Genomic DNA, 57671 nt, shown 5'->3' with positions numbered 1-57671 from the left:
CTGCCGTGAAACTATTGGTCAGGGGAGGGATTAGAGGGATGAAACATGAATCAGGAATAAACCTTGGAAAGCTAAAGATTGGGTTGCAAAGCGTCTAATGCCAGATTCAGTTTCAAGACGTTGACTCCAGGTTCGCCAAAAATACTTAGGAATCTGCCATCAGTGTTTTTGTCTATGAGCTTTTGAATTTGGTTTGGATCAATACGGCGGGCAGTTGAGACGTGCTGCACTTGTGCTTGGGCTGCTTCAGGGCTGATATGTGGATCTAGACCGGAGCCAGAGGTATAAACTAAATCGGCGGTAGGTTGAATATTAGCTTGTTTGAGCTGGGTTACTTCTTTTTGAATGCGTTTGAGGAGTTCAGGATTGCTAGGTGCCAGGTTGCTGGCTCCTGAAGTTCCTGTGGTGGCAACTTCGGGTTTGGTACTATAGTCAATGCTGCTGGGACGACTCCAAAAGTAGCGATCGCTTCTAAATGGTTGACCAATCAATGCTGAACCAACGACTCTTCCTTGAGAATTGGTGAGTAAGCTGCCGTTAGCCTGGAAGGAAAACGCTATCTGTCCAGACAGCAGCATCAACAGAGGATACAGCAATGCCGTTAGTACCCACAGAGCAAAAGTAGAACGAATAGCTTTATTGATTTGGCGCAGCTGACTCATTTAAAATTTCTCCGGTTGAAAAATCACAACGAATAAATAAACGCACAGGCTGAGGGTAACAAGTCCTAAGAGGGCAATGGCATAAGATGCAAAGCGTGAGCCTCCTGGCGTTGCAGCCTGTACTGCTGGTGCTAGTAGCACGTTAAAGCACAAAAGCAAAAATAGATTTAGCGGAATGCGATTTCGTTTGGAAGTTACCAAGGCAAACACTTCAGAAAAATCTTGTGGTAAATATCCCATAATTCCAAATTCCAAATTTTAATTACGCCAAACCAACCGCAGTAATCAGTACATCAATCACTTTGACGGCAATGAAGGGAGCAATAACGCCACCGAGTCCATAAATGAAAATATTTCGTTGTAAAAGTTGGTCTGCCGTTAACGGTCGAAACTTGATACCAGTTAGCGCTAAGGGAATAAGCGCCGGAATAATCAAGGCATTGTAAATCAGTGCTGATAATACCGCAGATTCGGGGCTTGCCAAACCCATAATATTGAGACTGCCAACACCAATACCCGCGAAGATAGCGGGAATGATGGCGAAATACTTGGCAACATCGTTAGCAATGGAAAAGGTAGTGAGTGCGCCACGGGTAATCAGCAATTGCTTACCAATAGTGACGATATCAATCAATTTCGTGGGGTCAGAATCCAGGTCTACCATATTAGCAGCCTCTTTCGCTGCTTGCGTGCCCGAATTCATTGCCACCCCGACATTTGCCTGAGCCAAAGCTGGAGCATCGTTAGTACCATCTCCAGTCATAGCAACTAACTTGCCTTGTCCTTGTTCAGAACGAATCACCTCAATTTTGTCTTCTGGAGTAGCTTCAGCAATAAAGTCATCGACTCCAGCTTCTTGAGCAATCACAGATGCAGTGATACGGTTATCTCCGGTAAGCATAACGGTTTTGATCCCCATACGCCGCATTTGATCAAACCGTTCTCGGATGCCCGATTTAATGATGTCTTTAAGATAAATCACACCGTAGATTTTGTCGTTTTGACATATAGCTAACGGAGTTCCGCCCAATCGGGAAATTCGCTCGTAGGCTGCATCCAATTCGGGAGTTAATTGTCCATTTCGGGAGCGGACAAATCCTTTAATCGCATCCACAGCACCCTTGCGAATTTGTATGCCATTAGGTAAGTCAGTGCCACTCATGCGAGTTTTGGCAGAAAATTCGATACCTTCTGCCTGTTTTGGGTCGAAATCTAATCTTGCTCCTAATTTATCTGCAAGTTTAACGATAGATTTTCCTTCTGGAGTTTCATCAAAAACACTAGATGCTAATGCAACTTCCGCTACTTCATTTAGCGAATGACCGTTGACAGGAATAAATTCTTCTGCCAAACGGTTCCCTAAAGTAATCGTGCCTGTTTTATCTAATACCAACGTATTAATATCCCCACAGACTTCTACTGCACGTCCAGAAGTAGCAATCACGTTAAACTGGGCGACTCTATCCATCCCGGCAATCCCGATCGCACTTAATAATCCCCCAATTGTGGTGGGAATCAGCGCCACCAACAAGGCTATCAACATGGCAATACTTACTGGTGATTTAACGTAGACTGAAACCGTAGGCAGAGTTGCAATCACCACTAAAAATACTTGCGTCAGGACTGCGAGCAAGACCGTCAAAGCGATTTCATTAGGAGTTTTACTCCGGGAAGCCCCTTCTACTAGGGATATCATCCGGTCAATAAAGCCTTTGCCAGGGTCAGCCGTAACGCGAATCACCAATTCATCAGAGGTGATGCGCGTTCCCCCAGTAACAGAACTGGCAATGTCTGACCCTGGTTCTTTCAATACTGGTGCAGACTCTCCGGTAATAGCAGATTCATCAACGGAAGCCACCCCCGCAACTACCTCCCCATCGGCGGGGATGATGTCGCCTGCAATTACTTTGATTTGGTCGCCGCGACGTAAGGCTGTAGAGCTAATTTCTTGGATAGAGCCATCGGGGAGAAGTTTACGTGCTGTCACATCAGATTTTGTTGCTCTTAAAGCATCAGCTTGAGCTTTGCCCCGTCCTTCAGCGATCGCTTCCGCAAAGTTAGCAAACACAACAGTAAAGAACAGAATAAAGGTAATCAGTCCATTAAACAGTCGTGGGTTGTCTCCGGGAATGTTGCCAAACAAATTGGGTGTAATTGTTAGCAGCGCTGTAATAATTGTGCCTACCCATACCAAAAACATCACCGGGTTCTTGAGCATCGTCCGTGGGTGCAGCTTGACGAATGCTTGCTGAAAAGCCCTAGAGTAGAGTCCTGTATTTTTAGCTTTGGGCGTATGTTTGCGTTCTTGTCGAGGTTTAGTTGATAATTCCATTTTGAATGAACGAATATTTTGAATTGTTTAGCCGCCTCTGGCAATTTGAAACGCTTCTGCCAGAGGGCCTAAAACTAATACGGGGAAGAAGGTGAGGGCACCAAGAATCAAAATCACGCCCCCTGTAACTCCAGTGAAGAGTCTAGTATCGGTTCTCAAAGTACCAGAGGTCATAGGAACAGCTTGCTTGCGGGACATACTATCTGCTAGGAGTAGCAGGGCGATGATGGGGATATAACGTCCTGCCAAAATGCTGACACTGGTGCTGAGATTCCACCAGAGGGTGTTATCTCCTAATCCTTCAAAGCCAGAACCGTTGTTGGCTGCTGCGGAAGCATATTCGTAGACCACCTGCGAAACGCCGTGGAAACCTGGGTTGCTAATGCCTGACAGAGTATCGGGAAAGCCAAAGACGATCGCCCAAGGGATGAGAATGGCAAAGGGATGAACTAACAAGATGACGCTGGCAAGAACGATTTCTTTTTTCTCGATTTTGCGCCCTAAAAATTCCGGGGTTCGTCCCACCATTAAACCAGTGAGGAACACCGCCAAAATCAAGTAGATAAACAGGTACGCCGTGCCAGTTCCCTGACCTCCCCAGATGATTTGCAAGAACATATTAAACAGAGTGGCAAACCCACCTGGCGGCATTAAAGAATCGTGCATTCCATTTACAGCACCGCACATTGTTGCTGTAGTCATTACCGCCCATAGTGCTGTTTGCGCCCAACCAAATCGAACTTCTTTTCCTTCTAAGTTGGGTTGTTGTCCTCCTAAGAAGGAATTAACCAGGGGATTTCCTTGAAACTCACCTACTGCTGCGATGCTTACTAAAAAGACAAAGATGACAAACACCATCCAAAATACTAACCAAGCCTGTTTGCGGTTGTTAGCAAACACACCGTAGGTATAAATCAGCGCCGAGGGGATGGAAATCATTGCCCAAGTCTCTAACAGGTTAGAGAAACCATTGGGATTTTCCAAGGGATGGGCAGAGTTAGCGCCAAAAAAACCGCCACCATTCTCTCCAATTTGTTTAATAATCTCGAAGTGGGCAATTGGGCCACGGGCAATTACCTGAGTTGTGCCTTCTAGGGTGGTTGCTGTTGCTGGGCCTGCTAAGGTTTCTGGCACACCCGCTAAGATTAACAACAATCCCCCAATAATAGACATGGGGAGCAATATTCGAGTGATTGACCTGATGAGGTCAGTGTAAAAGTTGCCCAAAGGTCTGCCAGTTAAACCGCGAATGAAGGCGATGCCTACAGATAAACCTGTTGCCGCCGATGTGAACATTAGAAAACCAAGCGCAAAAGTTTGGCTGGCATAGCTAAGGGTCGTCTCGCCAGAATAGTGCTGCTGGTCTGTGTTAGTGAGGAAGGAAAAAGTGGTGTGCAGCGCTGTATCCCAACTGGGCCCACCTAACCCTGTAGGATTAAGTGCTAACCATCCTTGAGTCATCAAGATAAGGTAAACCCAAATCCCCATAATGAGATTGCTATACAGCACAGCTTTGGCATATTGCCACCCAGTCATTTCATCTTGCGATGGGCTACCCCCCGCCGTAGGCGATCGCACCGCACTAAAGCCATAAATGGCTCGTTCTAGCGGATTTATTATCGGGTCGAGTAACGTTCTCTCTTCCATAAAGACGTTAGCCATATATCTCCCGAAAAAGGGAGTAGTTGCTATGACAACAAGTAACGTTATGGCAATTTGAATCCATCCTTGTAACATGAATTAGAAAAGCTCCCAATTATTTCTTAGTTTTTTATTCAATATTAAAACCGGATTCTTATATCGGACTTCTCGCACTTGTGAAGTTGATTCACTAGCCGCATTTTCGCACTCAGCATAACTAAATAATCCTGTTTTTTTTTATTAGTATTAAATTGAATTATGAGTTACTTCTGGGTAGAAAACAAGTAATAGTAGATATAAAAACAGTTTAGTTATTTGCTCAAAAAAATTTATTTTCATACAGAATACGTTTATGGCGTTTACTTACCTTATATATCTGCATATATTTTTGTATAAACGGTATTTTTTAAAGCAAAAAATGTAGTATATAAAAGAAAATCAAATAAATATAATTAAAATTTCCAGTAAAAACTGATAGCAATAATTATTTATAATATGGGAACTTTAAAAGCTGAATTAGTGGATAGAAAATTGTTTTGGGGCAAATCTTTGCTCATTATCAGTTTATTTATAATTGTTTTAGTTCTAGAGTTTTCAACTCCCAACGAATATGTATTCGGGTATCTCTACACGGGGCCGATTTTGTTGGCAAATTCTTGGTTAGGGAGGCTTGCCACCTTTCAAGCCACTCTGATTTCTGTGTGCTTAATCATGTTGAATCTTGTAGTGCCAGGAGGTGAAGTGATCAAGGCTTCTCTACTTGCAAGTAGAGCGATCGCAGCAATGGCATTGATTGTCACAGGTATTTTAAGCGATCGCCTACGTCGTTCCGAAGAAGCGATCGCTCTGACTAGGGCAAAGCTAGAAGCACAAGAGGAATTAGTCAGATTACGAGAAGACTTTGCTTCCACGCTCACCCACGATTTGAAAACGCCGCTGCTGGGAGCGATTGAAGCTCTCAACGCCTTTCAACAAGAAAAGTTTGGTGCAGTCTTGCCAGCACAGCAGAAAGTTTTAGCAACGATGGCACGCAGCCATAAGACTTCCCTACAACTCCTAGAAACCTTGCTGGATGTCTATCGTAATGATACTGAAGGCTTAAAGCTTGACTTAGCACCTGTGAATTTAGTTATCCTAGCTGAGGAAACAGCTAGTACCCTCACTGAGTTAGCTGCAAATCGTCGCGTTTATTTCTCGTTTAGCTATGGTGACTCTGATTGGCGGCAATCACTATGGGTTAAGGGTGATGCCCTACAACTACAACGAGTTTTTACTAATCTCCTAGTGAATGCCATCAACCATTCCCGGCGTGGTGACGGTGTTAAAATCGTGTTAGTAGCCCAAACGTCCTATCAAGTTGTCAAAATTTTAGATACGGGTGCGGGTATCCAACCTGAAGAGTTCCCCCACTTATTTGAGCGATTTTATCAGGGAAATAGCGACCGCCAAGGCAAAGGCTCTGGGTTGGGGCTTTACCTAGCTCGCCAAATTATTGAAGCGCATGGCGGTATAATCTGGGCAAAGAACAGAGTACCTACTGGTGCTATCTTTGCCTTTAAACTTCCCGTTTATCCACTTCAATCCTCTCTAGCTTCGTGAGATGCCTCTTACCCCAATCAAAATTCTCCTAGTTGAGGATGATGAACTATTCCGTCTAGGTTTGCGTGTGCGGTTGCAACAAGAAACTGGGTTAGAGATTATGGCTGAGGCTGAAGATGGTGAAACAGCTATTGAATTAGCCAATCAGATTCCTCTTGATGTAGTACTGTTAGACGTGGGATTGCCAGGAATCGGAGGAATTGAAGCGTGTAGACAAATCAAGCAGCAAAATCCTCATCTGCCAATCTTAGTTTTAACTTCTCATTCTCAAAAATCCATGATTACACGTTTGATCGAGGTAGGCGCTCAAGGCTATTGCCTCAAAGGAGTTGCTGCGGAAAAATTAGTTTTGGCACTCCGTTCTGTCGCTGCTGGTGCATCGTGGTGGGATGAAACCGCAACCAAAGAAATTCGCTCCACCTTTGCATCTGCTCCGTCTCAGTCTGAGATCACAAACCTTTTAACACCTGCAAATCCTCTAACCCACCGCGAACAGGAAATCCTATCGTTGCTAGCAGCAGGAAAAACTAATCAAGAAATTGCTCTTGCACTCTACATTACACCTGGAACAGTCCGGGTGCATGTTCATGCTATTTTACATAAGCTAAAAGTGGGCGATCGCCAGGCCGCTGTTGTTGTTGCTTTACAAAAACGGTTCATTAAAAGCGACTTAATTCTAGAATAGTAGTAATCTCAAAACTTGTTCTGAACTTCTCACCTAACTACAATCAACAAACATCAGCTGTTACGCAAATAAACTTGCATATTATGAGCGTTTAGGCTGTCAAAAGTCCAAGCTAGCCTTTGACTGTGGACTTTTGACTCTTGACAACCTCAGCGCGAAATATACAATTTTATTTGCGTAACAGCTTATAAACAGTTGTTTTAAAAATCGGGTATGAGGCTATGGCTATAGCAAGGTAGATTTTTATCTTTCGTTATGAGTGCAACTTATGAAGCAGACTACAGCAAATAGTTCTTTGCTTGTAGGGTGAGTATTGCAATGCTCACCCTACTTATCCGTAAGAGTACAGGAATACTTTTAGCGTAGGCGTAGCCCAACCTAGGCATTGCTCAACATGACAATTTAAGCGCTTTGGCAAGAAGTTTAAACAGGGGTGAGCTTTTGCTTAAACCACCGATGTTGTCGGCTTTAAATCAAAAATTTTCTTAATTACATCTTCTACCACTTTATCAGGTGTAGATGCACCAGAAGTAATTCCTACAACAATTTCTCCAACAGGCAACCAATTTTTTGTGATTACTAACTGCCCATTTAAGTGTCGATGTTCAATGGAATATTCTGATTGAATTCGCTCAACGGTATCAATATGATAGGAAGGAATTCCCCGGTCAAAAGCAATCTGCTGTAATTGAGTAGTATTCGATGAATTCAAACCACCAATTACTACTATCAAATCGAGATTATGTTGCACCAACTCCAACATTGCATCTTGTCGTTCTTGGGTGGCGTCACAGATAGTGTTGAAACTTTGGAAATGCTGATTTAATTCGGTGGGGCCATACTTCTGTAACATAGTATGCTCAAACAACTTCCCAATCTGCTCAGTTTCGCCTTTGAGCATTGTGGTTTGGTTAGCAATACCAACCCGTTGTAAATCTTGATCAGGGTCAAATCCTGCTGAACAAGCTTTAGCGAATTTAGTTAGAAATTCATCACGGTTTCCACCATTGAGAATATATTTAGCAACATATTCTGCTTCCTGCAAATTTAGCACAATTAAATATTTGCCAGCAAAGGAGCTAGTAGCGACAGTTTCTTCATGCTTATATTTGCCGTGAATTATTGAAGTGTAATCGACTTTTTTGTGCTTCTCTACTGTATTCCAAACTTTAGATACCCAAGGACAAGTTGTATCGACAATTTTGCAGCCTTGATTGTGAAGTATCTGCATTTCTTGGACGCTAGCCCCGAAAGCAGGCAATATAACTACATCACCAGTGGCGACAACAGAAAAATCTTTTTGGTTTGCTTCAACGGGGATGAATTCTACTTCCATCTCCTGTATCCGTTTATTCACAGAAGGATTGTGAATAATCTCATTAGTAATCCAAATGCGTTCAGTAGGGAAGTGCTGACGGGTTTCATAGGCGATCGCCACAGCGCGTTCTACACCCCAGCAAAAGCCAAAAGCCTGCGCTAGGCGGATCGTGACATCACCGCGTTGTAGGATGTAGTTGCGATCGCGAATTTCCTGAATCAAGTTACTTTGATACTCGGATTGCAACTGGGTGGTAACTTCTGCTTGATGACCGAACCCCTTACGATTGTAATTTTCTGAATGTTGCAGCGTACGCTTAAAAGCTTTTGTATCCATTAGATTTGTCAACTTAATTAAATCACTATTGTTTATTTTCTCGTGCCAAGACGCGATTTATACAGAGTTTTGTTCAAACATCTTATTTGTTCTTAATCAAGAGTGGGGAGTGACAAGTGTAGGTTTTTGACAACAACGCAGGAAATTGGAACAAAAATTTGCTTATTCTGGCGTTTTTATGAAAGTTCTAACTCACCTTTTTTGGTGATCAACATACCCGACCATTTTTGTCGGGTATGTTTGACTAGTATTTTGGCTCGTGTTACTATCAGGCGACAGTCGAAGGACAAACAGGGAAAGCTAGTTTATGACTCAAGCAGTAACGACCCAAAACCAAACCACCACTGCTACCTTTCAAGCCTTAAAGTGTAAGGAATGTGGTGCTGAATATGAACTCAAAGCCAAAAACGTTTGTGAGTTATGCTTTGGGCCGTTAGAAGTCAAATATGACTACAGCGCTCTACGTCTTACTGTCACCCGTGAAACAATCCAAGCCGGGCCAAATTCCATTTGGCGCTATCGTCCCTTTTTGCCTGTGGCCACTGACAACGTAATAGACGTGGGAACTGGTATGACTCCCTTGGTTCGTTCCCACCGTCTTGCCCGTCGCCTAGGTTTAAACAAGCTTTATATAAAAAATGATGCCGTTAATATGCCCACCCTCAGCTTTAAAGACCGGGTGGTGTCAGTCGCCCTCTCCCGGGCGCGAGAGTTGGGCTTTTCCACAGTTTCCTGTGCCAGTACAGGTAACTTGGCAAATTCCACAGCTGCGATCGCCGCTTACGCCGGTTTAGACTGCTGTGTATTCATCCCCGCAGATTTGGAAGCTGGTAAAGTTCTAGGTAGCTTGATATATAGTCCTACCCTCATGTCTGTCAAGGGCAACTACGATCAGGTAAATCGCCTCTGTTCGGAAATTGCAAATACATACGGCTGGGGTTTTGTCAATATCAATCTGCGTCCTTACTACTCCGAAGGTTCCAAGACTCTGGGCTTTGAAGTTGCAGAACAACTAGGTTGGCAGCTACCTGACCATATCGTTGCTCCCCTGGCTTCTGGTTCACTCTTTACCAAAATTTACAAAGGTTTCCAAGAATTCGTGGAAGTTGGTTTGGTAGAAGGTAAGAATGTCCGTTTCAGCGGTGCTCAGGCTGAAGGCTGTTCCCCCATCGCCCAAGCATTCAAAGAGAATAGCGACTTTATCAAGCCAGTGAAACCGAATACAATTGCCAAGTCGATCGCGATCGGTAATCCAGCAGATGGTATTTATGCTGTGGATATAGCTAAGAAAACTGGCGGTAATATTGAATCAGTCAATGATTCAGAAATTATTGAAGGCATCAAGCTACTGGCAGAAACCGAAGGCATCTTTACAGAAACAGCTGGTGGTACAACTGTTGCTGTGCTGAAAAAGTTGGTAGAAGCTGGCAAGATTGATCCAGATGAAACTACCGTGGTTTACATCACTGGCAATGGTTTAAAAACCCAAGAAGCAGTCCAAGGCTATATTGGCGAACCTTTGACAATTGACGCCAAACTCGATAGTTTTGAACGTGCCCTAGAGCGATCGCGCACACTAGATCGCTTGGAATGGCAACAAGTCCTTGTTTAGTAATTTGTCACTTGTCATTTGTCAGAACCAAGGACAAAGGATAAGTTTCTACTCTTCACTCTTAAATTTTCACTTTTATGGCCATAACAGTTTTAGTTCCTACTGCACTTCAGAACTTTACTAATAATCAAGCTACCCTCGAATGTAGTGGTAGTAACATTTCTGAATTGTTGGACTCATTAGAACAAAGCTTTCCTGGTATTAAATCGCGGTTGTGCGATGAAGCCGGAAAGCCCCGCCGATTTCTGAATTTGTACCTGAATAGCGAAGATATTCGCTTTTTGGAAGGGACAGATACACCTTTAAAAGATGGCGATGAAGTAAGTATTGTCCCAGCTGTTGCAGGTGGTTAACACAGGGAAAATCTAATTTAGTAAATAAATTCTATAGGCTTGCAGTTAGGGGCACGGCAAGGCATTGTCGTCTCCCTATTTTAGTATTATGAGGACAATAGTACAGATTATGAGTAGCCTCTCACATTGGCTGAGTAAAACAATTTTTAGATTAGCCCTGCAATGATATTGATGGTAATAGCTAGAATGGTCGTATTAAAAAAAAAGGATAATATGCCATGTAGCAGAGTCAAACGTCTCATCTGACGTGATGTTGTCTGCACATCAGAAACTTGGCTAGTCATACCAATTACAAAAGAATAATATAAAAATTCCCAATAATCTGGACAATCATTATTAGGAAAATCTAAACCTCTAACTATTTCTTCATGATTACTACGACTAATATGTTTATAATAACCGTGTGCATATTGCAGCGCAAACATAGTATGTACTAGTAGCCAAGAACCTAAAATCGTCATAATTGAAAGTATGACGTGTAGGGTCAGCAAAATTGTTGACAGATCTTTTTTATCAGTGAGTAAAAACCCAATGGCTAAAACACTAGCACAAGCCGCAGCAATCACCAGTATGAATATAGCCAAACGGCCTTCGTATTCATTTTCTGCATAACGGCGGATTTTTTCTGGGGTAGCCCCGATCATCTTCCACCAAGTTATGGCTAAGAAAAAGTCAGCACCGGAGTTCCAAGCGCAGAGAATACGAGTTGGTAAGTGTAGCCAAGACGGAAGTAATGCTAATACTAATACAGCCAAACCAGTAGCAATGATCAATCGGGGTCGGTGGTCAAAGTTTCTAAATAAGTTCAATTTAATTGATACCTTGACAAATCATTCAAACTATAGAGCACCCTTAGCAGTATAGCTTTTAAGTTAGTGGCTATAGTTGAAAAAATGCTAATTTATTAAAAGTTAAAATTGTTAATAAGTTATGCGATCGCGCCATTTATCCAGCATCCTATTACTAATACCTGGAACCTTTTCCAAGTCTTGTAAAGAGGTAAATTTTTGCTGTTGACGAGTAGCAAGTATTCGTTGTGCTAACTTTTTACCCACACCAGGTAGAGTTGTTAAATCTTCTAAACTTGCAGTGTTAATATTTACTTGTTGACTAGCTGTAATTTCACTTGATAAAGGAGTTTGAATTTGGGGACAATGTTTTTGTTCTAGTTTAATTTTTTCTTGAATTACTGTTGGTATTCCTGGTTTTGCTTTGGCATAAAGACGATCAAACTCACGCACATAATGGGCAGCAACTGTGGGATTTTCAACCACTATAAGCGTCTCGTCATTGCCACTATTTGCAGCGTCTGACCAATTATGAGAACCTGTAATTACTGTTTGACTATCAATAATACCAAATTTATGATGTAATAGATCACCTTTGGCTAATAAAGGCACACCTACAGTAGTAATTGGATTTTTCCAGGGATGGTTATCGATTTTATATTTACATTTGTTACTGAGCGCAACCCCCATCATATCTAAGGCTTCACTGTAAGGACGATAGGCAAATTGTGGCTCAATTAAGGCGCGAATTTGCACACTTTGTTGATGACGATTTTCTAGGATATTAGCAAGGCGCTGTTCAGAAAATACAAATAACGCCATATCAATAGATTTAGTTGCTGAAGCTAAAGTTTTGCCAATTAAACCATTGCTGCTGTTACTCCAAGGTTGAGTAGGAGAAGTAGGCGAGAATTGTACAGTAATTTGGGTTTTTCCGAAAGTGATTATTTTAGGCAAACGCATCACCTTTTGCAAACCAAATCGACTATCTAGCTTGCCTCCTGGGCCGTCCCCCCACATAATGTTAAACTCTTCTGTAAATAAAGATGCTAATTCTGGGCTATCAATCTGCAATAAATTATTGGCATTGCCTAAACTGCTAAAATTGGTAAAATCGCCAAAAGTATCACTTAAAGTAAAATTTGCCGAAGTGATAATTACAATGCGATTATCCACAATCACAAATTTGTGATGCATTAAACTGCTTCCCGCTGAACCATCAGCTTGATCATCAAGCCAAGGAATTTTAGCGTTTTGTAAAATCACTAAAGCATCTCGTTGATTTATTTCATCTGGAGTGAGTTGATTATCTTGATTAACGTCTATAAATTGGCGAAATTCCTTATAGCGCTCCCGTTCCCTTTTATCTAATTTACTTATTTCATTAGATGTTAAACTACTCCCAGGTCGGCTATAGATATTTTCTAAAATTATTCTGACCTTTACCCCAGATTTTTGTCTATCAACTAATGCTTTGGCAACTCCGGGTAAACGTAATTCTTGAACCGCCACATCTACTGTTGATTTAGCTTGAGAAATAGCATCGACAATCTGTTTTTCTAAATTATCTCCAAGGCGGGTTTGCTGACGATAAGGTTCTTTGTATTCTGAAGACTCAGAATGATTAAAGTAAACTTGAACTAATGGATCTTGCGGTAAAGGTGCTGGACGCTGATTGTAGGAATGAACTCGTTGACAAGCAGCAAGAGGAAATATCAGTAAAAAGATATAAAAAAAATACCTTTGTTTAGAGAAAAATTGCACTGTAATCTGCTAAAAGTGGGTTAGGGGTGAACACATTTATCATTCCCAAAATTTTGTGTTCTGAATTAGAGAAATAATCGTTCATACACGCTGAAGTATCTAAATTTTGTCAGATTTGCCCATTTAAATGTACATGTTGACAAGCTCAGCATCCAATTGCCAGCGTGTGTTCCCACTACTATAGGATTCCTATTTTATTTTTGAAAAAACTGCGTACACCTTTAACTCCCTTCTTTCCCATTCCCTATCCCCTATCCCCCATTCGGTGTCTCTACAAGTCAGTTCACGAATCAAATCGGATTACTATATTAGTTGATATGCAAATTTATCTAGATTACAGCGCCACTACTCCCACTCGCCCAGAAGCGATCGCAGCTATGCAAGTAATCCTCACTCAACAGTGGGGTAATCCTTCCAGCTTACATGAGTGGGGACAAAGGGCTGCAACAGTTGTGGAACAAGCAAGAGTCCAAGTAGCTGGATTAATTAACGCCGCCAGTTCTGAATCTATCATCTTTACCTCTGGCGGGACTGAAGCAAATAATCTGGTGATTATAGGTGTTGCTCGGTTATACGCTGTTCCTCAACATATAATTATTTCCAGCGTTGAACATTCAGCAATTTCCGAACCCGTGCGGTTGTTAGAAATGTGGGGTTGGGAAATAACGCGCTTATGTGTGGATGCTAAAGGTAGAGTCAACCCTTTAGATTTAAAGGCGGCGTTGCGACATAACACAGTTTTAGTTTCGGTAATTTACGCTCAAAGTGAAGTAGGAACAGTACAACCAATTGAGGAACTGGGACAAATTGCCCGATCGCATGGTGTTTTGTTCCACACAGACGCAGTACAAGCTGCGGGACGCTTACCCATAGATGTACAACAACTCCCAGTAGACTTACTTAGCCTTTCCAGTCATAAAATATATGGCCCCCAAGGTGCTGGGGCGTTATATGTGCGTCCTGGTATAGAATTGATACCCCTGGTGGGTGGCGGTGGGCAAGAAATGGGGCTACGTTCTGGTACTCAAGCAGTACCTGCGATCGCTGGTTTTGGAGTAGCAGCTCAACTAGCAGCACAAGAACTACCAATTGAAACACCACGCTTAATTAAGTTACGCGATCGGGCCTTTGCCCTGTTAGCCGAAATTCCTGGTTTAATACCTACAGGCGATCGCGCTCACCGCTTACCCCACCATGTCAGCCTCTATATAGAAAACGCCGATGGCGAAATCAGTGGTAAAACCTTGGTACGACAGCTCAATCTTGCTGGCATTGGTATCAGTGCTGGTGCTGCTTGTCACAGTGGCAAACTTAGCCCTAGCCCGATATTGTTGGCAATGGGCTATTCACAAAAAGCAGCTTTGGGCGGAATTCGCCTGACATTAGGGCGTGACACCACTGAAGCTGATGTTGATTGGACAGCAATGGTGTTAAAGCAAGTTTTGCAGAGGCTGACACCAGGTTTGTCTTTAGCTCAACGCTAAATTTTATCCTGATGAGTAAAGGACTTATTTAAGTTGTACATTTTCATGCTATAATTCTACGTTTTTTTCATAATTTTGCGTAAATCCTGTAAACTCAGCTGATGTAATAATATAGATTATTACTTGTAGTATAAAAGGAGGAAGAACTATGACTGAGTTTCTAGCAGTCCGGGTTACTTTGACCATTCCAACCCAACGGACACAAGGCGCAGAGATTCTTGTTCAGTCCTCCTTCTTACAGGAATGAAAACCAGAATTTACAGACACTTTCATACCAGTTCTAGACTTCGAGAAGCCACTTAGCGTCCTACATACGTCTAACAAATTTGTAGGGACACAAGAAGCAAGTCGCCTGAGTTGGAAAAACCTCCTGTAGCGCTGGTTCCTCAACGCTGGAAGAGTATGGAAGTGTTCTCCTCTGTGGAACCTTGTGCAAAACAAGTAGCACACATCGAGGAAAAATCAATGAATTTGGATTACTTCGGCTGGAGTGACGTTTTTGCTCACAGCTTTGAACCCTATCACCAACAAGGATTTCGCGTTGGTAGGGTCGCCATTAAATACAGAAATACCTACATCCTCTATACTGAACAAGGAGAACTTTCCGCAGAAGTTACAGGGAAACTGCGGCATCAGGCTTCTCAAACTCAAGACTTTCCAGCAGTGGGGGATTGGGTTGTCATTAGTGTGAGAGAGTCTGAAAAACGAGCAACTATCCACGAAATTTTGCCCAGAAAAAGCAAATTTTCCCGCAAGACAGTGGGTAGTAAAACAGAAGAACAAATTGTTGCAACTAACATAGATACTGTCTTCTTAGTCTCAGGGCTAGATGGCGACTTTAACCCTAGAAGAATTGAGCGCTATCTAATTCTGGCTTGGGAAAGTGGTGCAAATCCGGTCATTGTCTTAAACAAGGCAGACTTGTGTAACTCGCTAGAAGAGTGCTTGGCTGAAGTGGAAGCAGTCGCCTTGGGTGTACCCATCGTTTTCTTAAGTGCCACTAATTATCAAGGATTAGATGCCTTGAAACCTTACCTAAAAACAGGACAGACAGTTGCTTTGTTGGGGTCTTCTGGCGTTGGTAAATCTACCATTACTAACCAACTTCACGGAGCATCTCTGCAAGCTGTGCAACCAGTACGACAAAGTGATTACCGAGGCAGACACACGACAACTCATCGAGAGTTGATTTTGCTGCCAACTGGCGGCTTAATTATAGATACCCCAGGAATGCGGGAAATCCAAATTTGGGCAGGTAACGAGGGCTTGCAAGAAACCTTTGCAGACATCGAAACCTTAGCGCAGGATTGCCACTTTCGCAATTGTCAGCATGATAACGAACCTGATTGTGTAGTTCAGCAGGCTTTAGCAGAGGGGAAACTCGACTACTCTAGGTTTCTCAGCTACCAAAAACTGCAAAAAGAACTCAACTATCTTACCCGCAAACAAGACCAGCGGGCGCAGCTAGTTGAGAAAGAACGATGGAAAAAAATTCATAAAGCGATGCGGAATCACAATAAGCGTTAAACAGTAATCAGTTATCAGGGAACACTAAACAGGCTGATAACTGATTACGGCAACCAAAAATCAGGCAGTATAGATTTACTCAAGTCACGCACTGTTTGGTTTAATTTTCTTGCCACTTGTATATGCACTTCATCTTCTTCAACAGGCAAAATTTCGGATAGCTGACCTTCTCCTAAATAAGACACTACTAAATTTGCTGCCTCTAAACCAGTAACATAAGCTTTTTCCTGTGACCAGGAACCGTGACGGTTCGCAATCCAATCCCCACTCATAAATACATTCTCAAAGCTGGTCTTAGCTGGCAACATATAGCGATAGCTACCAGGTGCAAAGTGAGTCACGGCATTTGGTAGCCGAATCACACTACTATCAATTACCTTTGCTTCCCGAAATGCTGGCACACAAGTTGCTAAATAACGCTGAACTATCGTTACAATTTCCTCATCACTTAAACTCAGAAACTGATTTGCGTGATAGAAATCAGCTTCCATAACTGTTCCTGGCTCATTTTTATATTCATCATGTAGGGTATTCAAGTCAAAAAACGTCCATCCTGTAGTTGTGTCGAAGCCAAAGCAAGCATTAGAAGGACGAGGTATATCAATTTTGCGGTCAAACCACAACCGAGTTGCTAAAACATCAATTGCCCCTAAATTGCTCAAATTGCGGAATTCTTCGCGGCTTTGTAAGTTAGGGCTAGTTGATACAATTTTCTTCATGCCAGTAATACCAACTGCAAAAACCACAGCATCGGTATCAAATACTTCATCACCGCAAACTACACTTGTTGCTCGCTGATTACTATCAATAATTAAGTCTGTAACCCGGCGCTGGGGAAGAACTCGCACACCAGCTTTTTCAATACGTTCTACCCAAGGACGAAATATTTTTTCCCCTACAGTTCCTCTACACCAAACCACATCAAAATCTGGTTGATGCGCCAGTATAAAAAAATAAAGCATCCCTAAAGTTGCTGCGGCTGAACATTGCTCGCCAGGAGCAAACAACCCCACCAACAACATTGGTTCAAAGGCTTCTCGGTAAAGCCGCGCAGAAACACCAAAATCTTTGAACAATTCACGGGCGGTTACAAAGTCATAACGTCGCCAAGCTGCATCAGTATTATCAAAATCCACAACAGCGTAAAGTAAAGGCAGAGCGCTGAGACGGTCAATTAATGGCAGCCGTTTAAACTGAGTGTAGAGAAAAGTTCCCACTGGAGAGGGGAGTCTAGGTAAGTTCTGAAAAATCGGTGATTCGACTTCCAAACCAGCAGGCGAATATTGTGAGGAACGAGTCCAAGTAGTAAAAGGGTTAATTCCTAATTCATTGATTAGAGAAAAAATATTTCTGTAAGGATACCAGAAGCCATGAATCCCCGCTTCTACAGATTTTCCTGCTCCTGTTTTCCAACCTGCTACCAGTCCACCAGGATAGGGGCCCGCTTCTAGAAGTGTCACATTGTAACCTTGTTTTGCCAAATGGTAGGTTGCTCCCAAACCAGCCCAACCTGCACCCACAACTACCACCCGTTTTTGTTGTGACTCTTCTGTCATCCTAGCCTCCAATTGTTGCAGCCCATCAACTAATGTATCCGAACTTGTGTTCAGATAAGCTTCAAGAGGTCATTAGACTTTAGAGAAAAAAAATCGAATAATTCTTTTTTTTATCGCCTCATTCCAGGCGACTGAGTAAATAACACTTGCTGATAATGCTGGGTTGAGAGTATAACAGAGAACAGACTTAACTCTTGATGAGGCATAATCCTAATGACTCAATTAGCAAATGCTAAATTCAGTCTAAATGACTTTGAATTACAAGATGGCATTTATTTTCCCACTGACTACGAACAATTAAATAAGACTAAACACAAACAAAAATGGGACAAAATTGGTAAGACATACTATGGTTCCCAAAAAATTGAGCAAGTTGCAGAAACTTCACCTATTAAACAAGATTACACTCTCCTAACTGGCAGACCCGGAGGTACTTGGAATAAATTTCCTCTGAATAAATCTGTTGACTCTATATTAGAACTAGGTTGTGGTTACGGTCGTGCTCCTTTACATCTTTCCAAAGATAAAAATCTTAAATGCCAGAAGTATTATGGCATCGATATTTCTGAACCTTTATTACGTCGTTTAATCAAGGTTAAACAAGAATATGATTTTTTCCCTGGCTCTGAATTTAATTTAATTTGCACTTCTGCGGAAATATTACCTATAGAAGATAATTCTATAGATTTGGTAATTTCTAACTGTGTTTTTATGCATATACCAGATGCACAATTAAGGAACCTGTTGACTGAAATATCTCGTGTACTAAAGCCTGGTGGAATTTTCGTTTTCAATCATTCTTTTCACAACAAGTTCTGTCCTTCTCATATTATCCACAACTTTATTAGAAAGCTAAACCCATTTTCGAGAAATCCAGTTTATCTTAAGCAGTATTCAGCCACTGAAATTGAGGAAATGTTGGCTGATTCTGGAATAAAAACCAAGTGTCCGCAATACACTGTCGAACCCACAGAAGAATATGCAATTTTGCCGGAAACCATTAAAGCAATTCCGGTACCGTTTGCGAAAGCTATTAACAGAAGTCTCAAGCCATCAGCTGCTCTGAAAGCAACTTTGGCTTATGGTTTTAGCGCCTATAGTACTCAACTTGATTAATTGAATAATTCGCTCTGGCGACTTTTAATCGCAGATCAAAATAAAGAGACGTTGCATTGCAACGTCTCTACAATGGTGCCAATGGTAGGTAATGTCATTGCTTTGGCGATCGCTCACTCAAATAATAGTGCCATAATAAACGAGTGGCTAATGCTCTCCACGGCCGCCAGTTTTCGGCTATAGTTTCTATCTCTTTAGGTGTGGGTCGCTGTTCTAAGCGTTTCACCTTCTGTATTGCCAAAGCTAATCCTAAGTCTCCTTTGGGTAAACTATCTGGTCGCTGGAGTGCCATCAATAGATATATATCAACTGTCCAGTCTCCAATACCTTTACTTTTTTTGAGAACAGAGCGTACATCCTCATCATCCATTGCATTCAGGGTAAGCAAATCAAGCTTTCCAGTAATGATAGACTCTGCTAACAAGCGTCCATAAAGAGCTTTTTGCCTGCTGAAACCAACTTTTTTGATTTGGTCATCATTTAAAGTGAGAAAGTTATCTGGAGTAATTGGTAATATAATTTGTTGCAACCGCTCAAAAACTGCTTTAGCTGATGCTAGAGACACTTGTTGTTCTAAGATGATTTGAATGAGCGTTGCAAAGCCTGGTTCGCGTACCCAAAGAGGTGGGGAACCCAGAGCTTTAAGAATATCTGCTAGGTCTGAATCGCGGGAAGCAATAACCTTCAAACCATAAGTAAAGTTTTTATCAGTTAAGATTTCTGGCATTTTTATAAATAATCGATAATATCATACACCTTCACAGCCATCACTTGCCAATGCGATCGCTATTTACAGCGGGGGATATGAGCAAACCGACATCTCACAAGAGAAGGATTATTTCCGACAATTGGAGGTATTACCTGCTATTAAATACTCGCGGCGTCAGGAAAACCCCTTAAATAAGAAGTAGTTATTCATCGGAGAAGCGTTGAAAGGCGAGTTAGCAAGCATGAGCCAAAATTTACCAGAAAAGGCATCATTTAAACTTTTGTTAATTGATTGTCACCAGATGTGTCTAAATGGAACAATTGAGGTGCTACGCTCTCAGTATCCAAGTGCTAAAATTTTCACTGCTCAAACCGCCGAAAATGCTCTAAATCAAGTGTCAATTTTGCAGCCAGACCTTGTTGTAATCGATATTTATATTCCAGAAAAGCCTGGAGTAATGGCATCGACTAATACAGGTATGCAACTCCTCAGAAATTTGATGGAGAATTATCCTAACCTGAATATCATTGTCCAAAGCATCCATATTCGGACATTGGTGCGGATGAAGCCTGAGATTGAGGCTTACAAAGGAGGCTTTACAGTTGCTGATAAAAGTCTTTCTACTAAAGAAATGCTCGCTAGAGTTAAGTGGGCTTTACAGGGATTAACTCATACAAAAGATATTCAAGAAATTTACTCGGAATTGCAAGTAAAACCAGAATGGCGGTTACTACTGACTTTAGCGTTTCAAGAAGGATTACAAGATAAAGCGATCGCTCAACGTATTAGTGTATCTGAACGCATGGTGCGTCACTACTGGGATAAGCTGCAAAACGCTTTAGGAATTGATGGTGAAGAGTTGAAAAATCAAGGGAAAAATCTGCGAATAATAACTCAAATCAGAGCCAGAGAAGCAGGTTTAATTGATTGACAAACTGCTCAATCTTGGGATGCGATCGCTCCCCAGACAAAGCCAAATCAGTAATTTCAGTTAGTGATATAGTAATCCGATTTGATTCGTGAACTGACTCGTAGAGACACCGAATGGAGAAGGTGGGGCCCCCTCTGGGGAACTCGGGGCCCCCTTTGGGGATTAGGGGCGAAGAGGCAATGGGGAATGGGGCATGGAGAAGAAGTAATAAAGAAAGATGTACTGAATTTTTTTCAGTAATCAAATACTAGTCCTATATATGCGATCGCAGTAATTGAACTCACGTTATATTCACAAGGATAAAACCCTCATTCCGCACTTCAAGATTTTTAATTTTCGCAATTGAAGTTAGAGACAATTTTTTTACCTCTCAAATATTTTTGAGTTTTTTTGATTGTCTCACTTTTGGCGGGACATGATATCAGAAGGCAACAGATAACGTAAACCCCAACTAAGCATTACTATTAACGAGTTTCTCCCCTTTGAGCATCCGCGCCGCAGCTTCCAGTAGAGCTTCCTCTAGGTAAGGCTTAGTAAAGTAGCCGCTAGCACCGAGTTGAACTGCCATTTGTCGGTGCTTATCTGCACCACGCGAGGTGAGCATAGCGATCGGCAGGTGGTTGAGGTTCGAGTCTTTCTGAATGCGAGAGAGTAACTCTAGACCATCGCAACGGGGCATTTCAATATCGCAAAATACGATATCGCAAGGCAGACCGGAGCGCAGTTTATCCCAAGCTTCCTGTCCATCACGCGCCTGTTCTACGCGATAACCTGCCTTGTTAAACGTCAGGGAGAGCAACTCTCGGACTGTAATTGAGTCATCGACAATTAGCACAGTTGGGTCAATCTTCACAACAGGCGGGTCTGTAGGAGTACCTTTTTGTTGCCAAGAACTGCCACTAGTTTGTGTAGAAATCCGTCCTTGGAAGATATCAATTATTTCCAGCACGTCAGCAATGGGCATAATACGACCATCACCTAGGACTGTAGCACCAGCTACACCAATGGGTTTGGGCGCTGGCCCTTCAAATTGCTTAATCACAATTTCTTGTTCGCTCAGCACCAGGTCAATTTGTAGAGCAATTAGAGTACTGCCCGATCGCACCACAACAACAGAAACCATGTCATCATCTCGATTACCGCCATAGACATTACCACGACTGATCTGGCGATTGAAGGTTAAAAGTTCCTTCAGAGATCGGAATGGCAGCTGTGTATCACGCCAGGAAATAAATGATTGCCCATTAGCATTGTGCTGGATATTTTTGACTGGTATATCTAGCGTATCTTCTACACCATCCATAGGGAAGGCAATGCGAGCTTTATCGGAAACGCAGCAAAGGGCTTTACAAATACTCAGGGTCAATGGCAGACGGATGGTGAAGGTGGTTCCCTTGCCAATAGTGGAATTGGTATTAACTGTCCCACGAATTTCGCTAATCTCGGAGCGAACTACGTCCATACCCACACCGCGACCAGAGATTTCATCTGCCTGATCTTTGATTGTAAAACCAGACTGGAACAGCAGGTCGTAGACTTCTAGGTGAGAGATGGTTTTTGCCTGAGCTTCTGTAATCATGCCAATCTTCACTGCCTTGGCCTTAACTCGTTCTGAATCAATACCCGCGCCGTCATCGCCTACGGAAATGATGGTTTGGTTGCCTTGGTGAAAGGCACGGATAGTAATAATTCCCACTGATGGTTTTCCGACGGCTTGTCGTTCGTCTGCCGTTTCAATACCGTGAGCGATCGCATTATTCAGCATGTGAGTCAGCGGATCGGTCAGATGATCCAAAATCATCTTGTCAATTAAGGTATCTCCACCTTCGATGACCAACTCCACTTGTTTGCCACATTTAATGGCATTGTCGCGCACTCCTCGCCGCCAGCGATCAATTGTTTGGGCAAAAGGCACCATTCGCGCTCTTGTGAGTCCTTCTTGTAGCTGTGTAGTTACCTGGCGGAATTGCCGGGCCACTCGCTCAGTTTCTTCGGTAACAAAGTCAATATCACTAGCCGACTCACGCACTCGTACAATGCGCTCAATCATTTGCTGGGATAATGTATGGAAAGGAGTAAAGCGATCCATTTCTAGCTCGCTAAAACCCCTGTCGGAATTGGAGTCAGCAGATGGAATGCCAGAGTCTTTAGTTTTGCGACCAGCCAAAAGAGAGGCTTCTAGTAGCGATCGCTCATACAACTCCTGCATCCTCGCCCCTACATCTGATAGCTGTTGCACCTGAATCAGCAAGTTATCTAGTGCCTGTCGCAACCGTTCATGATCCTGCTCTAGGGTGTTGCGATTTACCACCAACTCTCCAACTAAATTGCTCATATCGTCCAGTTGCTTGACTGGAACTTTCATTGTTTCTTCAAATCTCGCAGTACGACGAGTGGAGGGGCGTAGAGTTTTTCCTGTATTCGATTTTATAAGTGATGAGTGAGATATTGTTTGATCCGCTTCTGCCAGCAACTTTTCTAAGTCACCAAATTCATCATCTATGCGCGGTGATGAAACGGTATTGAGCGGTATCAAGACGGGTTGAGTTTTGAAGGGCTGCTGATAGTTAGATATGGCTGCTGTCTCATCGTTGTCTGCACCTAATAATGCTTCCAAAGCAGCAAAATCTATTTCTTGTATGGAGGTAGTATTGGGGCTGGGTGCTCCTTCCTGTCCTAATAATGCTTCCAATTCGGCAAATTCATCTAGGATAGGGCTGTCATTTTCTACAGCAACTGCTTCAACTGATGCCACTTCCAATTCTTCAGTTGAGGTAACAATATTATTCTCTGCTTGATTTACTAATGCAGGTTTATCTGTCTCTTCTAAATCGCACACATGCTCAGACAAATCTGCTTCTAGATTTTCATCAGTTTCCAGATTGGACTCATCTAAGCTGAAGTCTAAGCCTGTTACCATCGGTTCCGGAATAACTGTTTGTGTAAAGTCATTGACGGTTTGCAAGTCAAGGTTTGCCGTGTTTTCTACATTTTCTACTAATTCTTCCTGGTTCGCAGTTTCTGTAAAAGATAAATCATTTTTTATATTATCTGTAGTCTCAATTTGAATATAAGTAATGTTAGCTATATCCTCAGACAGCAGTTGTGAATTTTCATCTGTGTTGTCATTGAAAGCGTCAGACAAACCAATTTCCAGATCAGCAAATGTTTTGGGAGAATCTATAGATGATATCTCTGTAGGCTGGTTGGTAAACTCTGGTATAAAATCCAAAGGTTCTGGTTCTGGCGACAAGCTGTGAATCTCTATAGGAGTTGCTGGTGCTTCAAGACTTGCTAACGTTGCGCTATTGTCTATTGTCGAGGAAATTGCTGAGTTAATTGGTGCTAAATCCTCAAAGAAATCATCTCTGGCATCTGAGGAGAATAGCAGATCTAGCTGCTGCTCTGGCTGCTGCAAAGTTATATCAAAATCTTCTAGATCGAGACTGGGTGGTATAGACTGCTGACTGTCGGCAAATATGTCATCAGTAGTCGCGGTAAACAAACTTTCTTCTAACGCCTTTGCCACGTCCTGCTCAACGACAGAATCGAATTCATGCTGTTGTTCTGCGATGATTTCCTGGTTCCAGAAGGTGCTCAGGTCATCCTCTAAGTGAGAAAGCTCAGATGCGGTTAGCGGATTAGTATCAAATAATTCACCTAGTTCTAACTCACCTGTAAACGGTAATGCATGTTCTTCTGTTTCAGCAAATAGACTTTCCAAAGATAAGCCTGACTGGGACTTCCTACGTGATTCTGCATAGTCGTCAGGAGTAATTTCCTCTACCCACTCTGCATACCCAGTTTCTAAGAATAATTTATCAAAATTGTTTTGTTGGTTGGTGGATAGTTCCATACTGGCGATAGTTTCAGTCTCTGGTTGAGTTCCTCCGCCTGTGAGCAGTGGTTGATCATCATCTAGTGCCTGTACCAGTAAATCTTCAACTACATCGTTTTCGTTGTCCCTCTTCTGAGTAATTTCCTGCAAAGATTGCTCAGAGTCGCCAGAACTTTCCGTAAATTCTTGTAAAATATTTAAGGGAGAAAATTCTAAATTTAGATTAGAAATCGCAATATTGCTAAACTCTACGGTCGTAGCAAATGTTGGTTGATTTTGTGATTCTTGATTTTCCTTGTCTAAAAAGTTGTCACCAAATAATAAGGATAAGTCTTCTATCTCAGCTGTGGTTGGTGGGTGCTGATCGTCGCTTATCTCTTCATCAAACGAGAGTAAATCAGATAAGTCGGTTTCAGCATCCTCAGTGTCACAATTGCTGAAATCAATTCCTGATGCATCGGTAGCAACAGTGTCTAAGATTTTCTCTTGTTGCCAGGTTTCATCTAGATCGGGAGTTTCACCTTCAAATAAATCGGCAAGTGTATTTAACTCAGCTATTCCTACTTCTGGCCCATTGGGGTCAATACTACTATTAATCGGATGTATCTCGTCTTCATGCTCTGGCAAAAGATTAATAGCAAGAGTATTTTGAGTAACAGCGCCTTTTAATGTTGGTTGTAATTCAACAGAGGCGTGTTCTTCCAAGACGTTAGTGTAGCGATCGCCTGGCTCGTCGTCGAGGTTAAGTTGCTCAGTTAGCTCAGATAGGCTAGTTATGCTATCTTGCGGTGGCGCTATAGGTGGCACTAACTGCGCGGCGTTATCAGTGATATCGAGAGTATTGGCGAATAGAATTGGCTCTGGCGTAGTTGATAATTCTGTCAAAACCGCAGGCTGTTCATCAACTAAGTCGGGGGTAGTTTCTAGCAACTCAATTTCTACAAAGCTTAAAAGGACTTCTAGTTGCTGACTAATTACAATTTCGGCTTCCCTACCTTGTAGAACTAATTCCTGAGCTTGTTTGATTTCGGTAATGACGATTTTAGCTAAAGTCAGATAAGTGTTTTCGGAATTACCGATCGCGCTAGCTGCTGCTTGACACAAATCACACCACTTAGATAAATTCTGGGCTGCACCAAGTTTCACTAACTGTTGACAGCATTGCTGAAGATTTTGCCGCGTTTCGGGTGTTGTTGTTTGCTTAAACAGTTGCAACATTTTCCGTAGTGTTTGTAACACATGGGCTTGAAACTCGCTCCAACTATCAGTTACCTTGACTGTGACTGGCGATAGCGCCGATTCGCTGTGTCCGTTAGCGTCTAGCTGTGCCAACGTCTTCTCCCTTGAAGACCCGATGGCGAACGATGAACTTACCTCTTGGGGTGTTACTGAGAAAAATATTTCTGTAGATTCCTTTCGGGTGTCTTCTGGCAAACTGGGAATATCCCGCCGCAGGAAAAATTCTGTGAGGGTGGAAAGGTTATCTTTAGAGTTTGAATGTATTTCCTGTGTAGAAGTACTATTTATTACTTGACTACTACCTTTTTCGACAAGCTGTTCGAGATGCTGATTCAGCCATTGAAAGACCGGCTCAGTTTCTGACATCAGAGTATTAGCTGCATCTTCCGATAAACCGAACTGTCCGCTCAAATGCTCTAAGAGCACCTTTAGAGTATCAGACACACCAAGAAATAAAGACTCTAACTTTTCGTCAACCTGAACTGGATGCTCTTTGAGAACTTTGAAACAATCTTCCAAACGGTGGGATGTGTGCTGGATACTAGTCAGACCAAGCATCGCCGCTCCTCCTTTGATGGAGTGAGCCGCCCGGAAGACTTCGTTAATCATTTCCGGGTCGTTCAGGGTACCCTCAAGATTCAGCAACCCCTGCTCAATTGTATTCAGGTGGTCTCTGGCTTCTTCAATAAAGTAGCCCAAAATCCGCTGTTGTTGTTCCGGCAGCATAGTTTTTTAGTCAAGGGTCAAGGGTCAAGGGTCAAGAGTCATAAACAAATAACAAAGGACAAATGACAAATTACCTGGTTTCCATAGTTTCCACTCGGAAACGTTCAACGGAGGCAATCAAGTCGCGGGATACACCTACTAGGTTTTGTAGAGCACCAGAAACTCGCTGCGCTTCCTGGGAAGTTTCTTGTGCTGTGAGTTCCACTGACTGCATTACATGAGCAACGGCGCGGGAGGTTTCCGTCTGTTCCACAGTATCAGTAGTAATTGAGCGCACAAGAATGTCAATACGATTTGCCACTTGAATGATGTTTTCTAGCGATCGCTTGGCTTCTTCTGCCAATTTTGTGCCTTTAATTACCTGTTGTGTGCCTTCTTCCATCGCGGTCATTACAGAGCCTGTTTCGCTTTGGATTTGCATCACAATTTGTTCAATTTCCTTCAAAGATTTGGCAGATTTGTCCGCTAATTGACGCACTTCATCCGCTACGATCGCAAACCCACGTCCGGCTTCTCCTGCCCTTGCCGCCTCAATACTAGCATTGAGTGCCAGCAAGTTGGTTCTAGAAGCAATCTGGGAAATCAACGCCACAATTTTAGAAATTTCTTGCGAGGATTCCGCCAGTCGTTTGACTTTTCGGGTAGTTTCGGCAACAGTTTCCCGAATTTCCAAAATACCCGCTACGGTATTTTCTACTGCTTCCCCGCCTTTAAGAGCAATAGTGCTAGCATCGCGGGCAACAGTTTCTGCTTCCCGCGCCGCCTCTGCTACCCGCTGAATCGAATCGGTCATCACCTGTACGGAATTAAGCGTGACTGCCAACTCTTCCGCTTGTCGCAAAGCATCACTAGATAAGGCTCTCGCAAAAGTTTCGGAGTTAGTTGCACCTTTGGTTACTTCCTTGGCTGCCACTTTTACCTGTTGCACAATATCTCGCAGGTTCTGAATTGTCAGGTTAAAGGCATCGGCTACAGCTCCGAGTACGTCGGCTGTCACTTCCGCTTGTACCGTTAAATCTCCTCTAGCTGCTCCTTCCACATCGTCCAACAGACGAATCACTTGGCGTTGCAGGTTTTCTTTGGCCTCCTCTTGTTCATCGGCTTTACGCTGGGCTTCATTGGTAGTGGTGAAAATTACACGCGCCATTTCATTAAAACCAGCGGCTAGCTGCCCAAATTCATCTTCAGAATATACTGTGGCTTGAGCATTGAGATTTCCTTGGCGTACAGCATCAAACTGAGTTTGCAAATCGTCAGTTGTACGCCGAATTTGCTTGAGTGTGAGAGTCCCCATGAAGCCTGCGGTAGCAAAACCTGCTATCCCAGCGGCTAGTGACATTGCCCAACCTGTGTTCCTGACTGATTCCCGTTGTTGCGCTGGAGAAAATGTAGTGGCTACAAAGCTGACTGTAGCTACAACCAGTGCCGATATAATACCCACGCTCCCAGCAACTAACCACTGTTTGCTTTGGATAGGAGCGTTTTCTAACGGCGCTAACAAACCCTGCTCGACCGTAACATTAGGTTCTATCTTCGAGACATCTGTTTGGGTAAAAACTGGGACTGCTTCATGTGAGCTAGTAATTGTGAACAGTTCTTCTTCGCGATCGCTAGCTACATTAGTTGCAATAGGCTCCACGTCTTTACTGCCTAGATCGCCATTGGTTTCTAATGCACCAGAATGCATTGCCATATCACCGAAGTTAGAATCTTCTCCTATCAGGTCAAACCCCGGAATATTCCCTAGATCGTCAAATTCTTCAAAATCGTCTAAAAATTCTATATTGCTTTTAGAATTTTCTCCAGTTTGTATACTACTTGTATCTTCAGTATCTCCACTAGATGTTAATTCCTCTGAACCAAAAGCAGACTCAAACGCTTCAAGATCAAAATTTTCATCATCATAAGAATTGTTCTTTTCTATGAGTTTATCTGATTTTAACTGCTTTTCTTTCAGGGCAAAATTGCCATTATTAAAAGATGATGATACCTCTGTATTTTTCGGCTGCAAATCTTCTGTAATCCCAATTTGTTTCTGACGCAACAAATTATCTTGATTGGTATAATCAAGGCTATTTGATGCTATTGAATCATTCTTAAGTTCTATTTCGACGATCAATAAGTTTTCATCCACCAGATTAGTTTTTTGAAATTCCAAATTCTCAATACTAGCTTTTTGAGCTTCGGAATCAATCAAGAAATCAGAAGAGTTATTCTGGCTATTTATGGTTTGTGAATTAGCCGAGGCAAAAGGTGAATAGTTATTGTTATTTTTGTCAATTGCCGAACTTTCGTTAGTTAGATTTGCGCCCAAATCTAGAAAATTACCATTCACTAGTGGTTCTTCAAAACTCTCTTCTGAGATATCTTGTTGCCAGAAAGCGGGTAACTCTAATTCTGCTTGCTCCTGCCAATTGATGCCATCCACCTCTTGCTCCTGTAATTGTTGATTAAAAGCAAAAGGATCTTCACCAAAAGTTATCGATGAATCTGATATTCTCTCAAATTCAATGCTGTCTGTGGGTATGTCAAATGAACTGTTTAAGGATAGCTCTTCCAGTGCATTCACAGCTTGTTGATGCTCCCCAAAGGATTTTAAATCAAGGCTACTGATATCAAACTCCTTACTAGTACCCAAATCTGCAAATTCTTGTTCATTATGTACCAGAGAATCAGATATCTCTATGGGATTGATTTGCTCTTGATCTACTGATGCATCACCTTGACTACCTAGTATTTGAAGGTGTTGATTAATATTTTCAAGTCCATTATTGGCAAAACCAATGATTTCTTGATCGTCAGTTAAATGCAACACCTGTAGATATTCTTCTTGCGCTACATCGTACTGCTGCAAAACGTAGTAGATGTGACCCCGTAACAAACGAGAGTTAGGGTCATTTGGGAAACTTTGCACCACTTGGTCAACTAAAGTAGCGGCAACTTCATAGTTCCTTTGTACATAGGCTGTCATCGCCAGCTGATATCTTGGCTCGTAATCATCAATACTTGCTGCCATTTCCTCCTCCAATTTCATCCTGCCCACCGTGCACTCCGCAAAATTGCCATTTGATCGAGCAGTCGTAGACATTGATTTTTTTTAGTATCTAATAACCACTCTCCGCGCAAAAAGGGAGCCATAGTATCTGGAACACCAGTTGGTGGCATGAGATGCTGTATATCCAGCCAGTCCATACCACCAATTTCCTCTACTGCTAAACCCACTATTGTGTCTTGCTCTTCAATGGCAATCACCGGAATTTCAGCTCTATCTGTGTTTAATGCACTTGCTTCTCCAAGAAATTGACCCAAATCAGCCACCCAAATAACTCGACCTCGTAAATTTAGAGTACCCAAAAGTAAAGGAGAAGCATTAGGAATCGGAGTGATTCTATCAGGACTTAGTTCAATTACCTCCCGGATGCCAGTTGCTTGTAGTGCAAACTCCTGATGCGAGGGAATGTAAAATCTCAAATGTAACTCACCTTCAGGACTTTCTACTTGTAATTCAGGACGGAAGTGGTCTTGACCACTTCCGCTTAAAAAGTCCGGTTTGCTTACCATATTGTTTTCATCCTTATCCTCGCAGCAGTTGTTTGACTGTTCCCACCAACTCAGTTGGTTGAAATGGTTTGGCTATGTAGGCGTCTGCACCTTGCTTCATACCCCAGTAGCGATCAAATTCTTCGCCTTTAGAAGAACACATTACTACAGGGACATTTTGGGTTTTCGGATCTGACTTTAACCGACGACAAACTTCGTAGCCGTTCATCCGGGGCATGACAATATCCAATACCACTAAATCGGGAGGTGCGCTTTGAATTGCCTCCAACGCTTCTAGTCCATCACTGGCATGGGTGACTGTTAGGCCAGTTGCTTTCAGGAGGTCTGTAATCATCTCTCTTTGCGCGATACTGTCTTCCACAATCAGAACTGTACTCATAAGTGTTTATCTACCTCCTGATGTAGACGTTCCTATTTGGAACATTCCCTGATTCCTCCGCAAGTATTTAGTGTATAAATTAATTCTATTTTTTCACTAACTAATTTACTAGATATTGACGTTTCACTAGTTTGCTGATTCTGTGATAGCATTTTTTACCTCATCTTTTGTTAGATCAACAAGTCTTAGATCTCGTTTATGGGATACACAAGACTCTTTGTTGATATATTTGGCTATGAGCATTAGTAACTCAGTGTCTGTAAATGGTTTTGTCAAATAATCTGTTGCCCCGAACATCCTAGCCCTGACTCGATCAATAAATCCATCTTTACCAGTCAGCATGATAATTGGTACAAGCCGAAATGCTGTTGAATGTCGCAGCATGGTACAAATTTCGTACCCTTCCAATTGCGGCATAGTTATATCACACAAAATTAAATCCGGCTTGAGTTTAAAAACGAGACTGAGAGCCTCTAAAGGATTTGTGAGTGAGATTGTCTCATACCCATGTGGTTGCAAGATAGACTCTACAGTTTCACAGATGGCGATCGCATCGTCAATACATACTATCCGCTTCCTGTGATTTTCTTTTAACTCTCTATTTTCTGTGTATGTTTCTAGCTGTAATGTCACTGAATATACTAGTTGTAGCCAATTCTGTTGGACGTATGGATATATTGCTTTGGCGACTGTCAAAATGTCTCGGTTCAGATGGCGAGCCAATTGACGCAGGGATGTTTTCCCATCTGCCCAATGCTGTAATTTATTTAATGTTGCTGTCGGTAGTGAAGAGCATAGCCGAACTGGATCAGCCAGTACTGGTAATTGTTCAGGAGATTGAATGTGTGGATATAGCTGCTTCCACTCTTGCACTTGCTTCGTAACTTTAGTAACCAGCGGAGCAATCTCCAAAGTGTTTAATTGTGGGGCAAGTGCTACACCCTGATGGAAAATGAAGTTACCTTGATGTAAGCTCAGCAGGTCAAAGAGGGTTTCATGTACCAAACCGTGGATTATGCTAACAGCTATCTTCGGTTTAATTATATTTCGCTCCAAGAGTGCCCAAAGATAAGCATATTCTGGTGCGTTTATTGAGCATAGGGAGGCAGATTGTATTTCTTCGAGTCGCATCTCAACTCGGTAATGACGTAAATAATCGCCAATCCGAGATAAACTACTCTCGCCTTCTTGGCAATAGATAATTTGACCGTTGAGGAAAAAGACGAGCCAAGACTGTTGTTTAGAGCGGTATCCAAGAATTTCTTGTCCATCCCTGTTGCTATGGTGAGAGCTAGGGGCTTCTACCAATAGTTGTCCAGTTCGCTGTCCTAACTCAATCAATTGCAGAATACTGCAAATATCAATTTCATTTAAATTTCCCTGCATTTAATTAAAAGATGCTCCCTGTAATCCTGTTGACATTTTTATTAATTCTGCGCTGGAATTTTTCCATGTTTTAAGTAGGCGTATTAGGTATTGATTATGGGCTATTAGAAAGATTTTTCTCCAATCCCTTGCTCTGAGCGGGAGATATATTAAGCTATAAACTTTAAACTTTTGTAATAACCTTTGACAAAGCTAGTGTTAACACGGAAGTCATCGTAACTATCGTCAGTACAAAATATAAAAGCGCGATCTAAATCGCTTCTATAAATATCAAGACGTAATATCTCACGTCTATAAATAGTTTCGTCTGTCTTCCTTAAACTTAGGTTCAGTAAGACAAGTTAACAGAATTATCTAACGTATATTCCAAAACACGAGTTTAAGTGCATCAACAAGGACTAACGGTGTGCTGTATTTAGCAGAAGTACAAAAGCAGAAAGGCGGCTTACTAGGCGGTGGTTCTAAAACTGAACTGAAACTGCTAGCTTGTCAGCGGACTGATCAAAATTGGAATACTGTGTCGGAAGAAGTAATTGCAGCTGAAGACGCAGGTAAATTAAATGATGGCGCACTGGTGCTAGTTGAAATAAATCCGAATCGTCAAGTACAACGGATTCAAGAAGCGGGACGTCCGCTAGTAAACATTTTGCAGAATTTTTCTCGCCAGCTGGAAAAATTTAAGCTCAAGGAAGATGAAATTGACCAGTGGAAACAGTCGTTAACATTTCAGGCGCAAGAGTTGAATCGCCGTGAGATGGACATGGAAGTACGCTCTGAACAACTGCAAGAATTGGAGGATGAGTTACAACACCTGGAGCAGCAAAAACAGGCAGTTGATACATCCCGCGAGGAGATTGAACGATTGCAAGCAGAAATTGAGCGTAACCGCCAGGAACTGGAAGGAGCTTGGGAGCATTTACGAGGTGAACAGCGTCGTCTGGAGGAGCGTCAAGCGGATTTTCAACAGGGGACGGTTTTGGATGAGCAGCAAAGTCGGGTGATGAGTGAGTTACTAGATCGCTTGTCTAGTCGCGTTGCTCCCACGGAAACAGTAAGGGAACACCTTCATCTAGCTTTTGAATTGGTTGAAAGGCAGCAAGGTACGCTTAATCCACATTGGCAACAACTGGAGCAGCAAAAAATTGTGGCTGCTCAGCAGCAAGAGGAAGTAGAGCGCTTGTTGCAAACATTTAGCGATCGCCAAAACGCATGGCAACAGGCACAAAATTCTCTAGCGCAGCAAACAGCCCAGTTGCAGGTAAGTACAGCAGATATCACCAACAAGCAAGAGTATGCTCGCATACTCAAGGAGCAATTACGAAGTCAGGAAGATTTATACCAACAGATTCACTCCTTGGCTACAACATCGGCTGATATAGTTCTCGGCCAGCAAGCTGATATAGAAGCTTTGCAGAAAATGCCTTTAGAAGAACTACAAAAGATAGTGCAAGATTTACAGTATAAGCTGGAAATAGATGCTAGCTTTGTTCACGATCAAGAACAAGAACTGACATATAAGCAAGAAACTATAGAAGAACTACAAAATAAATTAAATCACGCATCTGACCATGACCATATCAATTTAGAAATGGAACTGGCGGATGAAAAAGACCTCTATCAAATGCTAAACGAAACTTTAGTAGGACAACGCCGCAATATGTTACAGCGGCAGAAGTTTCTCAAGCAGCACCAAACTGTTATGCTACGACGGCAAGGACATACTGTTGCCAATGAAGAAGAGGGTAACAAAATTAATTTAGAGCCGATTTTATTACAAATTGAAACCCAGCGACAACAATATTCACAGGAAATACAAAAGCTGGAACGTGAGATTGAGCAGATACGTAGTGGTATTGAGCTAGCGCAGGGAATGATTGACAATCAAACCTATGATTTGGAAAACAAGCGCCAAGAACTAAAAGCGATGGAAGAAAACTTGCTATCCCTGCGAACAGCAACCGCCCAATGCTGGAGTCGGGTAAATCTCTATCAAGAAGCACTACAACCAATTCAGGATTCTTTAGACGGATTACGCCATAAGCTGCAAGGAATTGGGGAATCTTTGGCTCAAGTCCAAGAAACTGGTGATTATCAACTCCAGACGATCGCCCAGATGCGCCATACTCTCCAAAGTCTAGTATTTCAACCAGAATTGCTAGCGTCTTAACAAGTTTTGAGGCTTTGATGAAACGCGCTTACCCTGGAGCAACTGGTTCGGGAGCGACTTCACAGGTAATGAGTAGACATCTCCAGAAATTAGCCGAAATCCTTGATAGGCATGTCATGATCTAGTGTTGAAGAGTAATCAAATCTAACTTATTTTTTTGGGCTTTAGCCCAACTACGAACTGAGTTTTTATTCTATAAATAAATTAGATTCTACATGAAAAAACTCTCCCAGCTTACGCGCTTGTTCTGTATTTATCTTCTCTTGTCCATTTAAGATTTTATCAACCAAATCTTCTGTCCCTAAAACCCCTACTAAATCAGATCTACTTCTCTCAGATTCCTCTAAAATAAATAACAACATAGATACAGGATTATTCTGCTGGCTTGGCTGATAATATTCTTGTTCAAACTTTTCAATTAAAGTAATTAATAACTGATAAAGTTCGTCTTCTTCTAGGGTACGTTCCAGGTGCATTAAATCTTCCACTATCCTTAAAGCTTGCTCATTTTCAGCTTCACTTTTTATCAGCTTGGGAAGATAAGCTGTTAACAATTCCTTGTATTTATCTGGATTAAAAGTAAGGGTCATCTTTCCAGTTTTCCTTATCGTATTCCGCATGGGTGAGGATGTACTTAATATAAATTAACTGCCCTTCATAATCTATACTAACAATCAAGCGATATTTATTTCCTTTCATATTGAAAACTGTAAAATTACCAACAGCTTCAGCTTTAGGAAAAACCTGCTGTACTTCAATTAAATTTGACCATTTTGCTTTAGTAGCAACCTTATACCAATTACTTAATACTTCCTGACAATCTGCATGGGTTTCTGCATATTCTCTTAAGATTCTAAAACTAATAATGTGCATCGTCCCTGATAACAAAAAGACTTCAAATATAGTAACCAGACCAACACTTAGTATAAGTATTAACTACTAACCTTTAGCTATTTCAAACAGATCCAGTCGCCTTCTACTTGAGCGATCGCACCACCGGGAAATGGATCAGTTTGCGAACGATTTGGCGCTGTAATTAACAGCGTTAATTTTTCAATGTGTTCAAAACTGGGCGCATCAGGAAGTATCTGCTGCAATACCTGACGCATCACTCGACGTTGCAAAGCCAGTGGTGCTGTCTGCAATACCCGACGATTTAACCTTAAGGGGACAGAAGGGTAAGAAGACGAGGGGAAAAGAGGGGGATAGTATAATTGCTCACCAACTTCTAATCCTCCACTCCCCCACTCTCCCACTCCTGTTTTCATCGCCTCTTCCCGAAACTTTTGGGCTGCTTGCTCTAAATATTCCACTTCTGCTTGGAGAAGTTCTGCTGTTTGGGCTAAAGCTGATTCTACTTGGGGATTGAAATTCTCTTGCAAATATGGAATTAGCTCTTGGCGGATACGGTTGCGGGCGTATTTCAAATCAAGATTTGTGGAATCTTCCCAAACTGGTAATTGAAAATCTTGACAAAATTGCTCTGTTTGTGAGCGAGTTATTTCTAAAAGTGGACGCACTAGCAAAACGCCCGCAGTTAGTGGACGTAGCCAAGTCAAAGCTTGCAAACCATCAGCACCAGTACCGCGAATTAAATTGTAAAGGAGAGTTTCGGCGCGATCGCTTGCAGTGTGTCCTGTAACAATATATTGATAATTATTTGCTTGGGCGATCGCACTTAAAGCTTGATACCGCCAATTGCGTGCAGCAGCTTCACTATTCAATGGCTGATTGGCTGTTTCTAAATAAAAGGACATACTCCAAGTCTTAGCTAAGTTTTCTACATGATTAGCATTAGCTTGGGAGTCAAAACGCCAGCGATGATCGCAGTGTGCGATACCTATATGCCATCCCCATTTCGGTTGTAAATCTAACAATAGCTTTATTAAGCATAGAGAATCTTGCCCACCGGAAACAGCTACTAATAGCCGTTGTTTGCGCTCAAATAAGTGACGCGATCGCATGGTACGATGTATTTTTGCATGTAGAGGAGTCCATGTCATTTTGGCTTTATGAAAATGGTTACAGACCTGACTTTTTCCAAAGCTCTATAGTCGATTCTTACTTGGGACTACAATCATCGAGAAGTAAGGTACTGCTGCTGGATCGACTTCATCCAAAGGTACAATTCTTTGCTGTGCCATTGTCGCCCGCTCAATGTATCTTGCCCGCGATGCTAATCCTAATTGATGTAGGATATCGCGCACTTTTGTAAAATGGCGACCTAACTTCATAATCGCTGCGGCGTCAGTTGCTAGTAGATGTGTGATTAACTCTTCTGGTGGTAGTGGGGCGGGTAAAACTGTCAGAATATCGGTGTAGTAGGTGAAGGGTACACCCAAGGCCACTGGACAAGCCATCAATGAGGAAATTCCGGGCACAACTTCTGTTTCGTACTGCTCAGATAACCGCGTGAATACATACATAAAGGAGCCGTAGAAAAACGGATCACCTTCGCACAGCACCACCACATTCCGTCCTGCTGCAAGATGTTCAGCAATTGGTTCAACTTCTTGATCGTAAATGGCCTGTGCCTTTTCTGGCTCTAAAGCGCGGGGTAGGTGGAATGCTACCTCGATTTGATTGCCAGTAAGATACTGCGAGACGATCGCCCGCGCAATACTTTGTTTGTCTGTTGCTGATTGATAGGCGACTACAGGAGCCGCCTGTAATAGCCGCAGCGCTTTCAGGGTCAACAATTCTGGATCACCTGGCCCTACGCCAATTCCATACAGACGACCTTTGGTTTCCATGTTCATTCTTCCTCTGTTGCTAGGGCGTTAACTGCTGCTGCTGCGATCGCACTACCGCCGCGCCGACCGTGTAATGTTAAAAATGGTACATTCCTGCTGTCTGCTGCCAATGCTGCTTTTGATTCTGCTGCACCAACAAACCCAACTGGAAAGCCCAAGATCACGGCAGGTTTAGTAGCTACCGTATCCAGCATTTCTAACAGGCGGAACAGTGCTGTAGGCGCATTCCCAATGGCGATCACTGCTCCTTCTAGGTGCGATCGCCATAATTCCAAGGCAGCTGCTGACCTCGTAGTACCCAGATGCTGAGCAAGTTCTGGTACTTCAGGATAATTAAGGGTACAGATAACTTGATTGTTCGCAGGCAGCCGCCGCCTTGTGACGCCTTCGGCAACCATCCGGCAATCGCACAAAATTGGCGCTCCCGCTGCTAGTGCTGCCCGCCCAGACTGTACCGCCGTTGGTGAATATCCCAAGTCGGTAACAATATCCGTCATTCCACAGGCATGAATCAGGCGCACAGCAACTTTTGCTACATCTAGCGGCAGCACATCTAGGTTCGCTTCTGACCGGATAATTGCAAAGGAATTACGGTAGATTTCATTGGCATCTCGGATATAGTCGGGCATTCTGTTTGAGAATTGGAATCTGGGCTAGCGAATAACTGTTTTAATTGGGCGATTGCATATCGATTGGTAAATTCTCCAAAGGACTCGCCGGGATTGGTGCGTTGGATTTTATACGTTTTTAACATCTGCTCTAACAGTGGAGGTAGTTTGTCAAAAGTCACGTATTGGTAAAGTTCACGACCAAATTTCTGGTTGTAATCACCCCCACCAACATAAACGTGATATCCCTCCACAGTTCTATTATCCACTTCAATGCTGACACCAAGTAAGGCGATATCACTCTTGGTATGCTGAGCGCAAGATTTAATACAGCCGCTGAAGTGGATATTAATTGGGCGATCCAGGGTGAGGCGTGTTTCGAGATACTCTGCTAACGACAACGCGTGTCTTTTGGTGTCAGTGGCAGAAGCGGCACAACCTTTGTTGCCAGAACAGGCAACTAATGCACTCTTGATGTTGGTGATCGAGGAATCTAATCCTAACAAAGCAAGTTGATTCTGGACATCAATAACCCATTGCTGGGGAATATCAGTTAAGAGCAAATTTTGCCAGGGAGTTAGCCTGAGAGTACCGCTACCGTATTTTTCTGCCAAATCAGCCAAACCCTGCATCTGCGTACTATCTAGCCGACCAAGTGGTAGTACGATACCGATATAAAATAAATCTTGCTGACGCTGGGGATAGATGCCGATATGCTGATATTTGGCAGTTGGGATTTGACACTCTTCGCACCTCATTCTAACCAGAGGAAAAGGTAGACGTTGCTCAACTTCCTGGAGATAATTTTCATAACCCAAAGTATTCAACAACTCTCGCAGACGTGGCTTGCGTTTACTCGTAGTATCAAGATGAGCCAGGTAGACATCAGCCAAAGCTGCCAAAATTTGCAAGCATTGCTCTGGTGACAACAAAATTTCCACATCGCTGGGTGGTGCTCCCTTTGCGCCGACACTGAGATAGAGGCGCAAGTAAACACTACCGTCAATTAAGACAGCAGCAAACGTGATATCATTCAGGCGATCGCTTACTGAGACTGTGCCACCACCATCGAAGCAAACGCTAAATTTTGCAGATAGTTCCGACAAGGCAGGATATGCGGCGATAAAATCATCCCAACCTTGAACAAAAGGGCGGGTGTCGATCAATTCCTGTGGATCGATACCAGCAGTAGGACTAGTCATTATATTGCGGATGTGGTCTACAGCAGTATTACTAGAACCTAGTCCTATATCCTGTAGGTGTTTAAGAACTTGAGAGTTGATCTTTGTGTGGATTTCGCGGACTTGTAAGTTAGCGCGATTAGTCACATCCACATAACCGCCGCCGTGATGGTCTGCTATATCTGCGATCGCCCGGCACTGTATACTATCCAGAATCCCACCTGGTATTCTAATTCGAGATAATATACCGTCTTCGGCAGATGTAGAGTAAAACAAGCCAGGACAAGTGGCAAATCCAGACGACAAAATTGTAACTCCTTCCCCGTGCGACGCAGGGAGTAGACGATGGTTGTGTCTTCAAGACATTCCTAGAGTTGGCATTCTGACTTGGGTAATCCCATTACAGCTGCGGCACAGTCCCGGAATTTCACCGGAGTTTCCCAACACCAGGCTTTAGTAATTTAGCATGATAAGCTACTCAGACTTATGATGAGCAATTTTTTTTTACTTAAAGACCGCATGGTGCAAAGGGGCAGGTTTTTGTACGGATGCGGGAATTACAATTAATCAACGGGAGTTGATATTACGAGGTTCAAAGGCTGATTAATGGAGTGCAAAGGCTGATTAATGGAGTTCAAAGGCTGATTAATGGAGTTCAAAGGCTGATTAATGGAGTTCAAAGGCTGATTAATGGAGTTCAAAGGCTGATTAATGGAGTGCAAAGGCTGATTAATGGAGTGCAAAGGCTGATTAATGGAGTGCAAAGGCTGATTAATGGAGTGCAAAGGCTGATTAATGGAGTGCAAAGGCTGATTAATCCCTTATTTACTTAGGACTCCTATTTGATTTTTGAAAGAACTGCGTACACCTCTAACTCCCTTTTTTCCCATTCCCTATCCCCTATCCCCCATTCCCTATCTCTACAAGTCAGTTCACGAATCAAATCGGATTACTATATCTGTATCAGGTATTTTGTGAAATGGTGTCAGGAACTCAGGACTGAAGCCCTGAGCTTGTAAGAAATTGCAAGCTATTCTGACCAGCCTAAGTCTTAACTGACTACGTTATTTGGGTCACGACACCGGCAAATGCGACGCTAGTTTTCCGCTCTGTCGTTTGCAATTAAACAGTTCTAAAGTCACTGGAACAGTGTTGCAAGCCTAACAAGCCCTAATAACATTGGTGTTCGCGCAGCGTCTCCCCTTGGGAGAAGCGAACATTACCCCGCAAGGGAGGCTCTTTTACAGCAAACATTATGCGTACAGAATTGTGAGGTTTGAGATGGTAATTGTCCCATTGCAAGTACATTACAAAAGTACACCGAGCTCACCAATCCCAAGGCGGTAATGAATACAAAGTTTTCCGGTGGTTAAAACCACCCGTGTCGCTTACCTCTCAGGTCTAAAGACACGCTCGTTTCCCACTTACCGGTTCTATTTATGAGTGTGAGGATTTATGCAAGAAGTCTAGTTAAGTTAAATTTTTATCACATTTGAGAAAAGTGTGCCAATCATGACACGAAAATGGCTCTCTATTGTAGGGATTGGCGAAGACGGGTTACAGGGGTTGAGCGCGATCGCTCATTCTCTAATTGCTCAAGCTGAAATCATCGTGGGAGGCGATCGCCATTTAGCAATGTTACCTACAGATGACCAACGTCAAAAAATCGTCTGGACTTCGCCAATTAGCGCCTCAGTAGATGAAATCATCCAGCGTCGGGGTCAGTCAATCTGCGTACTAGCAAGCGGCGATCCCATGTGCTATGGCATCGGTGTCACCCTAACCCGGCGAATTCCTGTGTCTGAAATGACAATTATTCCTGCACCTTCAACCTTCAGCCTCGCCTGCGCCAGACTGGGATGGTCTTTAACTGAGGTGGAAACCTTAAGTTTGAATGGTCGTCCACTCTCTTTGCTCCAGTCGTATATTTATCCCGGAGCACGGCTATTGATTTTGAGTGAAGGGAAGGATACACCCGCTATTGTTGCCCAACTCTTGACAAATCGCGGCTATGGCAGTAGTCAAATTACTGTATTGGAACGCATGGGCGGTAGTCACGAACGGATAGTCGAAGGTACGGCTGTGTCTTGGAGTGAAACAGAAATCGCTGCCTTAAATGCGATCGCAATTAATTGTACTGCTGATGCCGGGGTTGTCTGTTTGCCGAGGCTACCAGGACTACCAGATAGCGCCTACCAACACGATGGACAGCTAACCAAGCAGGAGGTTAGGGCAATCACTTTAGCAACCCTAGCCCCCACACCTGGAGAACTGTTGTGGGATGTCGGCGCGGGTTGCGGCTCCATTTCTATCGAATGGATGCGGAGTCATCCCCGGTGTCGGGCGATCGCGATCGAACAAAACTCGTCCAGACTGCGCTACATTGCTGATAACGCCGCAGCTTTAGGTACTCCAAATCTGCAAATTATTGAAGGTACAGCCTCTAATGCTCTCAAAGACTTGCCTACACCCGATGCCATCTTCATTGGTGGTGGGGTAACAGCAACGGGTCTTTTCAATGTTTGCTGGGAAGCACTGCGATCGGGTGGACGTTTAGTTGCCAATGTGGTGACAGTAGAGGGTGAGCAAATGTTATTTAAATGGCATGAACAAGTCGGAGGTAACTTAACCCGCATTGCCATTCAAAGAGCTGAACCTATTGGTAAATTTTTGGGCTGGCGAGCAATGACACCCGTAACCCAGTGGATAGCTGTAAAGCAGTGACTTGTTTAGTAAAAGTAGGGAGAGCATTGCAATGCCCACCCTGCAACCTCAGATCGAAGTGTCGAGTTAAGTTACTAGCCGTGCAATTTGTTAAGCAGCCACGCCAAAACATCATCAACATTGCTAACCTGCTCACCTGGTGGCGTTGCTGGACGATTCACCATAATAACTTTCAGTCCCAATTCCCGCGCCGCAGTAATCTTGGCATAAGTTGCATTGCCACCACTATTTTTACTGACAATGGTATCAATGTTTTTGTGAATAAGGATTTCTCTCTCGTTTTTGAGGTCAAAAGGCCCGCGATCGCACAATACCATCCCTGGCGGCACTAAAGCATCGGGGGCAGGAGGTTCAATCATTCGCATCAGAAACCAAATTTCCTTCAGGTGAGCGAAGGCAGCTAATTCTTGTCTACCAACTGTCAAAAACACCCGTTTTGCCAGGTGTTGCAGGGCTGTGGCGGCAGCTTCAATATTGTCAACTTCGATCCAGCGATCGCCACTCACTTGCTCCCAAGGGGGGCGAATTAACATCAGACGGGGTACTCCAATCTCGTTTGCAGCCGCAGCCGCATTGAAAGAAATCTGAGTAGCGAAAGGATGAGTGGCATCAATCAGCAGGTTGATTCCCATCTGACGAAGATAGCTAGCCATTCCAGATGCACCACCAAAACCCCCAATCCGCAGATCACCTAACGGAATTGAGGGTTCGCTGGTGCGACCTGCTAGAGATGTGATTGCTTCTACCCCTTGGATAGTCGCGACTCTTGCAGCTATTTCTGCTGCATCTCCTGTCCCGCCGAGAATCAAAACACGTATCATAATGTTTTCTCTGCGTTTTACTGACGCAATACCCAAGCCGGTGCGATCACTTCTTTGTTCAATCCTCAGTTTCTATTGCCTCTTGTCCCTATAGAGGGGCCCGAGTTCCCCAAACCCTGGTCTGGTTTACTAAATTACTGTTGTGCTAACTTTTTCTACAGATATAGAAGGAATCTTTGCCAAAATTCCCTTTTTCAGAAGTTCTGGTCGTTCTGACCAAGGTAGTAAGCCATCCTGATGGGCATAGTATTTTCTAGCACATTCCAGTACCGCAGATGCACTGTCTTCAGCTGCTAAATCGCCAAATAAATATGTTAATTTGCCTTTAGCAGCAAATGCGACGACGCATGAACGATTACAAGCACTCATGCATTCAACTTCTTCAATTAAGAATTTATTTCGTAAGTCCCAATCTTGTGCAAGATGCTGAAGCTGCTGTAGTAGTTTTTGACCACCACTTTCACCTAAGCGTTTTCCATCTTGCCACATACTGGCACAGGTTTTGCAAACAAATAAGCTATGGTAATCATCAACAAAGTCAGTGGTTCTGGAAATATTTGTAGCAGCAGTCATCTGTTACCTCGCAGATATGTAGAACTGATATAGTAATCTGGTTTGATTGCTGAATCACTCGTAGAGACAGGGAATAGGGAATGGGGAATAGGGAATGGGGAATAGGGAATGGGGAAGAAGTAATAAAGGTGTACTGAGTTACCTCTGGTGGCTGACCCCCACCAGAACCGAATGACCTTGTTCGATCATACACTGGGGTCATTTAGTGAGCGCAATGATAACAGCGATCGCATTACTCCCAACAAATCACAGCGCCATCACGCTCAAAAACGATAGCTAGAACACCGATTCAGTATTCAAGATAGGGGCGAGAAAAACCGATTCTTTGGTAGAGACGTTGCAATGCAACGTCTCTACAGCATTGCAACGTCTCTACAGTTAACGAAAATTGGTCGTTTTACCGAAGAGAAATCGGTTTTTTTGCAATTACTGAATCGATGCTCTAGGCAGTAGAAATCAGCAACTTTATTGTGAAACTCTCACACAAGGTGCTTCGTTAGCAGAAGGAGGATCAGGGAAAATTGCTAGAGTGTGATATTCTGGGCTATTTTCTTCATATATCACTCGGAAAGTATACAACTTAGTTTTACCTTGTCCTTCAGTAACAACTGTTAAAAGTGTGTTGCTAGTGTTAGGAAGTCCAGGAATTTTCAGTTTGTTAATTCGTCTAAGTTGCATTACATTCGCTGCTGATTTTTGACAATCTCCTACATTAGTATTACGGTCTTGACCGAACTGCATACATACCGGGCCATCAAAGTCTATAGTTACTTGTGATGGATCGTTTAACCAAACTTTTTTAATTACTTCTCCAGCCTGAATAAAGCTTAAGTTTGTTCCTTGTTGATATGAAACATTTATGGTAGGTATTGCTCCTCCTAAACCTTGGGCTTGACAGGAAAACATCGAACGAAGAACGGCGTTATTCGCTATGGCACGACCTGCCACTAAGAACATAGCAGCCGAGAAAATCAAGGAAGCTAAATGTAGGAAATGAACTTTTTTTGAGGTCTTTCCTGGCAAGTTGAGATTATTTTTCATGGCTGCAAACAGATGAAGATGAGGGAGATGAGGAAGAGATGGGAATAATCTAACTTTTGACTACTGTCTCTTGTACAGACGCGATTAATGGCGTCTTGAATCCTGACTCCCCAAGTTAAAACTGCATTACTTGATTGATATATATTTCAACATTTTTACCAGCAGGCACAAACCAAACATTTGTACGTTGCATCATTTGCGAGATAGCCTGTTGATTGCGTTGGGCAATTTGGGGAACTACCGTATTAATACCACCTTCAAATAGCCCAGCTGCAATGTTGCGTCTGGTGTTGTTGTTAATCGTGTATGGCGTGCCAATTGCGTTGCCGTTGCTGTCTCTAGGGTAGACAATTTCGGAATCAGCACGATTAAATAATTCTGCGGCTTTGCCAAGACCACCCAAAACAAATATTCCTACATCCATCCCTGCAATGGATGATGATTGATTGGGAAATTGTTGTGCTATGAGAGGTTTACCTTGAGAAGCACGAATCATGATCGCATTTTGCGGTAAGCTTCTTTCTGTGATGTTGCCCTTATTTTGTACAATAACTTTGACTACATTTAGCTGTACCAAACCCTGTTCGGAAATAGAACGAATTTCAGCTAATAACTCTGTGTTGGCAGGTAAAGCGATCGCACCATCCACAGCTTTGAGTGGTTCTTTCAAACGCACAACAAATACATCCTCGTTTTCGTCTTTATCGTCGTTGTTCCTGGCCTTACTAGTTTCCCCAAATACAGCTGTTGCTAATACTGCTTTGACGCTAGTCCCTACTGCTACGGATCTCTGGCTCTGTTGTTGTCCTTGATTGACTACAGAGGAGGGTTCCTGTGGTGGCGTTTGGTTCGGATTGGGATTTGGTGGCTGTTGCGCCACCTGGGTATTTTGTGGAGGCTCAGAGGTAGCTGCCATGACATTAGGTTTATCACTGACATTTACCTGACCATAGCTACCCAATTTTGCTAGCCTTGTCCACTCGTCGAGGGGGTTTGGTGGAGGTGGTGGAGTTACATTGACGACTGGCACAACTGGTGGTGGTGAAGGTTGAGAGATAATAGGACTTTGTGGAGGAGATGGTACTGTCACTACGCGAGGCACATAAACTGTTCGCACGGGTGCTGGTGTTGCTTGTGCTACTACCTGCGGTCTATTTCTGGAAGAAACTGCTGGCTTTGGCTGTAAAGCTATCGCAGGCGTTGATTTTGCAGTTCTGAGCTTTTCTTGTGCTGCTTTGACTAACTCAACTTGTTCAGTTAGAGCTAATTTTGTTTTTAGGGTTTCTACTTCTGTTTCTAGATTTTGAGAAGGAGACTGATTTATAGGTTGCGATCGCACTTGGGGAGAAGTCTCAATTTTTGGCTTTTGATTACCGCTGTTCATCAACTGGGACAGAAATCCGCCAGCCAATAAAACTATAGATAGGGTAGCCATCCCCACCAAACCTAACTTAGCAAAGGGATTAGATGAGAGGGGTTGCTTAGTCTGAACCTCATCTGGCTGCTCAGGTGACGGCTGTAGGATGGCAGATTCTTCTAATTCTGCGACTTTGGTAGGAGCAGCTTCCTCTTCAAAGCCAACCAATCTTGCCATCCGCGATTCCCAATCTAAAGACTCTACTTCTAATTGGCGATCGTCGGTAGTTAGATTGAAGAGATTTTGTGCAGAAGTTTCTGATGGAATTGAGTATCTAGTCATGGTTACAACTTAGTTTGAATTTCCAGAACAATTTTTATCTTGAATTTCACAGACATTATAAATTTCTAGTCTAGCTTCGCCGAGGCGGTAAGCTGCTAAGTGTAACGGAATTGCTGCATTTGGTAGTGAAGTCGCTGGTTGATCTATAGCTCTGACTAAAATTTGTTTATTGAACGAAATTGACTTTCCTAGCTTGTCAGAACTGCTAAAAACTAATTGATGAGCGAGAATCTCTACTTTCCACTGACCATCACCTATCTTTGTTGGTTGAGAAACTCTTTGGATTACTAATACATTTTCAGTGCCTCTATTCACAGAGTCAAATTGACTCTCTGGATTTAAATTAGTAAGTTCTGACTGAAATTTTTGCTGAAAATCATCAGCTACCAATTGAGAACTGATTTCCCAGACTGTTTTTGGCGGTTGTTGCTGTGACCAAGTAAGCATTAAGGTCATACTTTCACCGACAAAGCGCCGAATCGTCTCCGGTTGTCGCTCTAAATTCTGTTGCGGATCTACTGTGATGGCACGACCATCAATAAGTTGCACTAAACTTTGAGGTGTAAGTTGCTGATCCAATTGTTGCAACATAGACCCATGAAATACTAGTAACAGTAAAGTGAACAAATGCAAACCAAATGTTCCTACTGCCAACAGCGGTAAAAAGCTATTTTTCTTATTTTCTGGTTTAAGTAATTGCATTAATAATTATTTATATAAATTGGATTAAATGGAAACATTTTATTTTATAAAACTGCCAGACTTTGTTTTATTTCCGCATTGCTTTAATTGTTCTTCATTCAGGTTGTTATATTCGTCTAGCAAACATAAATTCCGAATTTCGTAGATTTCTAGTTGGTCATTACGAATACTGTAAATTGCTTTTTGCAGGGTAGTAGCATTGTCGGTTTGTGGATTAGCGAAGTAATCTACTGCACGCACCAGTAAATCTTTGTTAAAAGGCGTGATAATTCTTTTGTTATCAACTTGTTTTTTTTGAATTAAGTCAGCTACCATCCCCACGCGCCACTTACCTGGGGCAATTTTTTTCGGCGGATAAACCCGCTTAATAATTAACTGTGATGTCATAGCTTGGCTGGGGTTTTCAGAGAAAACTTCTGGTGGCGTTATTTCTGCAATTGTGCTTAAGAAACCTTTGCGAAAATCTTCTGATAAAGCAAAACTAGCTATCCAACTACTGGTGCTAATTTTTTGACCACCCCCTTGTGTTGTTCTAATCAGTATTCCTAAATCTGATTTGGGGTTTGCAACTTCTTCAATACTTTGTGGTGGTAGGTTTCCAGACCAGTTAAACATTGATATCATCGTTTTACTAATGAATTGGCGAATTGCTTCTGGTTCTCGTTCCAAATCATCAGTAACAGCTACTGGTTTACCATCGAGCATTTGCACAAAGTTGGGAGGCTTTCTCAGGCTGAGTTGGCGAATTTTAATCCCTTGAAATAGGAACAGAAGTAATACTAATACATGCAAACTTAAGGTGGCGATCGCAAAAGCTGTTAAAATACTTCCTGTTCGTTGTCTTTTTTCTAATAACCGTACCATTTACTCATCTCCCAACCCAACAGTTATCGCTTATTTATCTTGATCTTTAACTACTTACCAATCTCCCCTAGCTAAAAACTTATATCCTATCTTTCACCAGAGAAGCCGTATTGCTGATCGCACTGAAGACGGCAAACCCCCCAGCCGCAGCCACTAGTAAAGATAAAATCGGTGCTAAAATTCCCAGAAAAATTATGAACCACATTAAGTCTGGATCAACATTAGCATTTTGACCGGGGCCATTAACAATAACTGCGGCAGTTAACACAGCAATAATATTAAATGAAATCTTGGCGATACCAATAGATAAAAACCCCGTAAGCCATGCAAAAATTGGTTTACCAGCTACAGGTAGCAAAGATCCACCCACAGCCAGGGGCCCTAATGTTGCTATGAGTAACATAGTCGCTTCTATTAAATTTTGGAAGGCATATTGTAAAGAGACTAGGAAATTCTTGATGCTCGTTTGGATTGTGGAACCTAGCAAAGCATTAAAGGCGTTTTCAGATACAGTACCTGTGCTATATGTAATTTGATTTACCTTGTTTTCTAATCTATCTATCCAAGTTTTATTGCCGTATAAATTTCTGTATTCTTGCCAGAGTTCGTTAGCTTTTTCCGTGGCTTTGATAAAGCATTTATTTTGTTGTTCACCAGTAAGTGACTGACAAGGACGCAGTAAAGAACCAGCCACCTCTTCAGCAATACTCATATTCAGTGCTTGCTGATAAATTTGGTCAGTATTTGTTGTTACCACTACTTGCTGATTTACAGAATTTATCAAATTCCGTACTCCCAATGTTAAATTAGAAAGTATGCTTCCATTGCCTGAATTACTTAACAGTATTACCACTAGGAATGGCCAAATCAAAGCTGATATAGGGCGGGCATATTCGCTGTATATCAAATCTTTGAGGAATTGTAACATAAAAAACAGCAAGGTTCCTACTGCAAAGAACACACCTAGATTTGTGAGCGCTCCATACAAGTTATTACTGGTATTATTTTGTAATAAATCTAGCCATTGATTGTCCCAACCCTCGGCAATACTTTGGGCAGTTGTAGCACCATTACCGAGGATTTCATCTATGCCTACTTGGGCAATAATTGGTAAATTAACAAGCTGCATTTTGAGTTTACTAACTATTTTCTTTCCTAATTATCAATTTTTGTCCCAAATAAATCTATTTGAGAAGTGGCTCGTAAAAGTCGCGCTGCTTCTGTAGATGTATCTACTCTGCGAGCACGATTACCTTCTTCCATTTGCTGAGAAATATTGGCTAAATTTAAGTTGGAGTATTGCAGAGATTGATTGGTTTGTAGTGTTTGAGCAAATGTTTCACCTACAATTTTTGATTGTTCTTGTTGGATTTTAATGCTTTGGGATAAATTGGCATTTAACAATTGTGATAAAAGTGCAGTAGCTGGATCAATCTTACTGGCCTCAATACCAGCGAAATTAATGGAGGGAAGTTGATCGAGCAAGCCTTGGCTTGTTTCCTCGGCTGCCTCACTAAATTCTGCAATATCTCTCAAACTTCTTTCAGTATTTATTAACTTCGTTTTTGTCCGTATCTGCCCAGCTTCACCTAAAAGCCCAGAAACAGCTCCACGGGTAATTAGACGATTGATTTCGTTGCTAACTAAATTTGAGCGGACTACTGAATTATTCTCAAAGCGATCTGATATCGAATTGATAAAAATATCATCACGAACTCTCTTTCCAGCAGTGATTGGGTTAGGTATTTTCAATTCTCCCGTAGCACTAGTGAGAGCACTTCGAGTCTGCGGTTCTACAGGTTTTAAGTTTTCGCTCAAATTATTTTGCAGGTAGTTTTGCAAATCTACAGAATATGATTGAAAATCAGTCCAAACCTCACCTACTTGTCCAGTCTCGCCTAATTGTGCCATTACTGGTAGAATTGCTAGGGATAATAAAGTAAGAGTCAAAACCGTAGTTTTTTGCATATATCTTTGCTTGAAAAAAGTAGATAAAATTGTGTGGTTAGCTAGAAATTAAAAGTTTTACTGAATTAGCTGATAAACTGTTTTTTACCTTTGCGCCTTTGCGTGAGCTTTTCATATCTAGATTCAGCAATGCCAATTGAAAACTTCAGTGATCACCACTCATCAACTACTACGTAGCGTAGCCACTAACTGACGTGCAAATGTAGAAATTGCTTCATATTTATCCGTGTGAAGTTGCATTATTTTACTGCGTGCAGCTTGTTCATAGGGGTTATTCGCAACTGCTGCTAATTGTTCGTAACCTGGATAATAACGACAAAATGTATAAATACCGTTATCATCTAGGAGCCACTGACTATAAATACCTTCTTTGCGCGGGAAAAAGCTTTCTGAAGCATTACGAGAAATAATGTTGCGGGGATATTTTAAGATATCTGCAAAACTATCGACTGCAACTGGCTGAATGCGTCCAATCAATCGTGTTGTCAAGTTTTGTAAAATTTTAGATGCAGCTTTGGATTTAGCAATGGTATCAGGATCTTGTGCTGATAAAATAACTCTGATACCAGCTTTAGCGCCGTTAGCACAAACTCTGCCAACTAAGTCAGAAATTTGCTCGAATTCAAATAAAATTGGTGCTTCGTCGATGAAGAATATGGATGCTGGACTGCTTAATGCACGTCGCAATGCTGCTGAATAGGCGCTCAATGATAGTACTGCTGCATCTTCACTATCTGATAGGTTTCTGAGAGCAAAAACCAAAAGTTGTGCATCGGTGGGAAAGCTAGATGGTGCAGAAATCGCTTGTCCGACGCGGCTAGAGAGCCAAAACCGCAAGCGTAGCTGAATTTGGCTCAAGGCGTCGTCAACTCTTCCACTTACAGAATTTAACTGTAAATGTTCTGGTGAGCAAAAATAGAGAAAGTCTTTTAAGGTAGGGGTTTTCGGCCAAGCTGGAGAACCAAATCCCCCTGCGATCGCTTGACGATATCGTTCTTTGATACCCTCGTCAGCGAAGAAGGCTTCTAAAGCCAAGTTGAGAAGCGATCGCACGGTTTGTGACAAAATCTGACTCTCTGTGGATGATCCTAAAACCATTGTCATTAAAGCTGATTCTAGAAAAGAGATATAGTCGAGTGTGCGATCGCGTTGTTGTTCTGGATCGAGCGATCGTAAATCTGGCTGCTCAAATAAGTTATTCGATTGTTTAGAGATATCAAAATACGCCCCATTCCCCTCCATAAACTCTGTGTAATCAGTAAAAGTAGATGTTCCATCAGGTTTGGGGAAGTCTAACGCCACTACAGGAATACCATGCGCCAAAGCCTGAGTTAAAATCCCTGATACTAATACCGATTTACCAGCACGAGTTGTTGCAAACAGCGCTAAGTTTTTATGTTGGTTAAACAAATCGATATGTATGGGTGTTCCGCCTTCTTCAGCAATCAATTCAAAGCCTTGGCGATCGCCTTGTTTAGTTAGTACTAAAGGCATTAATCCTGGAACTTCACTTGTTAAATATAATTGGCGACGATTGAAGGGTTTTGCTAACAAACCCTCCCAAACTATTGGTAAAGTTTGCAGCCAAATTTTCCAAGCATATTCTGTTTCCCTAATTACTCGTGCTGGACGTTGAAAACAGTTTTCAATATATCTTGTCGCTTCCTCTAATTTCTCTATACTGGGACGATGTACCAAAATTGCTATCCCCGTGTAAATCGGGACTGCACCTTCATATAATTGTTCTTGTGCTGCTACGGATTTTTTTAACTTTAATTGAGCGTTGACATCAATGGTTTTACTTTTTTCTTGAGCCAGAATTGTCGTCATATTTGACTGCTTCAGCACTCGTTGCAAGGTAGTTTTCACAAAGGCTGGATTTGCAGTCGTCAACTCACAAAATACTTCTGTATCTACTACTGTTTCTCTTGCTAGCAGTTCCCATATATAACGCAGCTGAGTAGATTTGTTTCGCCAACCTCCGGGTTTTTCTAAAAATGTCATTACGCCAATATAACGATTTTTAACATTAACCCAACGACGATCAGCACAAGGGACACTAGATTCCATCAGCAAAGTTGTACTATGGATATTATCTATCAGTAATTTAGTACTTGGTAAGTCTGAATTAACTTGCTCGTGTATTCCATTTTCATCTAAAGTAATTAATTGGGGAATATCTATGGGCTGCGTATCATTAAATCTTCTCCAGGTTTCTTCCCAGAGTTCATCAGCAGTCAAAGGCTTGATATCCAATCCCATTTTGTTAGCTAAAAGTTGCTCCCAGCGGAGAAAACCTTGTTTATAAGCATTAGTAATGATAGTTTCGAGGCGCTGGTATTCTACTTCTGATAGTTCGCCTTTGAATTTCAACCACCATGATTCAGCTTTTGCTAAAAGTCTTTCTATCCAATCATCTGCATTGGTATTGCTAGACTCAACAGTATAAGTAACATAGATACGTAAAAATTTGGGCTTCCTAATACCAGAGATAGTTAGCTCTTTAACTCTGGCTCGTTCTGCCATCAATAAATATTTTATATCTCGTGACGGCGCATTTTTGATCAGTGACGCTAATTCTTGTTGGCGACTTTTATCTGAACTAAAAGATCCCAAATGTAGCGTCATTCTTTCATCGGTAGGGATATCTTTTAAACCCGCTTCAATATTATTGACAATTGTGTCGATTTGTTCTGGCCTTAAAGTGGTGTGGATACCTCGACACTCAAAACCAAAAACAAAGCAAAACCGATCTTTTTGGGTTCCTTTGGTTAAAATATAAGCGCCAATATCACGTCCATTTAGTGAGACGCGCAGCATTGTCGCCAAATGTAAAGCGTCTTCAAATGGTGTTAATCTAGTTTCATTTCCGGCGATGCTGACGCTTTTTTTTCCGATTTTTTGCTTCATAGTTAACTTCTAGCAAGCTTTGATAACGAGCAAAGCCTCTTGTCCAAGTGGGAACACCAACAAATTTGCTTAAAAAACTCCAACTCCTACCACCAGTTAATATCCACCAAGTCCCCATTCCCCAACCAGCAATTAGTACCGTCCACAACCATTTTTGAAACTCCTCTTGGAAAATCCCCCCAAAAATTCCGTTGATGATAAAGTAGGAGGCTAGGCAAATTAGTGTCCAAGGAAGAATTTGATCGGCGGGGATTGGCCCTAATGAAGGTTGACTTCCCAGAATTTGATTGACTGGACGAAATTCTTCTTCACGCTCTTGAGACATTGCAAATATCTTAATTTTCCTGCATTCTATATAGAGTATAGAGTGACTTATCTACTGTTATCGCCAATTACAAAGCGTGTGAGTACATCAGCAATGGTAACAGCAACAACGACTAAAAGGGGGGTTCTGGCTATACTTTGCCAGTCTTCATCTTTACGCACTGCGTTAATTACACCAACTAGGGAAATTGCAATATAAAGTAAGTAAATTGCTCGCAATACATTAAATATCAAACTCACCGCTGCTTGAGTTCCGCTATTTGTTGTTGAACCCTGTGTCAAGGTGGTTTTAAAAAATTCTTCAGCTTTCCCAAAGAACTGCGCTTGTGCAGGGACTGCAAAATAGTCTAACCAAAACAAACTGAGAATGATCGCTACTGCTAAGATTTGTAATGGGATCAGCGATCGCTTGGGTAAATTCACCTGCTGACCAATTTGCTGCACAATTACTGCAATTAAACTACCAACTAGTAAACAAAAAAGCAGGATAGGACTTTTTAGACTGATAACGCTTACAAATACAGCACAAGCAATCAAAAAAGGTACAGATTCAACCAAAGTCACCAAACAGAATTTCAGTGTTAGCCTCAAATTAGGGGATTTTTTCGCCGCAATACCACTTAAACCTTGGAAAAAGTTTCTCTCATGAGAACTTTGTCTAGACATTTGCTAATTTTCCTACAATGTAGTATAATTTTATGTTGATTTTATTGTTACAACTAATACAACCTAACACTATTTAACATCATTTTTAAAAAAATTATGAAGTCACAGTAAAATATTTTATACACACCTGTTAATTTTGCTCGAGTTAAGTTAAGAACATATTAATTTTTATTTAATTACGTAAATTTTTATAAATTAGGTTTCAACCATCAATTTAGAATTATCACGATATCAGCGATTAATTGCTTCAATACAAGTTAGAGACTTTAGTGTAAAAGCAAAAAATCTTTGTTGTACGGCGTGCTGATTCAAAAGGTAATTCGTACTCTATTAAGAACAAAGACTAATTGAGATATAAAATAGTTAAGTCATTTTATATAAATCAGGACTTACGCAACTGGCATATTATTTTAATTTCGTAGTAAGGACTTTAGTCCTTATTTTGAAGACTAAAGTCCTTACTACAAACAAAAAATTGAGATTTTTGTGACACTTGCGTAAGTCCTGTAAATGATTGAAAATTAAGTTTATATGTTGGTTTCTCATTGCACTGTATTGCGCCTATTTACGTGTGTAACGATGCTTCACCCCAATAGGAAAATATTCTAGATCGCCTGTTGGAGCTAATGCAACTTGTGGCATTTGATATTCTGTGGGAACGTAGTTAGCAAATTCGCTGTTGAGGCGCATCAGTTGCGAAAGCATAGACGATGCTATGGTTTGCTGCTTATCTTCGTTACCCTCCACCCCCGGCGCTAACTCCACAACCACAGATAAAAATCTGTTTTTGTCAGCATCTTCCTTTACCTGCAACACGAACTTACCCGTTACCCATTCTTGAATTACTGGTTGTTCTAACCCTACTGTAATATTTTCTGGGTATATATTCGCTCCAAAGTAGGAAACCGTAAAGTTAGAGCGTCCGAAGACATAGACGAAAGGTAAAGGATGAATACCTCTTGGTGATTGCTGAGTATGAGATTTAGTAAGATCTGTGGATGACTGTTTTAGCCCTTCATCTTGTAACGCTCCAACAGGATAAAAGCCCCATTCTGCTAAAAAATGGATCATAGCATCGTAGCTAATTAACCCACCAGTATCTAAGATGTCATAACGGATCAAGGGTATGCCATTATCGCCAGAAAACAGCAATGCCTTATCCTCAACTTCAAAATAACGACTTATAGGGTCATATTGTAGCAGTGTGGGTAAACGAGATTCCCCAAATAAAGCTCTAGCTGCATCTGGATTTTCTGCCAAAAAACGGCGAATGCAGATACTTAAAGGTGTTTCATTCCCCAATACACCCGCATCCGCAGTACCGTATAGTGATGCAAAATCGTAACAGGGATTTTGGGAACCAATCCTGCCGCCAACTAAACTACGCCATTCTTCGCTGAATACTTCTCCCGCCATAACTAACTTAATCTGATTTTGCTGCCACTCTACACCACGAGCAATACCAGTATCAATCACATCTTTCAAAAATGGTGGGTATCCCAACAGCACAACTTGCTCAAAGGCTGAGCCAAGTTCTTGTACAACCCGCAAAATTTCTTCTTTGTTGTTACCAGGAGTAATTACAGTGATAGGATAACCTTTGCTGGCAAGATAGCGACAGCAATTGGTAGTAAACATTCCACCTACCCAAGTGCCTAAAGTAAAACAAATTACGGCTAGGGTACGTCTAGTATCCGCATAAAAACTGTCGTGAAAAATCTGCTCAAAGCGTGTGGCGATTTGCAGTTCATCTGTAAAAAAACGGGGCCAAAATGTTGGTTTACCTGTGGAACCAGAAGAAGCGGCTATCATATCACACCCTTGCAACTGTCCGTGACGGCACAAGTCAGCCAGAGGATAACGCAGGATATAATTTTCTTTGGCGATCGCAGGTAGTTTTTGAAACTCCTCCAAGGTTTGAATAGCAGCCGGATTAATTTCTCTTTCTGCTAAAAAAGCCTTGTAAGCGGGTACATTAGCAGCTACATCATGAAATAAACTCAAAGCTGCTGCTTCACTAGAAGTATCTAAATGCTGTTGTAGTAACGTTTCTAAGGGGATAGACAAAAAATCTTCAAATGCTTTAATTGCTCGCTGTTTTTGTGATTTATAGTTCATGACACTGTGTTGCTCATCTTGAAGTAGAACTAACACCACCATTATTTGCTTTCAGTATTTTAGCGATTACCGAATAACTTCAAACCTCCTTTCCTGAATAATGTAAACAAACCCTCCCCAAGTGCAGTTGTTCAGAAAGAACCAAGAATCTGACAATAGTCAAAAGCCATAAACAAAAAGATTTTTTGACCCTTAACCCTTTTCCGTAACTCGAACTGCATCCGTTGTAGTAACTTATAAAAACCTAATTCATCCTTCAGCACCATGCAGGTTTATTGCAGTAAACAACACACAAATAATGGTAGTAACCGCTTTTGTACCCATTGCGGTGAGCCATTACCTCTTGCTGTTGGCCAGGTTGTGGATAATCGCTATCAAATTATACGTCAACTAGGGCAGGGCGGCTTTGGGCGCACTTATTTGGCGGAAGATAGAAATAAATCCAACCAAACGTGCGTGCTGAAGGAATTTGCACCCCAAGTACAAGAACAGCACGATTTACAAAAAGCTAAAGAGTTATTTGAGCGAGAAGCCAATGTCCTCAAAAAACTCCAGCATCCCCAGATTCCGCGTTTTCACGCCTCACTACAAGTGAAAATTGGTAGTAAAGATTTTTTCTTTTTGGTGCAAGATTATGTAGATGGTGATAATTTTGACCAATTATTAGAGCAGCGTCACAGCCAAGGAAAGACCTTTAGTGAAGAAGAAGTAATCACCCTTCTGCAACAAATTTTACCCGTATTGTCTTACATCCACTCACTAGATGTAGTTCACCGCGATATCTCTCCTGATAATTTGATTTGGCGGCGTTCTGATAATCTACCAGTGCTGATTGATTTCGGCGGTGTCAAACAATTACCAGCTTCCCAAGGGTTTTGGCGCACTAAGTTGGTGGGAAATCACACTTTGTTGGGTAAAAAAGGCTACGCGCCAGAGGAACAGCTACGCCAAGGGAAAGTATTTATTAATAGCGATTTATACTCTTTAGCGGTGACATCCCTAGTGCTACTTACAGGTAAGGAACCGCAAAAATTATACGACAGCTTTCAGGGAATTTGGTACTGGGGAAAGGAAATCAACGTCAGTCCCAAATTGGAAACTGTATTAAAAAAAATGTTGTCTTATAAACCAAGCGATCGCTATCAACGAGCCGATCAAGTCCTGAAAGATTTACCATCACCCAATGCTACCAAACCCCCGACTACTTATACTACCAAACTTAAGACGATGGTAGTGTCTCCTGGACGACAACGCGCTAGTGCGATCGCCAGTAAATTCCACAATAAGACTCAAGCCATTACTAAGGCGATACCTTTACCCGTTTGGATTCGGCCTTTTGCTGTCAGCCTTGGGGGGACTGCTTTGGTTGTTTTAACTGGTGCAGGTATTTGGGCAGCGGTAAATGCGGTCATTCGCAGCGTAACTTCCATCACTGTACCATCAATCTCGTTACCACAAATCCCACAATTACCCAATCCTCTTGGTAAACCAGTGAGCGACAAAGGAACAAGTCGCAATCCCCAAGAAATTTTCAGCCGTCGTCAACAGTTAGAAATTCCAGAAGTATTTTTTACACGCTTAGTTGATAATTCATTTTATACTAGTAAGCCAGAATTAAAGGGGCGTAGCCTCACCCCTAAATCCGAAGATGCAGCTTTACGCGATGAATGGTACGGTATTGCTGACAACTTGCTGAATAAACTAGAACAAGCTAATCTCAGTACCTCAGCACGTCGAAAACTCGGAAGCTATAGTACAAAAGATTACGATAATTGGAGACGCCAAGCACGTGCAGGACAGTTGGGAGAATATACAATCAGTCAACTGAACAAAGATACAAATGAAAAATTTCAGCAGTTGTTTCCCGGTGAGCGACGTGGGAAACTCAGTCAGCAGGCTTTCATTCAAATTTGGTATGCGATCGCAGCTGATCAAGTCAGTAAAGTTCAATCTGGTAACTAAAGTGACTGGGGACTGGGAACAGAGAATAATTAATGACTTTTAACCCTTGACTTTTGACTTTTGACAAATGACAAAATTACATTGTTCCAAAGGACACGACAATTCCCCAGGTAGTCGCTTTTGTCTCCAGTGTGGTGAGCAGTTGGATACACCCATGAATTATGGTATCAAGGCGGGATTAACTTTAGGCGATCGCTATGTAATTGTGCGTCAAATTGGTCAAGGAGGATTTGGACGTACATATTTAGCTGAAGATGTCAACCGCTTCCGCGAACTTTGTGTTTTAAAAGAATTCTCTCCTCAAGTTCAAACTGCTTACGTTGTCCAAAAAGCTGGAGAACTGTTTGAGCGAGAAGCAAGTGTTCTCTACAAGCTGCAACATCCTCAAATCCCACGCTTCCGGGAACTTTTACGCATCAACTTACAGGGTAAAGAATACCTGTTTTTGGTGCAAGATTATGTAGAAGGTCAAACTTATAATTCTTTATTAAATGACCGAATACAGCAGGGTTTACGGTTTACAGAAGCAGAAGGACGCCAGTTGTTACAGCAAATTTTGCCAGTTTTGGATTACATCCACTCACTTGGTGTCATTCATCGGGACATCTCCCCAGATAACTTAATTCTTCGCAACATTGACCAACTTCCAGTACTAATTGACTTTGGTGGTGTCAAACAAGTAGTCGCAACCGTTGCTTCCCAATATTACCAACCTGGGGAAGTTGCGCCTCCATCACCAACCCTATTGGGTAAAGTAGGATTCGCTCCCCCAGAACAGATGCAAACGGGGATGGTGTCCCCTCACAGCGACTTGTATGCTTTGGCGGTAACGGTGCTAGTTTTACTGACAGGTAAACAGCCGCAAGAACTAATTGATACTTATACTCTGACTTGGCAATGGCGACGAGAAATTAACTTGAGTTCCAATTTGGGGCAGATATTGGATAAAATGCTATCGTCCAGACCAAGCGATCGCTACCAATCAGCCCGTCAAGTATTGGAAGCCCTCAACCCACCCCCAGTTAGCTACGCCCCAACTCAATATCCC

General features: G+C 42.2%; 46 protein-coding genes and 1 riboswitch. Of the genes, 14 read left to right on the top strand and 32 right to left on the bottom strand.

Annotated elements, in window-relative coordinates:
• Window positions 1-71 precede the first annotated feature (71 nt).
• Genes kdpC through kdpA form a run of 4 tightly spaced genes read right to left on the bottom strand, consistent with a single transcriptional unit; the run spans window position 72 to window position 4731 of the window.
• Entirely contained in the window at window positions 72-662 is a 591-nt protein-coding gene (gene kdpC / locus IQ246_RS05260; RefSeq protein WP_194000785.1) for a K(+)-transporting ATPase subunit C, read from the bottom strand.
• The gene (locus IQ246_RS05255; RefSeq protein WP_194000783.1) at window positions 663-902 is read right to left on the bottom strand and encodes a potassium-transporting ATPase subunit F; all 240 of its coding nucleotides are present in this window, start codon (window positions 900-902) and stop codon (window positions 663-665) included.
• Between the two features lie 22 nt (window positions 903-924).
• The gene (kdpB, locus tag IQ246_RS05250) at window positions 925-2994 is read right to left on the bottom strand and encodes a potassium-transporting ATPase subunit KdpB (RefSeq protein ID WP_194000781.1); all 2070 of its coding nucleotides are present in this window, start codon (window positions 2992-2994) and stop codon (window positions 925-927) included.
• Window positions 2995-3021: 27 nt separating this feature from the next.
• The gene (gene kdpA, locus IQ246_RS05245; protein WP_194000779.1) at window positions 3022-4731 is read right to left on the bottom strand and encodes a potassium-transporting ATPase subunit KdpA; all 1710 of its coding nucleotides are present in this window, start codon (window positions 4729-4731) and stop codon (window positions 3022-3024) included.
• 399 nt (window positions 4732-5130) lie between these two features.
• Between kdpA and IQ246_RS05240 the strand changes: the two genes are divergently transcribed.
• Window positions 5131-6234, top strand: a complete 1104-nt coding sequence (locus tag IQ246_RS05240) for a sensor histidine kinase KdpD (protein ID WP_194000777.1) — start codon at window positions 5131-5133, stop codon at window positions 6232-6234.
• A 1-nt stretch (window position 6235) separates the two neighbouring features.
• The gene (locus tag IQ246_RS05235; RefSeq protein ID WP_194000775.1) at window positions 6236-6919 is read left to right on the top strand and encodes a response regulator transcription factor; all 684 of its coding nucleotides are present in this window, start codon (window positions 6236-6238) and stop codon (window positions 6917-6919) included.
• Between the two features lie 445 nt (window positions 6920-7364).
• Here IQ246_RS05235 and IQ246_RS05230 read toward each other — a convergent pair whose 3' ends face one another.
• Window positions 7365-8573, bottom strand: coding sequence for a 4-hydroxy-3-methylbut-2-enyl diphosphate reductase (locus IQ246_RS05230; protein WP_194000773.1), 1209 nt, complete (start codon window positions 8571-8573; stop codon window positions 7365-7367).
• A 307-nt stretch (window positions 8574-8880) separates the two neighbouring features.
• Between IQ246_RS05230 and thrC the strand changes: the two genes are divergently transcribed.
• Together thrC and IQ246_RS05220 are read left to right on the top strand one after the other, a co-directional pair.
• Entirely contained in the window at window positions 8881-10185 is a 1305-nt protein-coding gene (gene thrC, locus IQ246_RS05225; RefSeq protein WP_194000771.1) for a threonine synthase, read from the top strand.
• 77 nt (window positions 10186-10262) lie between these two features.
• Complete coding sequence (locus IQ246_RS05220) at window positions 10263-10538, top strand: MoaD/ThiS family protein (RefSeq protein ID WP_194000769.1); 276 nt, start codon at window positions 10263-10265, stop codon at window positions 10536-10538.
• Between the two features lie 146 nt (window positions 10539-10684).
• Here the strand turns inward: IQ246_RS05220 and IQ246_RS05215 are convergent, their stop codons facing one another.
• Entirely contained in the window at window positions 10685-11347 is a 663-nt protein-coding gene (locus tag IQ246_RS05215; protein ID WP_208492014.1) for a DUF1345 domain-containing protein, read from the bottom strand.
• Window positions 11348-11458: 111 nt separating this feature from the next.
• On the bottom strand, window positions 11459-13090 hold the full coding sequence (locus IQ246_RS05210) for a DUF655 domain-containing protein (protein ID WP_194000767.1): 1632 nt from the start codon (window positions 13088-13090) through the stop codon (window positions 11459-11461).
• Between the two features lie 317 nt (window positions 13091-13407).
• Here IQ246_RS05210 and IQ246_RS05205 point away from each other — a divergent pair, with 317 nt between their 5' ends.
• Window positions 13408-14574: a cysteine desulfurase family protein gene (locus tag IQ246_RS05205; RefSeq protein ID WP_194000820.1), complete on the top strand. Its 1167-nt coding sequence runs from the start codon at window positions 13408-13410 to the stop codon at window positions 14572-14574.
• A 465-nt stretch (window positions 14575-15039) separates the two neighbouring features.
• On the top strand, window positions 15040-16101 hold the full coding sequence (rsgA, locus tag IQ246_RS05200) for a ribosome small subunit-dependent GTPase A (protein WP_194000818.1): 1062 nt from the start codon (window positions 15040-15042) through the stop codon (window positions 16099-16101).
• A 44-nt stretch (window positions 16102-16145) separates the two neighbouring features.
• On the opposite strand, the gene IQ246_RS05195 is transcribed toward rsgA, so the two are convergent.
• The gene (locus IQ246_RS05195; RefSeq protein ID WP_194000765.1) at window positions 16146-17657 is read right to left on the bottom strand and encodes an FAD-dependent oxidoreductase; all 1512 of its coding nucleotides are present in this window, start codon (window positions 17655-17657) and stop codon (window positions 16146-16148) included.
• Between the two features lie 213 nt (window positions 17658-17870).
• Here IQ246_RS05195 and IQ246_RS05190 point away from each other — a divergent pair, with 213 nt between their 5' ends.
• Window positions 17871-18773, top strand: coding sequence for a class I SAM-dependent methyltransferase (locus IQ246_RS05190; RefSeq protein ID WP_194000763.1), 903 nt, complete (start codon window positions 17871-17873; stop codon window positions 18771-18773).
• Between the two features lie 94 nt (window positions 18774-18867).
• On the opposite strand, the gene IQ246_RS05185 is transcribed toward IQ246_RS05190, so the two are convergent.
• Complete coding sequence (locus tag IQ246_RS05185; RefSeq protein ID WP_208492013.1) at window positions 18868-19500, bottom strand: DNA-3-methyladenine glycosylase; 633 nt, start codon at window positions 19498-19500, stop codon at window positions 18868-18870.
• A 223-nt stretch (window positions 19501-19723) separates the two neighbouring features.
• Here IQ246_RS05185 and IQ246_RS05180 point away from each other — a divergent pair, with 223 nt between their 5' ends.
• The gene (locus IQ246_RS05180; protein ID WP_194000761.1) at window positions 19724-20413 is read left to right on the top strand and encodes a response regulator; all 690 of its coding nucleotides are present in this window, start codon (window positions 19724-19726) and stop codon (window positions 20411-20413) included.
• Window positions 20414-20864: 451 nt separating this feature from the next.
• On the opposite strand, the gene IQ246_RS05175 is transcribed toward IQ246_RS05180, so the two are convergent.
• The 5 genes from IQ246_RS05175 to IQ246_RS05155 form a co-directional block, all read right to left on the bottom strand.
• Window positions 20865-26216, bottom strand: coding sequence for a response regulator (locus IQ246_RS05175; RefSeq protein WP_194000759.1), 5352 nt, complete (start codon window positions 26214-26216; stop codon window positions 20865-20867).
• A 70-nt stretch (window positions 26217-26286) separates the two neighbouring features.
• The gene (locus IQ246_RS05170) at window positions 26287-29232 is read right to left on the bottom strand and encodes a methyl-accepting chemotaxis protein (protein ID WP_194000814.1); all 2946 of its coding nucleotides are present in this window, start codon (window positions 29230-29232) and stop codon (window positions 26287-26289) included.
• 14 nt (window positions 29233-29246) lie between these two features.
• On the bottom strand, window positions 29247-29777 hold the full coding sequence (locus IQ246_RS05165) for a chemotaxis protein CheW (RefSeq protein WP_194000757.1): 531 nt from the start codon (window positions 29775-29777) through the stop codon (window positions 29247-29249).
• Window positions 29778-29790: 13 nt separating this feature from the next.
• Window positions 29791-30156, bottom strand: coding sequence for a response regulator transcription factor (locus tag IQ246_RS05160; protein WP_191759837.1), 366 nt, complete (start codon window positions 30154-30156; stop codon window positions 29791-29793).
• A 126-nt stretch (window positions 30157-30282) separates the two neighbouring features.
• The gene (locus IQ246_RS05155) at window positions 30283-31542 is read right to left on the bottom strand and encodes a response regulator (RefSeq protein WP_194000755.1); all 1260 of its coding nucleotides are present in this window, start codon (window positions 31540-31542) and stop codon (window positions 30283-30285) included.
• A gap of 406 nt (window positions 31543-31948) precedes the next feature.
• On the opposite strand from IQ246_RS05155, the gene hmpF reads away from it, so the two are divergent.
• Entirely contained in the window at window positions 31949-33709 is a 1761-nt protein-coding gene (gene hmpF, locus IQ246_RS05150) for a pilus motility taxis protein HmpF (RefSeq protein WP_194000753.1), read from the top strand.
• A gap of 188 nt (window positions 33710-33897) precedes the next feature.
• On the opposite strand, the gene IQ246_RS05145 is transcribed toward hmpF, so the two are convergent.
• The 6 genes from IQ246_RS05145 to cobG form a co-directional block, all read right to left on the bottom strand.
• Window positions 33898-34299 (bottom strand): type II toxin-antitoxin system HigA family antitoxin, encoded by a 402-nt coding sequence (locus IQ246_RS05145; protein WP_194000752.1) that lies wholly within the window; start codon window positions 34297-34299, stop codon window positions 33898-33900.
• On the bottom strand, window positions 34283-34582 hold the full coding sequence (locus tag IQ246_RS05140) for a type II toxin-antitoxin system HigB family toxin (protein WP_194000750.1): 300 nt from the start codon (window positions 34580-34582) through the stop codon (window positions 34283-34285). Before IQ246_RS05140 ends, IQ246_RS05145 begins: the two co-directional genes overlap by 17 nt.
• Before the next feature lie 77 nt (window positions 34583-34659).
• Window positions 34660-35712, bottom strand: coding sequence for a tRNA lysidine(34) synthetase TilS (tilS, locus tag IQ246_RS05135; RefSeq protein ID WP_194000748.1), 1053 nt, complete (start codon window positions 35710-35712; stop codon window positions 34660-34662).
• Between the two features lie 45 nt (window positions 35713-35757).
• Window positions 35758-36462: a precorrin-2 C(20)-methyltransferase gene (locus IQ246_RS05130; RefSeq protein WP_194000746.1), complete on the bottom strand. Its 705-nt coding sequence runs from the start codon at window positions 36460-36462 to the stop codon at window positions 35758-35760.
• A 2-nt stretch (window positions 36463-36464) separates the two neighbouring features.
• A complete protein-coding gene (locus IQ246_RS05125; RefSeq protein WP_194000744.1) occupies window positions 36465-37091 on the bottom strand; it encodes a precorrin-8X methylmutase in 627 nt (208 codons plus the stop codon).
• On the bottom strand, window positions 37016-38557 hold the full coding sequence (cobG, locus tag IQ246_RS05120) for a precorrin-3B synthase (protein WP_194000742.1): 1542 nt from the start codon (window positions 38555-38557) through the stop codon (window positions 37016-37018). The genes IQ246_RS05125 and cobG overlap by 76 nt, the downstream gene beginning before the upstream one ends.
• A gap of 48 nt (window positions 38558-38605) precedes the next feature.
• Window positions 38606-38748: riboswitch (cobalamin riboswitch) on the bottom strand.
• A gap of 114 nt (window positions 38749-38862) precedes the next feature.
• Here cobG and IQ246_RS05115 point away from each other — a divergent pair.
• From IQ246_RS05115 to cbiE, 3 genes are all read left to right on the top strand, one after another.
• A complete protein-coding gene (locus IQ246_RS05115) occupies window positions 38863-39084 on the top strand; it encodes a hypothetical protein (protein ID WP_194000740.1) in 222 nt (73 codons plus the stop codon).
• Between the two features lie 16 nt (window positions 39085-39100).
• Window positions 39101-39229 (top strand): hypothetical protein, encoded by a 129-nt coding sequence (locus tag IQ246_RS30785; protein WP_255515464.1) that lies wholly within the window; start codon window positions 39101-39103, stop codon window positions 39227-39229.
• A 534-nt stretch (window positions 39230-39763) separates the two neighbouring features.
• A complete protein-coding gene (gene cbiE / locus IQ246_RS05110) occupies window positions 39764-40975 on the top strand; it encodes a precorrin-6y C5,15-methyltransferase (decarboxylating) subunit CbiE (protein ID WP_194000738.1) in 1212 nt (403 codons plus the stop codon).
• 74 nt (window positions 40976-41049) lie between these two features.
• Here the strand turns inward: cbiE and IQ246_RS05105 are convergent, their stop codons facing one another.
• The 12 genes from IQ246_RS05105 to IQ246_RS05050 all read right to left on the bottom strand — a co-directional run bounded on the left by IQ246_RS05105 (window position 41050) and on the right by IQ246_RS05050 (window position 54661).
• Window positions 41050-41796 carry a cobalt-precorrin-6A reductase gene (locus IQ246_RS05105; RefSeq protein ID WP_194000736.1) on the bottom strand — a complete coding sequence of 249 codons (747 nt, stop codon included), beginning with the start codon at window positions 41794-41796 and terminating at the stop codon, window positions 41050-41052.
• 129 nt (window positions 41797-41925) lie between these two features.
• A complete protein-coding gene (locus tag IQ246_RS05100) occupies window positions 41926-42369 on the bottom strand; it encodes a DUF1636 domain-containing protein (RefSeq protein WP_194000734.1) in 444 nt (147 codons plus the stop codon).
• Window positions 42370-42834: 465 nt separating this feature from the next.
• The gene (locus tag IQ246_RS05095) at window positions 42835-43410 is read right to left on the bottom strand and encodes a hypothetical protein (protein ID WP_194000732.1); all 576 of its coding nucleotides are present in this window, start codon (window positions 43408-43410) and stop codon (window positions 42835-42837) included.
• A gap of 115 nt (window positions 43411-43525) precedes the next feature.
• Window positions 43526-45109: a TrbI/VirB10 family protein gene (locus IQ246_RS05090; protein ID WP_194000730.1), complete on the bottom strand. Its 1584-nt coding sequence runs from the start codon at window positions 45107-45109 to the stop codon at window positions 43526-43528.
• Window positions 45110-45118: 9 nt separating this feature from the next.
• Window positions 45119-45811 (bottom strand): hypothetical protein, encoded by a 693-nt coding sequence (locus IQ246_RS05085; protein ID WP_194000728.1) that lies wholly within the window; start codon window positions 45809-45811, stop codon window positions 45119-45121.
• A gap of 39 nt (window positions 45812-45850) precedes the next feature.
• Window positions 45851-46675: a hypothetical protein gene (locus tag IQ246_RS05080; RefSeq protein WP_194000726.1), complete on the bottom strand. Its 825-nt coding sequence runs from the start codon at window positions 46673-46675 to the stop codon at window positions 45851-45853.
• A 79-nt stretch (window positions 46676-46754) separates the two neighbouring features.
• Window positions 46755-47804, bottom strand: a complete 1050-nt coding sequence (locus IQ246_RS05075; RefSeq protein ID WP_194000724.1) for a hypothetical protein — start codon at window positions 47802-47804, stop codon at window positions 46755-46757.
• Between the two features lie 26 nt (window positions 47805-47830).
• A complete protein-coding gene (locus tag IQ246_RS05070; RefSeq protein WP_194000722.1) occupies window positions 47831-48643 on the bottom strand; it encodes a hypothetical protein in 813 nt (270 codons plus the stop codon).
• Window positions 48644-48805: 162 nt separating this feature from the next.
• Complete coding sequence (locus IQ246_RS05065) at window positions 48806-51553, bottom strand: hypothetical protein (protein ID WP_194000720.1); 2748 nt, start codon at window positions 51551-51553, stop codon at window positions 48806-48808.
• Window positions 51507-51878, bottom strand: a complete 372-nt coding sequence (locus IQ246_RS05060; protein ID WP_194000718.1) for a hypothetical protein — start codon at window positions 51876-51878, stop codon at window positions 51507-51509. Before IQ246_RS05060 ends, IQ246_RS05065 begins: the two co-directional genes overlap by 47 nt.
• Window positions 51879-51925: 47 nt before the next feature.
• Window positions 51926-52543: a hypothetical protein gene (locus IQ246_RS05055; protein WP_194000716.1), complete on the bottom strand. Its 618-nt coding sequence runs from the start codon at window positions 52541-52543 to the stop codon at window positions 51926-51928.
• A gap of 561 nt (window positions 52544-53104) precedes the next feature.
• Window positions 53105-54661: a phenylacetate--CoA ligase family protein gene (locus IQ246_RS05050; RefSeq protein ID WP_194000714.1), complete on the bottom strand. Its 1557-nt coding sequence runs from the start codon at window positions 54659-54661 to the stop codon at window positions 53105-53107.
• 264 nt (window positions 54662-54925) lie between these two features.
• Between IQ246_RS05050 and IQ246_RS05045 the strand changes: the two genes are divergently transcribed.
• Entirely contained in the window at window positions 54926-56623 is a 1698-nt protein-coding gene (locus tag IQ246_RS05045) for a serine/threonine-protein kinase (RefSeq protein ID WP_194000712.1), read from the top strand.
• 67 nt (window positions 56624-56690) lie between these two features.
• Window positions 56691-57671, top strand: a 981-nt coding sequence (locus IQ246_RS05040) for a serine/threonine-protein kinase (RefSeq protein ID WP_194000710.1), incomplete at its 3' end; no start/stop codon positions are given.

The organism is aff. Roholtiella sp. LEGE 12411 (assembly GCF_015206995.1).
Lineage (GTDB): Bacteria > Cyanobacteriota > Cyanobacteriia > Cyanobacteriales > Nostocaceae > Komarekiella.
The sequence above is the reverse complement of the archived record's forward strand: the minus strand, read 5'-3'. Positions and strand labels throughout refer to the sequence as shown.

What these genes read in the sequence shown, in the direction of transcription:
- kdpC (WP_194000785.1), bottom strand. Translation starts at nt 662, where the DNA reads ATGAGTCAGCTGCGCCAAATCAATAAAGCTATTCGTTCTACTTTTGCT.
- IQ246_RS05255 (WP_194000783.1), bottom strand. Translation starts at nt 902, where the DNA reads ATGGGATATTTACCACAAGATTTTTCTGAAGTGTTTGCCTTGGTAACT.
- kdpB (WP_194000781.1), bottom strand. Translation starts at nt 2,994, where the DNA reads ATGGAATTATCAACTAAACCTCGACAAGAACGCAAACATACGCCCAAA.
- kdpA (WP_194000779.1), bottom strand. Translation starts at nt 4,731, where the DNA reads ATGTTACAAGGATGGATTCAAATTGCCATAACGTTACTTGTTGTCATA.
- IQ246_RS05240 (WP_194000777.1), top strand. Translation starts at nt 5,131, where the DNA reads ATGGGAACTTTAAAAGCTGAATTAGTGGATAGAAAATTGTTTTGGGGC.
- IQ246_RS05235 (WP_194000775.1), top strand. Translation starts at nt 6,236, where the DNA reads ATGCCTCTTACCCCAATCAAAATTCTCCTAGTTGAGGATGATGAACTA.
- IQ246_RS05230 (WP_194000773.1), bottom strand. Translation starts at nt 8,573, where the DNA reads ATGGATACAAAAGCTTTTAAGCGTACGCTGCAACATTCAGAAAATTAC.
- thrC (WP_194000771.1), top strand. Translation starts at nt 8,881, where the DNA reads ATGACTCAAGCAGTAACGACCCAAAACCAAACCACCACTGCTACCTTT.
- IQ246_RS05220 (WP_194000769.1), top strand. Translation starts at nt 10,263, where the DNA reads ATGGCCATAACAGTTTTAGTTCCTACTGCACTTCAGAACTTTACTAAT.
- IQ246_RS05205 (WP_194000820.1), top strand. Translation starts at nt 13,408, where the DNA reads ATGCAAATTTATCTAGATTACAGCGCCACTACTCCCACTCGCCCAGAA.
- rsgA (WP_194000818.1), top strand. Translation starts at nt 15,040, where the DNA reads ATGAATTTGGATTACTTCGGCTGGAGTGACGTTTTTGCTCACAGCTTT.
- IQ246_RS05195 (WP_194000765.1), bottom strand. Translation starts at nt 17,657, where the DNA reads ATGACAGAAGAGTCACAACAAAAACGGGTGGTAGTTGTGGGTGCAGGT.
- IQ246_RS05190 (WP_194000763.1), top strand. Translation starts at nt 17,871, where the DNA reads ATGACTCAATTAGCAAATGCTAAATTCAGTCTAAATGACTTTGAATTA.
- IQ246_RS05185 (WP_208492013.1), bottom strand. Translation starts at nt 19,500, where the DNA reads ATGCCAGAAATCTTAACTGATAAAAACTTTACTTATGGTTTGAAGGTT.
- IQ246_RS05180 (WP_194000761.1), top strand. Translation starts at nt 19,724, where the DNA reads ATGAGCCAAAATTTACCAGAAAAGGCATCATTTAAACTTTTGTTAATT.
- IQ246_RS05175 (WP_194000759.1), bottom strand. Translation starts at nt 26,216, where the DNA reads ATGCTGCCGGAACAACAACAGCGGATTTTGGGCTACTTTATTGAAGAA.
- IQ246_RS05170 (WP_194000814.1), bottom strand. Translation starts at nt 29,232, where the DNA reads ATGGCAGCAAGTATTGATGATTACGAGCCAAGATATCAGCTGGCGATG.
- IQ246_RS05165 (WP_194000757.1), bottom strand. Translation starts at nt 29,777, where the DNA reads ATGGTAAGCAAACCGGACTTTTTAAGCGGAAGTGGTCAAGACCACTTC.
- IQ246_RS05160 (WP_191759837.1), bottom strand. Translation starts at nt 30,156, where the DNA reads ATGAGTACAGTTCTGATTGTGGAAGACAGTATCGCGCAAAGAGAGATG.
- IQ246_RS05155 (WP_194000755.1), bottom strand. Translation starts at nt 31,542, where the DNA reads ATGCAGGGAAATTTAAATGAAATTGATATTTGCAGTATTCTGCAATTG.
- IQ246_RS05145 (WP_194000752.1), bottom strand. Translation starts at nt 34,299, where the DNA reads ATGACCCTTACTTTTAATCCAGATAAATACAAGGAATTGTTAACAGCT.
- IQ246_RS05140 (WP_194000750.1), bottom strand. Translation starts at nt 34,582, where the DNA reads ATGCACATTATTAGTTTTAGAATCTTAAGAGAATATGCAGAAACCCAT.
- tilS (WP_194000748.1), bottom strand. Translation starts at nt 35,712, where the DNA reads ATGACATGGACTCCTCTACATGCAAAAATACATCGTACCATGCGATCG.
- IQ246_RS05130 (WP_194000746.1), bottom strand. Translation starts at nt 36,462, where the DNA reads ATGGAAACCAAAGGTCGTCTGTATGGAATTGGCGTAGGGCCAGGTGAT.
- IQ246_RS05125 (WP_194000744.1), bottom strand. Translation starts at nt 37,091, where the DNA reads ATGCCCGACTATATCCGAGATGCCAATGAAATCTACCGTAATTCCTTT.
- cbiE (WP_194000738.1), top strand. Translation starts at nt 39,764, where the DNA reads ATGACACGAAAATGGCTCTCTATTGTAGGGATTGGCGAAGACGGGTTA.
- IQ246_RS05105 (WP_194000736.1), bottom strand. Translation starts at nt 41,796, where the DNA reads ATGATACGTGTTTTGATTCTCGGCGGGACAGGAGATGCAGCAGAAATA.
- IQ246_RS05100 (WP_194000734.1), bottom strand. Translation starts at nt 42,369, where the DNA reads ATGACTGCTGCTACAAATATTTCCAGAACCACTGACTTTGTTGATGAT.
- IQ246_RS05095 (WP_194000732.1), bottom strand. Translation starts at nt 43,410, where the DNA reads ATGAAAAATAATCTCAACTTGCCAGGAAAGACCTCAAAAAAAGTTCAT.
- IQ246_RS05090 (WP_194000730.1), bottom strand. Translation starts at nt 45,109, where the DNA reads ATGACTAGATACTCAATTCCATCAGAAACTTCTGCACAAAATCTCTTC.
- IQ246_RS05085 (WP_194000728.1), bottom strand. Translation starts at nt 45,811, where the DNA reads ATGCAATTACTTAAACCAGAAAATAAGAAAAATAGCTTTTTACCGCTG.
- IQ246_RS05080 (WP_194000726.1), bottom strand. Translation starts at nt 46,675, where the DNA reads ATGGTACGGTTATTAGAAAAAAGACAACGAACAGGAAGTATTTTAACA.
- IQ246_RS05075 (WP_194000724.1), bottom strand. Translation starts at nt 47,804, where the DNA reads ATGCAGCTTGTTAATTTACCAATTATTGCCCAAGTAGGCATAGATGAA.
- IQ246_RS05070 (WP_194000722.1), bottom strand. Translation starts at nt 48,643, where the DNA reads ATGCAAAAAACTACGGTTTTGACTCTTACTTTATTATCCCTAGCAATT.
- IQ246_RS05065 (WP_194000720.1), bottom strand. Translation starts at nt 51,553, where the DNA reads ATGAAGCAAAAAATCGGAAAAAAAAGCGTCAGCATCGCCGGAAATGAA.
- IQ246_RS05060 (WP_194000718.1), bottom strand. Translation starts at nt 51,878, where the DNA reads ATGTCTCAAGAGCGTGAAGAAGAATTTCGTCCAGTCAATCAAATTCTG.
- IQ246_RS05055 (WP_194000716.1), bottom strand. Translation starts at nt 52,543, where the DNA reads ATGTCTAGACAAAGTTCTCATGAGAGAAACTTTTTCCAAGGTTTAAGT.
- IQ246_RS05050 (WP_194000714.1), bottom strand. Translation starts at nt 54,661, where the DNA reads ATGAACTATAAATCACAAAAACAGCGAGCAATTAAAGCATTTGAAGAT.
- IQ246_RS05045 (WP_194000712.1), top strand. Translation starts at nt 54,926, where the DNA reads ATGCAGGTTTATTGCAGTAAACAACACACAAATAATGGTAGTAACCGC.